General features: G+C 38.2%; 46 protein-coding genes and 2 pseudogenes (1 of these 48 running past the window's edge). 22 read left to right on the forward strand and 26 right to left on the reverse strand.

The features are described from left to right. Window positions 1-165: 165 nt before the first annotated feature. The 9 genes from ACFIJW_RS05515 (at window position 166) to ACFIJW_RS05555 (ending at window position 7,752) form a co-directional block, all read left to right on the forward strand. Entirely contained in the window at window positions 166-309 is a 144-nt protein-coding gene (locus tag ACFIJW_RS05515) for a hypothetical protein (RefSeq protein ID WP_015857026.1), read from the forward strand. A gap of 89 nt (window positions 310-398) precedes the next feature. Continuing rightward, window positions 399-1,139, forward strand: coding sequence for a type IV secretion system protein (locus ACFIJW_RS05520; protein WP_375633577.1), 741 nt, complete (start codon window positions 399-401; stop codon window positions 1,137-1,139). A 168-nt stretch (window positions 1,140-1,307) separates the two neighbouring features. Then, window positions 1,308-2,087: a type IV secretion system protein gene (locus ACFIJW_RS05525; RefSeq protein WP_375633578.1), complete on the forward strand. Its 780-nt coding sequence runs from the start codon at window positions 1,308-1,310 to the stop codon at window positions 2,085-2,087. A 257-nt stretch (window positions 2,088-2,344) separates the two neighbouring features. Beyond that, entirely contained in the window at window positions 2,345-3,022 is a 678-nt protein-coding gene (locus ACFIJW_RS05530; protein ID WP_375633579.1) for a virB8 family protein, read from the forward strand. A gap of 13 nt (window positions 3,023-3,035) precedes the next feature. Then, window positions 3,036-3,842, forward strand: a complete 807-nt coding sequence (virB9, locus tag ACFIJW_RS05535; RefSeq protein ID WP_375606008.1) for a P-type conjugative transfer protein VirB9 — start codon at window positions 3,036-3,038, stop codon at window positions 3,840-3,842. Further along, window positions 3,842-4,999 carry a type IV secretion system protein VirB10 gene (virB10, locus tag ACFIJW_RS05540; protein WP_375618344.1) on the forward strand — a complete coding sequence of 386 codons (1,158 nt, stop codon included), beginning with the start codon at window positions 3,842-3,844 and terminating at the stop codon, window positions 4,997-4,999. Before virB9 ends, virB10 begins: the two co-directional genes overlap by 1 nt. Further along, window positions 4,974-6,035: a P-type DNA transfer ATPase VirB11 gene (gene virB11, locus ACFIJW_RS05545; RefSeq protein ID WP_375633580.1), complete on the forward strand. Its 1,062-nt coding sequence runs from the start codon at window positions 4,974-4,976 to the stop codon at window positions 6,033-6,035. Before virB10 ends, virB11 begins: the two co-directional genes overlap by 26 nt. 1,265 nt (window positions 6,036-7,300) lie before the next feature. Beyond that, window positions 7,301-7,477 (forward strand): hypothetical protein, encoded by a 177-nt coding sequence (locus ACFIJW_RS05550; RefSeq protein WP_375618303.1) that lies wholly within the window; start codon window positions 7,301-7,303, stop codon window positions 7,475-7,477. 23 nt (window positions 7,478-7,500) lie between these two features. Further along, on the forward strand, window positions 7,501-7,752 hold the full coding sequence (locus ACFIJW_RS05555; protein WP_375633581.1) for a hypothetical protein: 252 nt from the start codon (window positions 7,501-7,503) through the stop codon (window positions 7,750-7,752). A gap of 1,596 nt (window positions 7,753-9,348) precedes the next feature. Here the strand turns inward: ACFIJW_RS05555 and ACFIJW_RS05560 are convergent. The 7 genes from ACFIJW_RS05560 to rimM form a co-directional block, all read right to left on the reverse strand. Then, window positions 9,349-10,128 carry a succinate dehydrogenase iron-sulfur subunit gene (locus tag ACFIJW_RS05560; RefSeq protein WP_005774220.1) on the reverse strand — a complete coding sequence of 260 codons (780 nt, stop codon included), beginning with the start codon at window positions 10,126-10,128 and terminating at the stop codon, window positions 9,349-9,351. Window positions 10,129-10,142: 14 nt separating this feature from the next. Further along, entirely contained in the window at window positions 10,143-11,987 is a 1,845-nt protein-coding gene (gene sdhA, locus ACFIJW_RS05565) for a succinate dehydrogenase flavoprotein subunit (protein WP_375620955.1), read from the reverse strand. 6 nt (window positions 11,988-11,993) lie between these two features. Then, a complete protein-coding gene (gene sdhD, locus ACFIJW_RS05570) occupies window positions 11,994-12,380 on the reverse strand; it encodes a succinate dehydrogenase, hydrophobic membrane anchor protein (RefSeq protein ID WP_375612246.1) in 387 nt (128 codons plus the stop codon). A gap of 18 nt (window positions 12,381-12,398) precedes the next feature. Next, window positions 12,399-12,800: a succinate dehydrogenase, cytochrome b556 subunit gene (gene sdhC / locus ACFIJW_RS05575; protein ID WP_375606014.1), complete on the reverse strand. Its 402-nt coding sequence runs from the start codon at window positions 12,798-12,800 to the stop codon at window positions 12,399-12,401. A 495-nt stretch (window positions 12,801-13,295) separates the two neighbouring features. Then, on the reverse strand, window positions 13,296-13,736 hold the full coding sequence (rplS, locus tag ACFIJW_RS05580; RefSeq protein WP_375633582.1) for a 50S ribosomal protein L19: 441 nt from the start codon (window positions 13,734-13,736) through the stop codon (window positions 13,296-13,298). A 208-nt stretch (window positions 13,737-13,944) separates the two neighbouring features. Beyond that, window positions 13,945-14,643 (reverse strand): tRNA (guanosine(37)-N1)-methyltransferase TrmD, encoded by a 699-nt coding sequence (gene trmD / locus ACFIJW_RS05585; protein WP_375612244.1) that lies wholly within the window; start codon window positions 14,641-14,643, stop codon window positions 13,945-13,947. A gap of 284 nt (window positions 14,644-14,927) precedes the next feature. After that, window positions 14,928-15,485 carry a ribosome maturation factor RimM gene (gene rimM, locus ACFIJW_RS05590; RefSeq protein WP_375618306.1) on the reverse strand — a complete coding sequence of 186 codons (558 nt, stop codon included), beginning with the start codon at window positions 15,483-15,485 and terminating at the stop codon, window positions 14,928-14,930. Between the two features lie 132 nt (window positions 15,486-15,617). Between rimM and ACFIJW_RS05595 the strand changes: the two genes are divergently transcribed. Beyond that, complete coding sequence (locus ACFIJW_RS05595) at window positions 15,618-16,439, forward strand: SapC family protein (RefSeq protein WP_375612242.1); 822 nt, start codon at window positions 15,618-15,620, stop codon at window positions 16,437-16,439. Between the two features lie 3 nt (window positions 16,440-16,442). Then, on the forward strand, window positions 16,443-17,411 hold the full coding sequence (locus ACFIJW_RS05600; protein ID WP_375633583.1) for a tyrosine recombinase XerC: 969 nt from the start codon (window positions 16,443-16,445) through the stop codon (window positions 17,409-17,411). An 18-nt stretch (window positions 17,412-17,429) separates the two neighbouring features. Here the strand turns inward: ACFIJW_RS05600 and ACFIJW_RS05605 are convergent, their stop codons facing one another. Beyond that, window positions 17,430-17,702 (reverse strand): BolA family protein, encoded by a 273-nt coding sequence (locus ACFIJW_RS05605; RefSeq protein ID WP_375612716.1) that lies wholly within the window; start codon window positions 17,700-17,702, stop codon window positions 17,430-17,432. A 124-nt stretch (window positions 17,703-17,826) separates the two neighbouring features. On the opposite strand from ACFIJW_RS05605, the gene ACFIJW_RS05610 reads away from it, so the two are divergent. The 3 genes from ACFIJW_RS05610 (at window position 17,827) to cobT (ending at window position 21,540) form a co-directional block, all read left to right on the forward strand. Next, a complete protein-coding gene (locus tag ACFIJW_RS05610) occupies window positions 17,827-18,447 on the forward strand; it encodes a J domain-containing protein (RefSeq protein ID WP_375612239.1) in 621 nt (206 codons plus the stop codon). A gap of 202 nt (window positions 18,448-18,649) precedes the next feature. Next, window positions 18,650-19,630: a cobaltochelatase subunit CobS gene (cobS, locus tag ACFIJW_RS05615; protein ID WP_375612717.1), complete on the forward strand. Its 981-nt coding sequence runs from the start codon at window positions 18,650-18,652 to the stop codon at window positions 19,628-19,630. Window positions 19,631-19,644: 14 nt separating this feature from the next. Next, window positions 19,645-21,540, forward strand: a complete 1,896-nt coding sequence (gene cobT, locus ACFIJW_RS05620; protein ID WP_375633584.1) for a cobaltochelatase subunit CobT — start codon at window positions 19,645-19,647, stop codon at window positions 21,538-21,540. Between the two features lie 49 nt (window positions 21,541-21,589). On the opposite strand, the pseudogene ACFIJW_RS05625 reads toward cobT, so the two are convergent. The 5 genes and pseudogenes from ACFIJW_RS05625 to rpmB form a co-directional block, all read right to left on the reverse strand. Beyond that, window positions 21,590-22,284, reverse strand: a pseudogene (locus ACFIJW_RS05625) (HaeIII family restriction endonuclease). After that, on the reverse strand, window positions 22,209-22,484 hold the full coding sequence (locus tag ACFIJW_RS05630) for a hypothetical protein (protein ID WP_375633585.1): 276 nt from the start codon (window positions 22,482-22,484) through the stop codon (window positions 22,209-22,211). Before ACFIJW_RS05630 ends, ACFIJW_RS05625 begins: the two are co-directional and overlap by 76 nt. Before the next feature lie 8 nt (window positions 22,485-22,492). Next, window positions 22,493-23,343 (reverse strand): annotated as a pseudogene (locus tag ACFIJW_RS05635) (DNA adenine methylase). 557 nt (window positions 23,344-23,900) lie between these two features. Next, a complete protein-coding gene (locus tag ACFIJW_RS05640; RefSeq protein ID WP_375633586.1) occupies window positions 23,901-24,584 on the reverse strand; it encodes a VUT family protein in 684 nt (227 codons plus the stop codon). Between the two features lie 76 nt (window positions 24,585-24,660). Next, window positions 24,661-24,978, reverse strand: a complete 318-nt coding sequence (gene rpmB / locus ACFIJW_RS05645) for a 50S ribosomal protein L28 (RefSeq protein WP_375633587.1) — start codon at window positions 24,976-24,978, stop codon at window positions 24,661-24,663. A 295-nt stretch (window positions 24,979-25,273) separates the two neighbouring features. Here rpmB and ACFIJW_RS05650 point away from each other — a divergent pair, with 295 nt between their 5' ends. From ACFIJW_RS05650 to ACFIJW_RS05660, 3 genes are all read left to right on the forward strand, one after another. Then, the gene (locus ACFIJW_RS05650) at window positions 25,274-26,056 is read left to right on the forward strand and encodes an SURF1 family protein (protein WP_375633588.1); all 783 of its coding nucleotides are present in this window, start codon (window positions 25,274-25,276) and stop codon (window positions 26,054-26,056) included. A 706-nt stretch (window positions 26,057-26,762) separates the two neighbouring features. Next, window positions 26,763-28,382 (forward strand): bifunctional phosphoribosylaminoimidazolecarboxamide formyltransferase/IMP cyclohydrolase, encoded by a 1,620-nt coding sequence (gene purH, locus ACFIJW_RS05655; RefSeq protein ID WP_375633589.1) that lies wholly within the window; start codon window positions 26,763-26,765, stop codon window positions 28,380-28,382. A gap of 346 nt (window positions 28,383-28,728) precedes the next feature. Further along, complete coding sequence (locus tag ACFIJW_RS05660) at window positions 28,729-28,881, forward strand: DUF1127 domain-containing protein (protein WP_273790070.1); 153 nt, start codon at window positions 28,729-28,731, stop codon at window positions 28,879-28,881. A 925-nt stretch (window positions 28,882-29,806) separates the two neighbouring features. Here ACFIJW_RS05660 and ACFIJW_RS05665 read toward each other — a convergent pair. The 3 genes from ACFIJW_RS05665 to htpX form a co-directional block, all read right to left on the reverse strand. Then, window positions 29,807-31,552: a heparinase II/III family protein gene (locus ACFIJW_RS05665; protein WP_375633590.1), complete on the reverse strand. Its 1,746-nt coding sequence runs from the start codon at window positions 31,550-31,552 to the stop codon at window positions 29,807-29,809. Between the two features lie 64 nt (window positions 31,553-31,616). Further along, window positions 31,617-32,981 (reverse strand): RsmB/NOP family class I SAM-dependent RNA methyltransferase, encoded by a 1,365-nt coding sequence (locus ACFIJW_RS05670; RefSeq protein ID WP_375633591.1) that lies wholly within the window; start codon window positions 32,979-32,981, stop codon window positions 31,617-31,619. A 47-nt stretch (window positions 32,982-33,028) separates the two neighbouring features. Beyond that, window positions 33,029-34,081, reverse strand: coding sequence for a zinc metalloprotease HtpX (htpX, locus tag ACFIJW_RS05675; RefSeq protein ID WP_375633592.1), 1,053 nt, complete (start codon window positions 34,079-34,081; stop codon window positions 33,029-33,031). Window positions 34,082-34,164: 83 nt separating this feature from the next. Here htpX and ACFIJW_RS05680 point away from each other — a divergent pair, with 83 nt between their 5' ends. Then, window positions 34,165-34,380 carry a DUF1674 domain-containing protein gene (locus ACFIJW_RS05680; RefSeq protein ID WP_375606032.1) on the forward strand — a complete coding sequence of 72 codons (216 nt, stop codon included), beginning with the start codon at window positions 34,165-34,167 and terminating at the stop codon, window positions 34,378-34,380. Window positions 34,381-34,515: 135 nt separating this feature from the next. Here ACFIJW_RS05680 and rpsP read toward each other — a convergent pair whose 3' ends face one another. The 4 genes from rpsP to ACFIJW_RS05700 form a co-directional block, all read right to left on the reverse strand. Next, window positions 34,516-34,890, reverse strand: coding sequence for a 30S ribosomal protein S16 (gene rpsP / locus ACFIJW_RS05685; protein WP_375612227.1), 375 nt, complete (start codon window positions 34,888-34,890; stop codon window positions 34,516-34,518). A gap of 16 nt (window positions 34,891-34,906) precedes the next feature. Next, a complete protein-coding gene (locus tag ACFIJW_RS05690; RefSeq protein ID WP_375633593.1) occupies window positions 34,907-35,236 on the reverse strand; it encodes a chorismate mutase in 330 nt (109 codons plus the stop codon). 24 nt (window positions 35,237-35,260) lie between these two features. Beyond that, complete coding sequence (gene ffh / locus ACFIJW_RS05695; RefSeq protein WP_375633732.1) at window positions 35,261-36,829, reverse strand: signal recognition particle protein; 1,569 nt, start codon at window positions 36,827-36,829, stop codon at window positions 35,261-35,263. Window positions 36,830-37,059: 230 nt separating this feature from the next. Next, window positions 37,060-37,716: a carbonic anhydrase gene (locus tag ACFIJW_RS05700; RefSeq protein ID WP_375633594.1), complete on the reverse strand. Its 657-nt coding sequence runs from the start codon at window positions 37,714-37,716 to the stop codon at window positions 37,060-37,062. 274 nt (window positions 37,717-37,990) lie between these two features. Here ACFIJW_RS05700 and ACFIJW_RS05705 point away from each other — a divergent pair, with 274 nt between their 5' ends. Next, window positions 37,991-42,700 (forward strand): NAD-glutamate dehydrogenase, encoded by a 4,710-nt coding sequence (locus ACFIJW_RS05705; protein WP_375633595.1) that lies wholly within the window; start codon window positions 37,991-37,993, stop codon window positions 42,698-42,700. A 1,192-nt stretch (window positions 42,701-43,892) separates the two neighbouring features. On the opposite strand, the gene ACFIJW_RS05710 is transcribed toward ACFIJW_RS05705, so the two are convergent. From ACFIJW_RS05710 to ACFIJW_RS05725, 4 genes are all read right to left on the reverse strand, one after another. Beyond that, entirely contained in the window at window positions 43,893-44,906 is a 1,014-nt protein-coding gene (locus ACFIJW_RS05710) for a DUF2125 domain-containing protein (protein ID WP_375633733.1), read from the reverse strand. Window positions 44,907-45,677: 771 nt separating this feature from the next. Continuing rightward, entirely contained in the window at window positions 45,678-46,424 is a 747-nt protein-coding gene (locus tag ACFIJW_RS05715) for a glutamine amidotransferase (RefSeq protein ID WP_375606037.1), read from the reverse strand. 146 nt (window positions 46,425-46,570) lie between these two features. Then, on the reverse strand, window positions 46,571-48,130 hold the full coding sequence (locus ACFIJW_RS05720; RefSeq protein ID WP_375633596.1) for a heme biosynthesis protein HemY: 1,560 nt from the start codon (window positions 48,128-48,130) through the stop codon (window positions 46,571-46,573). A gap of 11 nt (window positions 48,131-48,141) precedes the next feature. Next, the gene (locus ACFIJW_RS05725; protein WP_375633597.1) at window positions 48,142-49,326 is read right to left on the reverse strand and encodes a COG4223 family protein; all 1,185 of its coding nucleotides are present in this window, start codon (window positions 49,324-49,326) and stop codon (window positions 48,142-48,144) included. 305 nt (window positions 49,327-49,631) lie between these two features. Between ACFIJW_RS05725 and tsaD the strand changes: the two genes are divergently transcribed. From tsaD to ACFIJW_RS05740, 3 genes are all read left to right on the forward strand, one after another. After that, window positions 49,632-50,726 (forward strand): tRNA (adenosine(37)-N6)-threonylcarbamoyltransferase complex transferase subunit TsaD, encoded by a 1,095-nt coding sequence (gene tsaD / locus ACFIJW_RS05730; RefSeq protein WP_375633598.1) that lies wholly within the window; start codon window positions 49,632-49,634, stop codon window positions 50,724-50,726. A gap of 596 nt (window positions 50,727-51,322) precedes the next feature. Next, complete coding sequence (locus tag ACFIJW_RS05735) at window positions 51,323-51,757, forward strand: EVE domain-containing protein (protein ID WP_375633599.1); 435 nt, start codon at window positions 51,323-51,325, stop codon at window positions 51,755-51,757. Between the two features lie 907 nt (window positions 51,758-52,664). Continuing rightward, a complete protein-coding gene (locus ACFIJW_RS05740; RefSeq protein WP_375633600.1) occupies window positions 52,665-53,345 on the forward strand; it encodes a response regulator transcription factor in 681 nt (226 codons plus the stop codon). A 912-nt stretch (window positions 53,346-54,257) separates the two neighbouring features. Here the strand turns inward: ACFIJW_RS05740 and ACFIJW_RS05745 are convergent. Then, a complete protein-coding gene (locus ACFIJW_RS05745) occupies window positions 54,258-55,028 on the reverse strand; it encodes a class I SAM-dependent methyltransferase (RefSeq protein WP_375632423.1) in 771 nt (256 codons plus the stop codon). A gap of 222 nt (window positions 55,029-55,250) precedes the next feature. Next, on the reverse strand, window positions 55,251-57,671 hold the 3' portion of the coding sequence (locus ACFIJW_RS05750) for a TIGR02302 family protein (protein WP_375633601.1). 9 nt of this gene lie beyond the right edge of the window; the window shows 2,421 of its 2,430 coding nt (coding positions 10-2,430); the start codon falls outside the window, past its right edge; the stop codon is at window positions 55,251-55,253.

A 57,671-nucleotide genomic window follows, 5' to 3' on the forward strand; every position in this document is an offset into this window, starting at 1 on the left:
AAAGTAAAAAATATTCGCACTGAAATTGAGCTATTTTCATAAATTAAAAAATGAAATTAAGAAAAGATAAATTATCGTAAACTATACACTTTACTTTAGTGTCAAAATTATAATAATGACAACAAATATCAGAATGTATATAACAGTAAAAAGAGTCATATTAAAATGAAAAATATCATTCTTGTAATTTTGATTGCAAACCTTTTATCGGCTTGTGCATTAGCACCAAAGCTAAAACAGCCCAATGATAGGAACCGCGTGCCTATTAATAAAACAATCCCTGCCGAAATCAAGCGAGGAGACAGATGAAAANATTATATGCTTTACTTTATTATTAAAATTATAATAATGATAAAAAATGTTGGGCTTTTTTAATCGTCAAAAAGAGGAGTGTTAAGGTGAAAAAACGATTTATTACAATAGGAATGATTAGTCTTTTGGCAATGATAGATTTAACTCTAAGGTCTAACTTTAGTTGGGGTTCTGACGCTCAAACTTCAACTATCCAAATCTCCTCCTCAACAGAATATCTGAAAATTATTCAGTTGTTAACAGAAAAAATTAAAGTAACTGAAGAGCAGATCAATAACGCGAAAAAAGTCTATCAATCTATAACAGGAAGTAGAATAACAGAACTAAGAATAAAAGAGGAGGGGAATTTTTTCTTACACGATATGCCTATCTACGCAAAACTAAACCAAAACTACCATAACCTATTTGTGACTGAGTATCCCAATCTCAAAGACATTTCATTTTCTATTTATGCCGAAGAGAAAAGGGCAAACTTTTGGAGCCTTCCGCCAAAGATGATGCGACAAATAATTGATAAGCGTCTTAAATATAGTGGAATTGTCGAAAAAGCTGTAAGCTTGCAAACTTTCAAAGACGTAGAGAAGCGCTTTACGCAAATCATCGATTTCTTAGATGAGATAAATAGAACAACGAATCTAGCGGAAGTTTTCGAGCTACAAACACGCATCAGGAACATGTCATCCATGCTCCAAAATGAATATGCAAAATTACAAATGGTCAGAAATTTACGCGATAATGAAGAGCTCCTTATCGAAATACAAAAACGTAAATTGTATGGAAAAATAGTGAACTTTCAGTACACAGATATGCCCAGTGTAAGAATTTAGCCAATAAAGCTCTTTACAACATTTGCTTTTTTCATGAACACAAAAGCTAATTTACAGGGTTCAGTACTATCCCAATAATTCAAAGAGACACAGAGATTTTATCAAAGCCAAGATANGATAAATTTGGCACATGCAAGCAATTTTGATGGAAATCATTTAGGTAGTAGCGTGCGGCTAAATCTTTTAAGGGCACAGATTCTTTCGGAATCACATACTAAACAGAATTCACCTGCTCCATCGCCACAACCTGCTCCATCGCCACAACCTGCTCCATCGCCACAACCTGCTCCATCGCCACAACCTGCTTCACCGCCACAACCTGCTTCACCGCCACAACCTGCTCTATCAGCAGAATATTCGGAAATCCTTCAGCTTTTAAAAAAAGGAGAAATTATTGAGCTCTTAAAAAAGCAGCTTGATTCGAAAAGACAACAACTTTCACAAGTAGAAAAAGCTTATCAGGCTATAACAAAGGATCAGAAAACAAACCCAAAGCAAATAGACTTTTCTAGTTTTTTTCTTAAAGAGCCAGAATTTCTTTATACAGACAGTAAGCTTTCAAGGCAATCATATCAAGAGGTCTTGGAGGAAGAAAACAAAGTTTCTGGGAACTTTGATCAAATCAGCAAAGCTATTTCTGGGCGTTTACAATCTGTATCTGTTCAAGATAAAGCTGTGAGTTTGGAAAGTTTTGAAAACATAGAAAGTCGTTTTCAATACCTCAGAGGACTACTCGATGAGCTTCAAACAAAAGAAAAACTGAAAGACATTGCAGATCTTCAAGCACATATCGATGGTACATTAGCTATGATCCAAAATGAATTTATAAAAATGGAAATGGTAGCGTATTTACATGATGCTGAGCAATCACTTATCAAAAGGAAAAGACGCGAACTTGATATGATGTTTTTTAACAATGAAAAAAAACAGATACCGATCATACGATGAACACAAAAGCTAATTTACAGGGTTCAGTACTATCCCAATAATTCAAAGAGACACAGAGATTTTATCAAAGCCAAGATATCGTGGTGAAAATACTTAGGGACTGTATAAATGCAAATGAAGTGTTTAGCATGTATTTATATTCTAAGATGATGAAAAATTGAAAATTCGTTAAAGAGGAATGCCATGAACTTTACTATGTTCACGCAACTTTTCGATAAAATTAACCAGGTAACACAAACNCAAAACAAGCAAAACCAGTGAAAGCCGAACAACTTAGAAGTTATTATGAAGAAAGCCGTGGCTTAGAACGTGATCTTATCAATGAATTTATAAGGTCGCGCAGAACGGCATGGCGTGTTGCGAGTACTGTGGGTCTTTTTGGCTTATTCGGTATGATATGTGGAGTTGTTGGATTTTCTCAACCAGCTCCAACTCCCTTAGTATTGCGCGTTGATAATACGACAGGTGCAGTTGATGTTATCTCAATCATGCGTGAACACGAAGAAAGCTATGGTGAAGTTGTAGATAGATATTGGCTAAATCAATATGTGCTTAACCGCGAAACTTACGACTACGATACTATTCAACTGAACTATGACACAACAGCACTTTTAAGTGCGGCATCTGTTCAACAAGAATATTATAAAATCTATGATGGAGAAAATGCACGGGACAAAGTGCTTTCCAACAAAGCACGTATCACAGTTAAAGTACGATCAATCCAGCCTAATGGACTCGGTCAAGCAACTGTACGTTTTACGACTCAGCAACTTGACAGCAACGGTGCTGCTACTGGACCAAAACAGCACCAAATTGCAACAATTGGTTACACCTATGTTGGTGCACCCATGAAATCATCTGATCGATTGCTTAACCCCCTTGGTTTTCAAGTAACAAGTTACCGTTCTGACCCAGAAATACTGTTGAATGATTAAGGAATTGATTGTTATGAAAAAACTTGCGTTCGTTGTTCTATTGTCTTCGTTTTCTTCTCTTTATACGGTACCTGTGCAGGCGCTCAAAAGTCCATCAAATTCACAATATGATCACCGCATTCGCTATATAACATATAACGAAGCCGATGTGGTTCAAATCGAAACAGTTCTTGGTGTGGCAACACATATTATTCTTGAAGAAGGTGAACAGTACATAACTCATGCCTTTGGCGATTCTGAAGCCTATGCCTTTGCTCATAAAGGGCGGCATATTTTTATTAAACCAAAAGCAGAACTTGCCAATACCAATCTCATCGTTGTAACCGACAAACGGAGTTATAAATTCCGACTACAATTTCGGAATGACCGTGCGGGATCAACATATGAATTGGCTTTCCATTATCCCGATTCAAACGATGAAAAGTCAGAAGAAAACAATCGACGCCTTGCGATTGAACGTGGTTTTCACCAAAGCGTCAACGGCTATAATCTCAGTTATACCATGAGCGGTCACCAAGATATTGCTCCGATAAATGCTTGGGACAATGGGCGTATTACTTACTTCAAATTTCCCGCTAACATGGATATGCCATCGATTTATGTCGTAGATGCTGAAGGCAATGAAAGCTTAATACCACGCACCGTTATCGGCAGTTCTAATGATATTATCGCCGTTCATAAGGTCAATCCTAAATGGCTCATACGGCTTGGTAAACGCGCTCTAGCTGTTTTTAATGAAGCCTATGACCCCAATGGCGTACCAAACACAACAGGGACAGTATCTTCGGTGGTTTATCGTATCAATAAAGGAGGAAAATGATGTTTGACAATAAGGAAGGAGAGGGAAAAGGTACAAAACTGGACAACGTCGAGCAAAAACATATTGAAGGTGCCTATGGAGGATCCGAACTAGGTTCTGAACGTCGTCCGACAATTCCAGGTACCCGTGCATTGTTAATGGTAGGACTTATTGTCATAGTAGCGATACCGATTGCCTTGACTTGGAAAGCTTTTAAAATGCGTAATACCGTGGAGGTTGAGGAAGAAAAACCACAACAAATAGTACAGCAAATTATACCAAACTATGTCCCTCGGATTATAGAAGAGCCAAAGATTGTAGAAGAAGCAGAAAAATCAACACAAATAGAAGATTCAAACTTGGATATTCCACCGGCCTTGAGTAAACTTCTTCAAACAGCCATTCCTCCACATATGCTCCAAGATTCTGAAGAATTAGCACGCAAGCGTATGCTCAGTTCTAGCCTTAACAACGGTGGTAGCGAAGGATCTACAGATACAAATAATAAAGCATCGAATAATGATAGAGGTAATGGCGTATTATTTGATAACCTTCAGCCCGTGCGTTTAGGTCAATCACATGCGATGCAACTTCGTAACCGTGACTTTTTGATTACACAAGGAACGCAAATAGATTGTACGTTAGAAACAAAAATCATTACATCACAACCCGGAATGACGACGTGTCATTTAACACGCGATATTTATTCCACGAGTGGACGTGTTGTTTTGCTTGACCGTGGTTCTAAAGTCGTTGGTTTTTACCAAAGTGGCATACAACAAGGACAAACGCGCGTGTTTGTGCAATGGTTACGCATTGAAACGCCTTCTGGTGTTGTTGTCAATCTTGACTCACCAGGCACAGGTCCTCTGGGTGAAGCGGGTATTGGTGGCTGGGTTGACAGACATTTTTGGGAACGATTTGGTAGTGCAATTATGGTAAGCATTATCGGTGATTTAGGAGAATGGGTAAGAGGAAAAGTTGGTAAAAGCAGCAAAGAAAATAAAGATAACTCACAAAATAAAGGAGCTCAGAATGCTGAATCTATAGCAATCGATGTTCTTCAGAATTCCATCAATATCACACCAACACTTTACAAAAACCAAGGCGAACGAGTAAATATTTTTGTTGCTCGTGATCTGGATTTCAGCGATGTCTACAGTCTCGTCACACGTTAACCCGATACAAAAAGATCAAGCAGTTTTTCAGCTTCTGCAACCGCTTGATTGTTTTTTAGAAGATCCCACGATCACTGAATTATCGATTTGCCGCCCCTGTGAAGTATGGACGAAAAGCTTTAAGGGTTGGCAAGTACATAGCGTACCAGAGTTAACAACCACTTTTTTGCAAACGCTTATTACAGCTATTATCGTTTATAACGGTATGGCTCCCAGAAGTATTAATTATGTGCTCTTGCCTGGTGGGCAACGTGGTACAATTATACAAACACCAGCTGTTGTTGATGGTGCTCTTTCCTTTGTAATTCGTAAACATTCTCTCATAGTTAAGACGTTAGAAGAACTCAAAGAAGAAGGGGCTTTTGACGATTTTTCTGATGTAAGTTTTAATAAGCCTTCAGCAAAAGAAGCCAATAACTTGTTATCGAGGCAGGACTTCACACGGTTGGAACCATTTGAAGTTCAACTCTTACAAAGTAAACGTGAGGGAAAAATTCTTGAATTTTTGGAAAAATGCGTCCTTCACAAACGCAACATTATTATCGCAGGCAAAACAGGATCTGGTAAAACAACATTTGCTCGCTCTTTAATTGAAAAGGTCCCTGTAGAGGAGCGTATTATCACAATTGAAGATGTTCATGAGCTTTTTCTACCCAATCATCCCAATCATGTACATATGATTTATGGTAACAATGTAGGTCGTGTTTCAGCTGAAGAATGCCTAGATGCGTGTATGCGTCAGTCGCCTGACAGAATTTTTCTCGCTGAATTGCGAGGCAATGAAGCATGGGAATATCTCAATTCGCTCAACACTGGTCATCCCGGATCGATTACAACAACGCATGCCAACAGCGCTTTGCAGACATTTGAGCGATGTTCCACCTTGATTAAAAGATCAGAAATTGGCCGGCAACTCGAGTTAGAAATGATAAAAATCGTTCTCTATACAACAGTTGACGTAGTGTTGTTCTTTAAAGATAGAAAACTCTCTGAAGTCTTTTACGACCCGATTTTTGCTAAATCAAAAATCGCTTAAGGGGAGCTTCCTCTCTCGGTAATATGAAGCAAACAAAAATAGCCGTAACTAATTGTTACGGCTATTTATTTAACTTTTCCTATTCTCTTTGCTTCTCCAATGGATTTTCTACACTCTTCATGAAGAAAAAAAGAAAAAAGTTAATAGACAACAACTCTACGAGAAAACCAAATTATACATAAGGCTCTCTCTATTCTCTTGCCTTTGATCATTCTTTCCATTTACCTTTTGAAAAAGTATCTTTGATGCAAAAAAGAAAAAATAGCTGCAAAATAAATATTTAAACAAAAGAAAAGAATAAATTTTGATTCGCCTATCAATGAAAGCTTCGTAAAATAGATACTTTCGATCATCACAAACAATTATCGTCATCAAGACCAAAACTTATCGTTTAAAAATTCTAAGTGCTATCTTCAAGTGATTAATAAATGTGTTTTTTAACCAAACAATCTCCAAATACGGAAAACCTCATACGAAATAAATTATCATTTCAATTTAGCATCCATAAACCACATTCTATTTGGTAATAAAAAGTATAGTGGCATATCAACGTCTTCTTCGGACGAAGAAAGATTCTTAACCTCCAGTTGTTCGTAAACAACCAAATTTCTCTTAAGCAAGCTTTGCTAACCATATCACGTGGCTTATGTCCCTCTCCTAAAGACGATATCCATAGATTACATAAGGTAAGCTCTACTCTGAATATTCCTGCTCTCTTCTCTGCACCTCAAAAAGAAAAAATTCCTAAAAGCACAGATCTACAATCACTCTTCTTAAGATGCATCACATTGTCTTATAAAGAGTGTTCATTATTTTGCGTGTTGGATAAAAGATCTTAATACCGTAGGATTCTCTCATTTCAAAGCTGTTTATTAACCAAAACCATGTCTCTTGCACATTATAAGTAAATAAAGCCGTATAGAATGAAACTGTACAAAAAGCACTAAAAATGCCTTTTATAAACCATCCAAAATGCCCAAAATTGTCACAATATTGGGAGTTTGCAAAGTGTCTAATGGCGTCCAACTTGCTCTTTTATGAAGTGTAAAAATGGAGATGCTCTATAAATTTTATATTATTCATCGGAGCTTTACCATTATACCATCCACGAGCTCTGTAGTGAAATAAGCTTAGGCACCTTAAAGAAAGGTTTCTTAAAAACAAGCGTGTAAATTGACAAGCAAAGTGTATTTGGTTCGGGGCGTTCTGTTTTACATAAAGGTTTTGATCTTATTAAAGAACGAGAGAAACAAAAGCGTGAAGCAATGCGTAATCTCTATTATTTAAAAGACATTACTCTAGATGCTTTTAAAAGTCGTAAAGCAGAATTTAAAAATGATGCTAAAAATGGAAACTGGTTTGCACCTTTACAGCTTCATATTCTCCTCAAATTAGGAGGCTGTATAGCGACTTTCAAAGATTACGCCAACAGAGATACATAATACTCTTAACTCCCATCTGATAAGTGAAAGCTGCAACAGCAAAAGCTCTTTTAGAAAAACAACGCCATAAAGTCATTAATAAACCGACAATGAATTGGAGAAATGTTCCAGATTTTTATCAAACACTCTGCAAAGCAACAATAATGATACAACTGGCTTTGCATCTGCTTATTCTTACAGGTGTTCGTACCCATCTCTTGCATCAATTCGTGAAGATCAGATTGAAGAGGATATATGAACAATTCTTGGCTCGAGAATACGAACGGTTTGCGTGATACTACAGGAGATTTCGCATGCCATTATGATCACAAATATTAAAAATTTTAAAATAAGCACGCTTGTTTTTTCGCAATGATTTCTGTTTTCTGTAACCGGTCGTAGTCCTTATTAATGTGAATTTCCTATCACAGTATATAAGAGAGATTAGACTAAAAACCTGTCCACGTAGATTTCGCTCTCATTTACGTAATTGGCTAACAGACTCCACCTATCACACCTCAAAGGACGAAGCCTCTTAACACGCAAACTAATCTGCAAACAATCCGCCCCCTCGCCTAGCAGATTTCACCTTCTAACCACTCTAATTACCACATCCTAAATACGATAGTGTTTTATGGCACAACAGAATAAATACCAAAACAATGACTGATTATACCGTTAATACTTGGACACCTCTTTTTCATGTTAAGAAATATCTTTTATGCTGAAAAATAAAAAACACTTTTACTGCTTAAACAACTTTCTTAGGCATACATACAAGAACAATGAAATACCCTAACATAATAAATAAGATCTAAACCTAGAAATCTCTATTTTTTTATAGATAAAAACATATAAAATCAAAACCTCCGAAACTCGTCAAAATACAACATATTTTCTTTGATTATTGAATTTATTCAACTCAAACGAACCTACAAACACCGCTTATTCCACATTCGCAACATGTGTTCTTAGAATTCTTACTATCGTTTTCTAAATTTTTAGAGAAACCTATAAATTTGCTATTTTTCAAACGTCTTATCTGCTCTTTAATGAATTTAAATCTATGACGTTACAATAATTTTAAATTACTTCCCCCTGAACTGTATGATCTATCTCTACAATAGATAGGGATTTTACGTTCTCCATTTTTTAAGAACTATAAATTTTGTTTTTTAATGCTATTAACAATCCAATCTTTAAAATAAAAAATATGACCTTTAAATATATAAATGATGTTATCAAAAATTCCTAATCCTGAATATTCGCAATGTTTTCGATATTATAATAAACGTATCGTAAAATGACAAACTGTCATAATGATCACTTCTTTGTATTTCATATGAATAATTTACATGCGTTATAATATTTGTATCAGCATTTATTTTTTGTGCTATATTTATACAGAGTGATCTTTTTTATAAAAAATGATCAATTGAATCTGCGTCAAAGTATAAATTATGATGCGAATTTAATAAAAATAAAAACACATGGCATATTGATTTTATTGTTTTTACATAGAACGCTATTTAAAGTATAGTTTACTCGAAAGACTAATGCCTTTTTAAAGGCAATAATAACTATACTAACCGCCTTATAGAAGCCAATAAATTTTTAGAGATTAAGCCTCAAAGAGGCACAAAAAACACGCACAATTTTCTATTTTTCTTTTTACTGTTCATTAATCGGTTAATTTTCAAAGATAATATTCAACTATGAGTTTTCTGCTCAGCCATTGCAAGAATTGCTTAAATTTTTAGGGATTACTTCACTTTTAGAATGATGATAGCTACTGCGCCCCCATAAGCAGCCGATCTTCTTTTAGAGATTTAATTGCTAAAAGGAGATACAATTTCCCACCTTGCGCTTTATTTTGATCAATCAGTAAATTTTCAAAGGCGGCGTTCAACCATGAGTTTTTTAATTTCAGCAATCGCTTTCGCTGGATTTAATCCCTTTGGACAAGTTTGCGCACAATTCATAATCGTATGGCAACGATAAAGGCGGAAAGGATCTTCTAAATTATCAAGACGTTCACCACACATCTCATCACGTGAATCCGCAATCCAGCGATAAGCTTGAAGCAAAACAGCGGGCCCCAAATAACGATCACCGTTCCACCAATAACTTGGACATGAAGTCTGACAACACGCACACAAAATACATTCATAAAGGCCATCGATTTTTTGGCGATCGGAGTGACTTTGTAACCATTCTTTTGCAGGTTCAGGAGAAACTGTTTGCAACCAAGGCTCAATGACTCGGTGTTGTGCATAAAAACGCTTTAAATCAGGAACCAAATCTTTAACAACCGGCATGGAAGGCAACGGATAGACCTTAATGGGATGTTTTACATCATCCATCCCTTTGGTACAAGCTAATGTATTGGTTCCATCAATATTCATCGCACATGAACCACAGATGCCTTCACGGCATGATCGACGAAGTGTCAAAGTTGGATCAATATGGTTTTTAATAAACAAAAGCCCATCAAGAATCATAGGACCACAAGCAGAACGATCCACATAATAAGTATCTAAATGAGGATTTTCCTCATCATCAGGCGACCAACGATACACGTGAAATTCCGTCAGCTTTGTAGCACCTTCAGGTTTAGGCCAAACCTTTCCCGGTTTTACTTGAGAATTTTTGGGAAGCTTAATTTGTACCATATTTCATTCTCCCCTTAATAAACCCGTTTTTTAGGTGCAATGCGCTTTAAATCGATCCCACCATCAGCTTCAGATGTTAACGGGTCCACATGGACAGGTCGATATGATAATGTCACCTTACCCTCTTTTGACAAATGTGAAATCGTATGTTTACGCCAGTTTTTATCATCACGCTCTGGATAATCTTCACGAGCGTGAGCGCCACGGCTTTCTGAACGTGCTTCGGCAGAATGAACAGTCATGATTGCATTCGCCATAAGATTTTCAAGCTCTAATGTTTCAACCAAATCAGAATTCCATATCAGAGAACGATCTGTGACTTTGAGATCCGACAATTCCCCCCAGATTTTATTCATCCGTTGACATCCCTGTTTCAAAGAATCTTCTGTACGGAAGACTGCTGCGTCTTCTTGCATCGTGCGTTGCATTTTTTCACGCAATACAGCTGTTGGTATTGCCCCTTGTGCAAAACGTAAACGATCAAAACGCGCTATAATTTCGTCAACAGCTTCTTCATTGATGGGTGGAATTTCTGCATTCCGATCAATAACTTCACCCGCGCGAATGGCAGCAGCACGACCAAACACCACAAGATCAATTAATGAATTTGACCCCAAGCGGTTAGCTCCATGAACAGAAGCACATCCTGCTTCTCCTACCGCCATCAGCCCTGGTTGAATACGATCAGGCGAATCAGCCGTTGGATTGAGAACTTCCCCGTAGTAATTGGTAGGAATCCCACCCATATTATAATGAACCGTTGGCAAGATGGGGATAGGCTCTTTTGTTACATCCACCCCTGCAAATATCCGTGCTGATTCTGAAATCCCTGGTAAACGCTCATGCAAGATTGCAGGATCAATATGATTGAGAACCAAATGAATATGATCCTTCTTAGGTCCAACGCCACGCCCTTCACGAATTTCAAGTGTGATACAACGCGAAACCAAGTCACGTGAAGCCAAATCCTTAAAGGAAGGTGCATAACGCTCCATAAAGCGTTCACCTTCAGAATTGATTAAATAGCCTCCTTCACCACGAGCTCCTTCTGTAATTAAGCAGCCAGAACCGTAAATCCCTGTCGGATGGAATTGCACAAACTCCATATCCTGAAGTGGCAATCCAGCACGTGCGATCATTCCACCACCATCACCCGTACAGGTATGCGCCGATGTCGCAGAAAAATAAGCGCGTCCATAACCACCGGTTGCAAGAACAACCATTTTGGCAGAAAAACGATGTATTGTACCATCATCGAGATTCCATGCCACAACCCCCGTACAAACCCCATCCGTCATGATGAGATCGAGTGCAAAATATTCAATAAAAAATTGCGCATTATGCTTTAAGCTTTGTCCATAAAGCGTATGCAAAATGGCATGGCCTGTACGGTCAGCTGCTGCGCAAGTACGCTGAACAGGCGGACCTTCACCAAATTGTGTCGTATGTCCACCAAAAGGACGCTGATAAATTTTGCCTTCTTGCGTTCGCGAAAAAGGAACGCCATAATGTTCTAATTCATACACAGCAGCAGGAGCATTACGCACCAAATATTCCATTGCATCGGTATCGCCCAACCAATCAGAACCTTTCACGGTATCATATAAATGCCACTGCCAATTGTCAGGTCCCATATTTGAAAGCGATGCAGCAATTCCCCCTTGTGCTGCAACCGTATGTGAGCGCGTTGGAAAAACCTTCGTAATACAAGCTGTCTTTAATCCTTGTTCTGCCATACCCAGTGTCGCACGTAATCCTGCACCACCTGCTCCAACAACAACAACATCAAATTTATGATCTACAGTGCGATAAGGGGCGTTACCTGCTTTAGCACCCAGAGATGATCCTGTACCCGCCATACTTGTTTAACCCCCTAATGCAATTTTCAAAAGAGAAAAAATAATGATACCACCTATGAGAAAACAAAATAAAATATTTAACGTCAAAAAGAATATCCGAAAACCTTCACGTGGAATATAATCTTCAATCACTACCTGCATACCAAGTTTCATATGATAAAGGACCGAAAAAGTCATCAATCCCATCAAAATAGCAACAATAGGATGTGCAAGTCTTGCACGCACAATACTATAATCCTTTCCCACAAGCGAAAGAATAAGAACAATAAAAAATATCAAAAGTGGTAGATTGATAAACCCCGTCAAACGTTCTAGCCAAAAATGCTCTGTTCCTTCATGAGCACTGCCACGCCCCCGTACTTTTCCAAGTTCCGTTCGAAAATCTTTTTTCATGTCTCTTTTCACCCCCAGCTAAACAACGGTATATCCAATAATCCAAATCGCAAAAGTAACAATAAGAGAAATAAACACTGTCGCCCAAGCAGTGACTGTTGCCTTTTCTTTTGCCAAAAGGCAAGGCTTCAGATCCCAAACAATGTGGCGAACACCACCAACCATGTGATGAACCCCTGCCAAAGTATAAAGAAACAAAATACACAATCCAAACCAAGAACTATAAATTTCGTAAACTGTTCTAAATGTCTCCTCGCCACACGCAATAGCAATTAACCAAACAGCAAGAAAAACCGTTCCAACATAAAGTGCCATACCCGTAATGCGGTGTGCAATGGACATGGCCATAGTAATTGTCCAACGATAAATACTTATATGAGGGGAACGAGGGCGCTCTTTTATCCTAGTTGTCTCTATCATAAAATATCCTGACCTGGTTTATCATAAAATATCCTGACCTGGTTTTTGCAACCGCAATGAACGAGAAAGTTCGCGCAAAACGACTAAACATACTCTCTCGTTTTTACTTGTTTGGCATCTCAAGATACCGATATTACAGGTCGGTTGTCTCAAATAACGGATTAAAGGTCACGCATAAAAAAACCGATTACTCCCTGGATATGATCCGCAAAACTCGCCTTAATCTAATACACTTTTATCTTCACGTCAAAGGTCTAAAATCTTTTCCAAATATAAACAGACATTTTTTCAGATTAAACTTATCCTTTTGAGTATTCACGATATACGCAATAGTCTCTTAAACTGCACCCATAATTAAGAATAAAAAGAGGAAAAATTGATAGATTGAACATTTTTATGTCCACTCCAAGCCTTTTAAAAGGCAAAACGAATCAAGAAAGACACAAATAAGCGGCATAAAAGCCGCTTTTGCATAAAGTTTAACCGATATAATCTTTACTCAGAAACTTGCTTTTCAACATCTGTGCTGACAGATGCTGCTTCTACTTTCTCAACAACCTTTTCAGCTTTTTTCCGATAATCTCTCTTTTCAGCTATACGTGCAGCTTTACCTCTCAAGCCACGTAGATAATAGAGTTTTGCACGGCGCACTTTACCACGGCGCACCAGCTGAACACCTTCAATCAAAGGAGAATAAACAGGAAATACCCTCTCCACCCCTTCACCATAAGAAATCTTGCGTACTGTAAAGGTCTCATTCAACCCACCGCCTGAACGCGCAATACAGACACCTTCATAAGCCTGAACACGCGTCCGTGTACCTTCTGTCACACGCACCATAACACGGACTGTATCTCCTGGCTGAAATGCTGGAAATTGGCGCTTTTCTTCAATTTTTGCACATTGTTCAGCTTCAAGCTGTGCGATAATATTCATTTCTTTTATCCTTCATGTTCTTTATCGAACAGTCAGAGCGCTCAACTCTTACCAAAAAAGCCTTTATTAAGAATAAGGAGCTCTTTAGGCTATGTCTTACACAGGAGCGAATACACCATTCCTTCATTTTAATTTTGGAACTACAGAAAACCTTTTATAAAAACTCTCTAAAAAGAGAGCCATGCAATACACCACCTTATCATATGAATCAAGTTTTCTGATGATTTTTATTATAACGCGCATAAAGATCAGGGCGACGTTGACGTGTTAACAATTCGGCTTGGCTTTGACGCCAATCTGCGATCGCTTTGTGATGACCTGAGAGCAATACAGGCGGAATACCCCGCCCTTCGAAAAGAGAAGGGCGGGTATATTGCGGATGTTCCAGCAAGTCATTTTCAAAACTTTCACACCTTGCAGAAGCTGCATTCCCCATCACTCCAGGCAGAAGACGTATAATAGCATCTAAGATAACCAATGCAGCTGTTTCACCCCCTGAAAGAATATAATCACCAATAGAGACTTCTTCTAGTTCTCGTGCCTCTATGACTCGCTCATCAACCCCTTCAAAACGTCCACAAACTAACGTTACACCCGTATCACGAGCCAAGCTATGCGCGTAAGCTTGGTCAAAAGGACGCCCACGTGGACTCATCAACAATCTTGGCGAATCCTGTGGACAGCAGTCAAGAGCAGCCGCCAATACATCCGCCCGCATTACCATACCAGCTCCCCCACCAGCAGGTTTATCATCAACGCTATGGTGTTTGTCTAAAGCAAAATCCCTAATCTGTACCGTCTCCAGTGACCAAATTCCACGCTCTAAAGCTTGCCCTGCTAAAGAATACCCTAAAAAACCAGGAAACATTTCAGGATAAAGGGTTAAAACGCGCGCCTGAAATTTCATTTTATTTCTTATCCTTATTTTCTTAAACAGACTCTTAATAGCAAAAATAGCACAAACAAGACTTTTAACGCTATAGCGTTAATCTGAGTCTTCTTGATCTGCGCCATATTCAATACGATCCTTCTAAATACTTGCACTAAAAAAGACTCTAAAAATTCAGGACTATTTCGAGATAAAGTGCTTACAATATCTGCTCAAAAGAGCATTTTTAATATTTTCACACATTCCACTTTTTATTGACGAAATTCATCTGTTGTTTTTTACCTTCATCTTTATTTTTAGATTCAAGCTATTTCCTTTTTATCATTGTCTCCCCCATCAATTAAACCAGCGGCCATGGGATCAACAACAAGAAAACCAGAATCCATACAAATTTCTGGTACCGCCGCCTTACTAAAGGGAATAAGAACTCTTTTACCTGTATTCAAACGTATTTCAAGCAAATCACCAGCCCCGAAATTAAAAAAACCACACACTTCACCTAAGATTTTCCCCCCACAATCTTGGACACACAAGCCTATTAAATCGACTTGATAAAACTCATCCTCCATCAAATCATCAATTAATTGATCACGCGTCACATAAAGGCGAATCCCTTTTAAAGACTCAGCCGCATTACGATTTTCTACCCCTTTAAAACGTACAATCGCCTTATTTTTTTGTATGCGAAGAGTTACAATTTCATAAGAACGCCCCATATCATCATAAAGAGTGCTGTAAAACTTGAAACGCTGTGGCTCAGCACTTAGAATTTTAACAAAAACATCTCCTTTTATACCATGAGGCATACCAATAATGGCAAGATAGACTTTATTTTTAAGCTTTTCTTTATTATACTTCATGCAAAAATATTATCTCTCAAAAATGAACCCTTCAATCTTATAGTTTTCTATTCAATCTTGTTGCCATATGAGACAATCTTCTAAAAGACCTTTCTTGGTAACAAAAAACAAATTAATAAAGGAGAAAGTCTTATGGCAAATATTATGCTATTTTACAAAGATATCACACCAATCAACAAAATTTCCCATAAAAATCTAAAATTTGCTCCTCCAACTGATATGTCTTTTGCCAAGGATACTCATTGGGTTCCTTTAGCAAGTACTGAATATTTTCAAGCAGCGCTAGACTATCCTATTTTATTTATGTGCGCCGAAGATGAACAAAAAAAACGGCACTACACATCCGCAGCTCTTGTCGGTCTTTCTAATGACGAAAATGACTATATCGCTTCTGATAAAAGTTGGAAAAACAATACTTATGTTCCAGCTTTTGTCCGTCGCTATCCTTTTGTTTTGGCACAAATTAGCAATGAAAAAGAACTTTCTGTCTGCTTTGATCAACAGTCCGGTATGTTTAATGAAGTTGCAGGAACAGAACTTTTTAATTCCGATGGCTCTATTTCTCCTTTTATGGAAGAACGTATTCGCTTTCTTGAAAGTTTTAAAATCGCTATGGAGAAAACCTCTGAGTTTATTGATGCTCTTGTAGAAATGGATCTTCTAAGCCAAAAATCCATCAATGTGAAAAACGATAAAGGTCTCTCAGCGCAATTGGAACATTTTTGGGTTGTTGATGAAGAAAAATTGAATAAATTATCAGCAAGCCAACTTGCCAAACTTCATAAAAATGGCTTTTTAGGATTAATTTTTGCGCATTTGATGTCAACACACAATCTTGTGAAAATACTCTCTCTCAAAGGTGAAAAGCAACTTATCAATCGTGAAGAGCAACCCCAAAACAAGAATGGTCATTCTAACGATGAAAAATCTAAAAAGAAAGAAACTCTCAACTAGATAATGCCCATCAAAAACGACAAGAGAAAAGATGAAAATATTCCTCTCATTCCAGCAGACCATGCAATTTTAAACGCAAGGAAAAATTGGTTAGAGTGTCTTACCCAAACACGTCGTATGTCAGCACAAACAGTGCAAGCCTATGAACGTGATACGCGGCAATTTTTGTCTTTTCTCTGTCAACACTTAAATCATACACCAACCCTTACAGATCTTGCTCATTTACGCATCAGTGACTTGCGTGCTTATCTTGCTTATCGGCGTACAAACAATATAAGTGCGCGTTCTTTAAGCCGAGGGGTGGCAGGCATCCGTTCTTTTTTCAAATACTTATCACGTGAAGGAATCGTCAATGTTCCCGCGGCTCAACTTATCCGAAGCCCCAAACACCCCAAATTGCTCCCAAAACCTTTAGCGATAAAATCAGCACTTCACATAGTCAAACAAGAAAATCAACTGGAAAATGAACCTTGGATTAGCGCTCGTAATGCTGCTGTCCTCATGCTTCTTTATGGCTGTGGAATGCGAATATCAGAAGCCTTAAGCCTCACACCAGAACAATTTTCTGATCCTAAAAAAACAAGTTTATTTATAACAGGAAAAGGCGGCAAAACACGCCTTGTTCCTCTCATCAAAATTGTTTACGAAGCTGTACAAAATTATCTCAAATGTTGCCCATATCCTTTATTGGATAACCAACCCATATTTCGTGGGGCGCGAGGCGGTCCCCTACAGCCTGCCATTATTCAAAAAGCTGTCCGTAATTTACGTGCAAGCCTTGGTTTACCAGAAACTGCAACGCCTCATACACTGCGCCATTCTTTTGCCACCCATCTTTTATCACGGGGGGGAGATTTGCGCACGATTCAAGAACTTCTTGGGCACGCTAGTCTTTCCACCACACAAATCTATACCCACGTCGATACAGACCATTTGTTAAAAATCTATCAAAAGGCCCATCCCCGTTCCTAAAAACGTCTCATCAAAAAATTAGAGTGTTTCAACCTCAAGTGCCAAAGCATGAACACAAGTAGCTAACTCTTCTTGTAAAACTTTATAAATCGCTCGATGTATTTCTACGCGTGTCATATTAGAAAAAGAAGAAGATAAAATTTTCACTCGAAAATGTGTTTCTCCTTTACCATCAAAAGCATGTTCATTATGAGGATGCCCCTCATGAAGATGACTTTCGTTAATCACTTCAAGCTTTTGCGGATGAAAAGCATCCTGAAGCTTTCTCTGAATTATTGTTTCTATAAACATTTTTCATTCCTCAAACAAAATGAACGTGCAAAAATACACCTTTTTCATAATAGAATAAGTGTGAAAACAAATTTTTCAAAAGTCAATTCTTGTAAAATTAATCAATTTTGCATAAACCAATAATATGACAATAACATCTAAATTATTCGATTCAATTCGCATAAGCTCAAATAAAAAACAAAAAGCTGAGCCAGAAGCACAACAGTGTCAGTGGGAAGGTTGTGAAAAAACAGGGTCCCATAAAGCACCAGCAGGTCGAAATCACGAAGGACAATATTTATATTTTTGTATTGAACACGTACGCGCCTATAATAAAAATTTTAATTACTTCTCTGGTCTTAGCAATAAAGATATCGCAAAATTTCAAAAGGATGCTCTCACAGGACATCGTCCGACATGGCCTACAGATCTGAGCAATGGTACATCGAAAAAAACAGCCGCGAATTATGCAAAGATTCGCTCTGGAACAGCTGCCTATCAAAATCGCATGCGCGATCCCTTCACGCTTTTTACTGGGCAGCATTCAAACAATAAGTTCTCACGAAAATTAAAGCCCTTAGAAGCAAAAGCTTTTGATACACTGGGACTACAGGCAAACGCTTCAGCAGAAGACATCAAAATGAAATATAAAGAGTTGGTAAAAAAGCACCATCCTGATTCCAATGGTGGTAATCGTGCTTCAGAAGAGCGCTTTCGTGATGTTTTACATGCTTACAATTTGCTAAAAAAGTCTGGTTTGTGCTGAAAACATGCGCTTATATGAGTCTATTTTCATTTAGACCATCATTATTTGCGCAAAATGTTACTTTTTTTGCAAAACATTATAGAATACGTAAAAAAATCTTTCTTCAATATCTAAGGCTCTCATTATAGAGCATTGCATAAATACTTTAACTCTTGTATCGTTTCTAATGAATAAATAGCGTCCTCTCCCTTCCAGAAACATAATGACAAATCTTACCGTTGAAAATTTGCCCGATATTACACTTTGTGCTCGCGATCTATTTCATATTGAAACAGATCTGAAAGTCCCTGCTTTTAGCACAAAAAGTCCCCATGTTCCTGATATCGATCCTGATTATCTTTTTGATCAGCAAACAACTTTAGCGATTCTCGCAGGTTTTACCTTTAACCGCCGTGTAATGGTTTCTGGCTATCACGGTACAGGGAAATCAACGCATATTGAACAAGTTGCTGCACGTCTTAACTGGCCTTGTCTTCGCATTAATCTCGATAGTCATGTAAGTCGTATCGATCTTGTAGGAAAAGATGCTATCGTTTTAAAAGATGGCTTACAAATCACTGAATTTAAAGAGGGCATTTTGCCATGGGCTTATCAAAATAATATTGCTCTTGTTTTCGACGAATATGATGCGGGGCGTCCCGATGTTATGTTTGTCATCCAACGCGTTCTTGAAACCTCTGGAAAACTAAGCTTACTTGATCAAAGCCGTGTCATCTCTCCACACCCAGCATTTCGTCTTTTTGCAACGGCAAACACCATTGGTCTTGGTGATACAACCGGTCTCTATCATGGTACCCAACAGATCAATCAAGCTCAAATGGACCGCTGGTCTATTGTTACGATACTCAATTATTTACCCCATGATAAAGAGGTTAATATCATTTGTTCAAAGGTCAAATCTTTTCAAACGGCTGAGGGAAAAAAGACAATTTCACAAATGGTTCATGTTGCTGATATGGTACGCCAATCTTTTATCAATGGAGATCTTTCAACTGTCATGAGTCCACGTACCGTCATTACTTGGGCAGAAAATACAACAATTTTTCAAGATGTCGGCTTTGCCTTCCGATTAACCTTTCTCAATAAATGTGATGAACTCGAACGTGCCACTGTTGCAGAATTTTATCAACGCGCCTTTGGACAAGAGCTTCCCGAATCACTCATTCATGGTGTTTCGCCTTAAGGAATCTGTCACTCATGGCTACCGATATTGGCGACAACAAAAATCCGGCAAAAGATTCTTCCAACAACACTCTTAATGCTGAAGCTTTTAAAAAAGCACTTTCCGCCTGTATGCGTGCGATTGCAGGCACAAACAACCTTGAAGTTTCCTTTAGTCATAACCGACCATCTTTAAGCGAAAGTTGCGCGCGTTTACCAGAATTACCTCAATACGCAACGAATAAAGACATCACTATTACCCGCGGACTAGGTGATTCCATGGCTCTGCGCAAAGCATGGCATGACAACCGCATTCACATGCAATTTTCTCCACTAGAATCAGAAGCACGTGCTGTCTTTGATGCCCTCGAACAAACACGTGTTGAAGCAATTGGTACTTTAGCCATGGAGGGACTTGCAAAAAATCTTGATGTCATGCTCGCCGATAAATACAAAAGAGCCCATTATCATAAAATTAGCAACCAAAGTGAAGCCCCCATCCAAGAAGCGATTGCACTTTTATTGCGTGAAAAAATAACAAAGCGCGCAGCTCCAAGAGAAGCGGGTTCTGTCTTAGAATTGTGGCGTAAAGAACTCGAACAAAAAGCAGCATCACAACTCAATGAACTCCCACATCATATTTACAACCAACAAGCTTTTGCACAGATTGTTCGCCAAATGCTTGTTACACTCAAAATGACAGTGCAACAAGCTGAAGCTTCTAACAGTGAAAACAATAAAAAATTAAAAAATGCGTGTGAACCTCAAGACCAAAGAGAAGAAGAGAGTAAAAACAAAAAACACGCTCAAAGTGAAGAACAAACCAGCACTGAACAAGAAAGTGATGTGCAAGATGATGGAAAAACACAAGCGACACAATCAAACAACAATGATCAAGCTGACGGCGAGCAAAAAAATGGACCTTGGCAAGAAAAGCCGAGCAAACCCAAACACCTTTTTTCTGATTCGGAACAAATGCAAAGACTTGGCAATTATAAAATATTCACCCGTCAATTTGATGAAATTTTGGAAGCAACAGATTTTTGTTCTGAAAACGAGTTAGATCACTTACGCCGTTATCTTGATAAGCAAATCAATCATCTGCAAAACATCGTTGGACGTTTAGCAAACCGTCTCCAGCGCCGCTTGATGGCGCAACAAAATCGCAACTGGAACTTTGACCTTGAAGAAGGATATCTTGATACAACACGGCTTCCACGTCTAATTATTGACCCCATGCAACCCCTTTCTTTTAAAATGGAAAGCAACACCCAATTTCGGGACACAGTTGTTTCACTCCTCATTGATAATTCTGGCTCAATGCGTGGACGCCCCATTAGCGTTGCTGCAAGTTGTGCTGATATTTTGGCACAAACTCTTGAACGTTGTGGTGTCAAAGTTGAAATTTTAGGTTTTACCACCAAAACTTGGAAAGGGGGCAAATCGCGCGAACAATGGCTTACCCAAAACAAACTCCATAATCCTGGACGCCTCAATGATTTATGCCATATCATCTATAAAAGTGCTGATACCCCATGGCGTCGCGCGCAACGCAATTTAGGTTTGATGATGCAAGAAGGATTATTAAAAGAAAATATCGACGGAGAAGCTTTGATTTGGGCTCATCAACGCCTTTTATCACGGCGTGAACAACGTCGCATCCTCATGGTCATTTCTGATGGTGCTCCTGTTGACGATTCGACACTATCGGTCAACTCCAGCAATTATTTAGAAAAACACTTACGCGCAGTGATTCAAGAAATCCAAACACACTCCCCTATCGAACTCATTGCCATTGGAATTGGTCATGACGTCACACGTTATTATCAACGTGCTGTAACAATTATGAATGCTGAAGAACTCGCCGACGCCATAACAAAACAATTAGAAATACTTTTTAGTGATAAAAGAACTCATATTCATAAGAAATAAACCTGCCTTGAATCAGCAACGATTACATTTTAAAAAATTATCTCTATCATTAAACCATCGGAATTTGATGACTAACAACCTGAGAAGATAATCCCACAAATTGAATATCGAACTTTAAGGAAGCTTCTACTTTACTGGATGCATTATGAATCCTAAAAGAAATGCTCCAACCATCTTCAAAATTATAATGAGTTTGTTTTTACTTTCTGGTTTTAGTGCAACGGATAAAATTTTGCTTGGAATTTTCCATTTACGACCATATCCTAGAGTGCCATTCAAATTAAAAGACTGAATAATAACCCGTTTTTGTTTAGATCTTGTATCTATCATAATCTTATAAAAATCATAAGAACCTATAACATACTGAAACAATAGCTTCACAAATTTATCTTGATAATCTAAACAAAGCCTTTGAAGTTCTTTAGAAAAAGCTTCTAGGATTGGAAGATAAACTCTGCTGTCTTTATCCTCTATATCTCTAAAGAACATCTTCTTATCTCTAAGCTCTGCTAAATAATCAAAAATAGGACTAACTTCATTGAAATAAACGCTGCTACAAGAATAACCTGTCCATTCTTTACCAAAATCTATTTTACTGGAAAGGCGAGGATGTTTGATAGCGCTATGATTATGTTTTGCAGAAATACCAATAGGATTTTCAGGAACTTTTAAAATAATATCACGGACATCTCCTTTGATCCCAACAAAATCTTCCTGAAGAACAATAGTTTTCGTGTTTCTAATATTTTTATCATGTAACTGTAAAAAATGGCTGCTTCAATAGAAGCAAGATTTAAAAGCCTTTTTTCAGTATCATTAAATAAATTATAAAAAGACTCCGCTATTTGAAAAGACGAATTAAACTCTATAGAAGCCTTTGTTGCTTTTTTAAAACCCATAGCCAAAGCATATTCAAAGGCTTTTCCATTTTCTACCTGATTCATGCAATTTCCTAAAGATCCTTACTCAAAATTACGAGTTCATTTGATTTTTTATTGTTTCCCATACCGTAAGTCCATTCAGGATTAAGTATTGTATGTCCTTTATAAAGTTCTCTAACTTCCACACAATCATTATAAGATAAAACCCATCCTTGACGCTTTCTCAAAAGTTCAGCAAGAGCTTGATGATCAAAAGAATTATGTTTATCGCCTTTGTGACCGTAAAGTTTTTGATTAATAAGGTACGGAGGATCACAATAAAGAAAATCGTTAGAGTGTTTAGGAATACTTTCTGTAAAATCTCTGTGTTCCACTATGAAGTTTTCAATCTTAAAATCTTTAAGCCGTTCAATAGAACGATAATTGAATCGGGGGTGTCCTGGAGACATACCACCAGAAAGTGTCGTTCCGGAAAAAGAAGAACGATTAAGAACAAAAAAACGGCAGCAATCTCTAATTGATTTTTAATATTCCCAAAAGTTTTTTGGAGATTATAAAACATTACGGGAGTCATATCTTCATATTCTCTCACTTTTTCTGCAAGAGCTGAAGCATCTTTCAAAAGCATCTGCCAAAAAATAACAAGCGGCTTAAAAGCATCATAAGCATAAACCCTTGTTCCTCTTTTTGCTAAGGTTAATTCAATTGAACCGCCTCCTACAAAAGGAGAACATAAAGTTTTCTGTTTCCTTATATAGTTATTAATAATCATAGGAACAGCACGACTTTTCCCTCCCGGATAACGAAGAAGTGATTTTACAATAGGCAACTCCCTAGTCTCTCTCTGTTTTTTCAAGGAAGTTAATACAAAATTATCAAATAAAGCCTCTGTATGATCTGTTTGATTTATCATTTTATTCATACTATCAGCTCCAAGTATCGCATTTCTAACCTACAATTATCTAAAATAAACACTCGAAGCGTTTGCCAAATTCTACAGAGATCGCAATTATAACAAATTGTAAATTCATTAACATATCTGCACAAACATTTGTTACTAAAATAATGATAAATATCAGTATAACCAAATTTTAAAACTGTCAAAAAATACTTGATACCATTGGTATTTATTTTTCTATTTATATACTACCCAAATGTATATCGAAATGTTTTTTCCTTTATAAGAACCAAGTTTCTTATAGCTCAAATAATCATAAGTAAGACATCACAACTCTTAACAAAACATTTTTGATCCTTTATAAGAGCTTTATTATCTGTTTTTAATGCTGATAAGATGCTCTTATCCCATACTGAATCAGTCAAAACCATTTCCTTACACATCGTAAGCATAGATGATGTATGGATAAATACAACTTGAGAAAAGAATCAAAATACCTCTTATAAATCCGCTTAAATTCTGCCCTTAGAGGACAGAACTCCCCTCCCCTCTTCTTTAGCAAAACAAAAGAACAAAGACCATTATTTGTTACAAACAAAAGAAGAATCATCCTTTGAAGGACTTTGATAAAGAGGAAGCTTTACAATATTAAGAATTGTTCCATAAGGAATCAACATAAACAGGCTCATAATAATTTTTACCGAAAAATCACCAAAAGCAAGCGATAACCAAACTGGCATGCCTATCCCTCCCAAAACAGTACTCTCCACTAGTGAACTATCAGCATAGCCTGTTATCTTATCAAGAACAGCAAACGAGCTAGAAAAAGCAAGAGCAAAAAACAGCACTGTATCCAAAGCTGAACCAACCAACGCTGCTGCTAAAGGTGCTTTCCACCATGTTTTACGTCGCAAAGGAGTAAAAACAACAATATCAAGGAGTTGCCCAAATAAAAATGCAAAACTAGAAGCAAGTGCAAGCCGTGGTGTCGCCAATATCCAAGAAACAAAGACACCCGTAAAAAAACCAGCATAAACCACACGCCGCGCAGCAGATGGACCATAAAAACGATTGGTCAAATCATTGATTAGAAAAGCAAATGGATAGGTAAAAGCCCCATAAGTCAACAGCGCATTCAAATCAAACCAATAGACAGGATATTGAACTAAAATATTAGAAGCCGTGACAGCAAGGCACATTGCAAAAATAGAAAAAACAACATACCTTTTCTTTTGCTGTTCTAATAAAAGACCGCTTGAAGACATTTTTTTAACCTGGGATATGGAACCAATAAAACAGAGCGATCAAAAAGAAAAAAGCCAAAAACAATAACGCTGAAAATTACGCTGCTTGTTCAGCCTTCTGCTCACCTTCTTGCTCAGCTTTTTTCTTAACGATTTGGCGTTTTAACAAACGCGCACGTTGTGACAACTCTTTATCGTCTGCTTTAATCAAAAAACCATCAAGACCACCGCGGTGCTCAACAGAACGCAACGCATTTGCTGAAATACGCAAGCGATAACTTTGCTGTAACACCTCTGAAATCAATGTCACATTGCAAAGATTTGGTAAAAAACGACGCCGAGTCTTATTATTCGCATGGCTAACATTATTACCATACAGAACCGTCTTCCCTGTCAATTCACATGCACGAGACATAAACTTCACCCTTAAACTCTAAGAAACTTTCAAATCCCCATACCCAAAGGACACAATGAACGCAAAACACGCGCAATGCAACCTTGAACGGGCATCATTGGGAAGTTTCTTTCTAATAGGGGGTCGACAACAAAAGGTCAAGTCTTTTATAAAACCTTTTTCATCTCTTGTTGGCTCATTTTTCATCTTTTTCCTCAATAAGGCGTGCAAATTCCACCAAAACGCGTACAAAATGTTTTTTTTAATATATACATGTTAGAATAAAAGCCTATTGTCCCGAAAGGAAGCACAAATCATGAGCAAAAAAGAGCCCCCTATGACAAAGCTTCAGGGAAATTCTTGCCGTTTTTCTTCTTTTTTATTTGGAACTTTATGTATTTGTTTTTTTCTTCTCTTCAGTGCATTAGGTATATGGCAAGTACAACGGTTAAACTGGAAAACAAATCTTATCACCAGTACCAATCAACGCATTCATTTGCCCCCCATAAAAGCCCCTCCAAAAAATCAATGGTCAGATGTTACTTTTGAAAAATATGAATATCAACCTGTTATTATCACAGGAAAATTTTTAACAGATAAAAATATTTTAGTCACTGCTGCCGCTCAAAATACTACAGGCTATTGGGTTTTGACTCCTTTAAAAACTGCTGATAATACACTGATCTTTATCAACCGTGGCTTTATCCCCATGGATGAACGTAACAATTTTCAAAACACAGAGCAATCACATACAAATGCCTTATCTCAGCAAAATTCTACCACAGACACAGAACAAACAACGATTATAGGTTTATTACGCATGAGTGAAAAAAATGGATTTTTCCCGCGTAAAAATAATCCTGACAAAAATTTATGGTATACGCGCGATCTCCCCGCTATGGCACAAAAACTTGGTTTGTCCACTGTTGCCCCTTATTTCATTGATGCCAGAAAAACATCTCCACAAGCAAAACTTCCCGTCGTTGGTCTTACGATTATCCATTTTCGAAATAATCATCTCGTTTATGCAATCACGTGGTTTATTTTAGCTACTGGTGTGTTAGGAGGTTTTCTTTTTCTGCTACGGCAAAAAAACTAAAAAAAAATACCTCTTCCATCTCAAGTAACAAAAATTTTTAGAATCTTGAAAACTGATAAAGAGAATAAAAGCTACCAACTTGCGCCTTTGTTAAATTAAAGATCATAAGCATACAATGAACTTTATACCATCCACAAAAGATTTACGCGACACTCTTATCAAAAAAACATCATAAAATAGGGTTGATTCATTAAAGATGTAATGCCCAAAAATGTGAAGAAATGCATTATCTTCACTCTTAAAAAGAATTGTCATAAACGCTTTTGAAAAACATAAAGCCAAATTTTAAAATGATAGAAAAGATAGGCACCTATTTTTGCCTTTATAATTTTATATTCTTGCTTCATTAGATTGTTTCCCATTTCAGAGATTACTCCAATTGATATACGCAATACTTTCGCCTTCATCTAATATAAAAGCTAATATAGCAAAGAACATACGGATACATTTTTTGTTTCACAACTGCTATGAAGATGAGATATTGAATTATAAGCAACAAAAAAACATTTAATTTCTCAACGCGACTTTTATACCTATCATCACACCTCAAATGAGAGGTTTTTACAGGATAATAGAAAAAGGTGAGTCATCCTATATTCTAAAAAGGCAGTTTATCCTTTCAGTGTATTTTGCTAAAGGCTTATGCTATAAACGTATAAGCGTGTTTTACTAGAATTTTAACTCTTTCATTTTTAAGGCTGCTGTTATGGGTGTTGTTGCCAAAAATTTTCCCATACCTGATCTTCATCGGGTTCGTCGTGTTCTCTTTTCTGTGTCTGATAAAACGGGTGTGGTTGCTTTTGCACAAGCCCTTCATGCTACTTACAATGTTGAATTAATTTCAACAGGAGGAACAGCCAAAACCCTCATAGCGGCTGGTTTACCCGTAAAAGATGTTGCTGAAGTTACCGGATTTCCTGAAATAATGGATGGGCGTGTAAAAACACTCCATCCTTTGATTCATGGTGCTTTGTTAGGGGTAAGAGAAGATCCTAACCATAGGGAAGCTATGGAAAAGAACAGCATTCATGGAATTGATCTTTTGGTGGTGAATCTTTACCCTTTTGAAGAGACGATCCTTTCGGGAGCTGATGGGCAAACGATTCTTGAAAATATTGATATCGGTGGACCGGCGATGATTCGCGCCGCGGCAAAAAATTATGCTTATACCGGTGTTGTAACAGCGATAAAAGATTATGATTCGATTCTAGCTGAATTAAAGCAGCATAATGGATGTTTAAGCTTATCTATGCGTCATCAGCTAGCAATGCGCGCTTATGCACACACCGCTGCTTATGATACGGCAATAGCATCATGGTTTGCACGGGATTTAGAAATTGAAACTCCATCGTGGCAGAGTTTTTCTGGTCATCTTGAAAACGTTATGCGCTATGGAGAAAATCCACATCAACAGGCAGCATTTTATCGCAATAATGAAAAACGTTTTGGTATTGCAACAGCAAAACTTTTACAAGGCAAAGCGCTTTCTTATAACAATCTGAATGATACAGATGCAGCCTTTGAACTTGTGGCAGAATTTGATCCGCAAAAAACCGCTGCTGTCGCTCTTATTAAACATGCCAATCCTTGTGGTGTTGCGGAAGGAGAAAATTTGAAAGAAGCTTATTTGAAAGCTTTTATGTGTGATAATGTATCGGCATTTGGTGGAATTGTTGCTTTAAATCAAATCCTTGATGAGGAATGTGCTGAAGAGATTGTTAAAATTTTCACAGAAGTGATTATTGCTCCTGATGCCACAATGGCGGCACGTGAAATTATTGCCAAGAAAAAAAATCTTCGTTTGCTCATTACAGGTGGAGTTCCTGATCCACGCTGTGGAGGACTTCTTGCGAAAACACTTGCAGGAGGTATTTTAGTGCAATCACGTGATAACGTGGTAGTCGATGATCTTAAATTGCAAGTAGTGACAAAGCGGGCACCAACTCAAGATGAAATGCGTGATCTTCAATTTGCTTTTCGTGTAGCAAAGCACGTTAAATCAAATGCTATTGTGTACGCGAAAAATAGCGCAACAGTTGGAATTGGAGCCGGACAAATGAGCCGCATCGATTCAGCCAAAATTGCTGCAAGTAAAGCAGCAGAAAGTGCGCAAAGAGCAGGCTTAATAGAAACTCTCACAAAAGGATCTGTTGTTGCATCAGATGCATTTTTTCCTTTTGCAGATGGTTTATTAGCAGCAGCTGAAGCAGGAGCAACAGCAGTTATTCAACCAGGAGGCTCCATGCGTGATGAAGAAGTTATCGCCGCTGCTGATGCACAGGGGTTAGCGATGGTTTTTACAGGAACACGTCACTTCCGCCATTAATAATTTTGCTGCTTTTCTTTTCGTATGAGACAAATGTTTCAAGGAATTTTTCATAATTATCGTATGACTATTGATAACTGTTGAAATGGAAGCAGTTATTCAATCCAAAGAATCTACACGTGAAGAAGTTTATCACCGCAGAAAATGCACATAATTTAGCCATTGGTTAGGGATAAGATGTTCTTGTTGATATTTTTAATGGTTACCCTTTCGCATGAGGAAAATGTTAAAGGGATATTATCTTGTATGTAGATGCATACCTGCTATGATATTATAACACAACTCTTTTTAGTAATATACTCTATTCTTAAACTAAAGAGTGTAATGAAAAGTTTGAGTAGAGGATATGAATATTCTACGTTTTTATAGTAATTGGCGCCGTTATCGTCGAACCGTTAATGCGTTAAGTCGTCTTTCAACATATGAACTCAGCGATCTTGGAATTTGTCGAGGTGATATTGATTCAATTGCACGACGTTATTCGCGTAAATCTTTATGAAAATTGTTTGAGATATTTGAGAGAATGCTTTGCTATAAAAAAGTGCGCATTTTGTGGTTTGTTATTATGACTTCATTTTTAGTATAATAACAAAGAGCAGAAGGGTTATTTTTCTTGGCCATTGTAATGTATTGTTTCTCGAATTTTCAATGCTTCTGTGATGTACAACATTTGATTTGTAATAATAATTTAGCGTTATTCATATTAAATTAGAACCCCGAATACCGTAAGTTTCTCTCATTTCAAATCTATGTATGTTGAATCAACCAAAACCATTCGCCTGCACGTTACAAGCGGGGGGAGCTGTATGGATAAAAGCCATTAAGAAAAGGCTAAAAATGCCTCTTATGAACCCTCTCTAGTGCCAAGAGCTTGTTACAAACATTGGACACTGATCAATAGTGTGATAGTGCCAAGCTGCTCCTTCATAAGCGTAAAGATGGGGGGTGCTTAATGGATTTACCGTTATACCCATCACGGGCATCGTCGCAAAATAGGCTTGGAAGCGTTAAGGGATTTTTCTTTAAAATAAGTCCGTGAATATACAATACAATAGCGCTCTGTTTTTCGTGAGGAGTGTAGCCCTATTAATGCAACTCTCTCAGAGAGAAATATTGATCCCAACATCACACTTAAAAACTTATCGAAGATAAGCAACGACTTAATTTTCTCTCCATATCTTTAAAGGATCAAAATCCTTAACTAGTACTCATCTGTCAACAAGGGTCTTTCAAAAACTTTTTTTCTGAAGCCAATCCCTTTAGCATCACCTCATGAGATTCTATGAGCAAACCTTGCCTAAAAACATCCAACCCATACTCCCAAAAAATGCTTCGTGTATAAAATTGATATGATCTTCAAATTTTGAGAATATTACCACAATAAACAATAATGTTTTGCGACACGCAATATAAAACGCAATATACTATGGGTTGGAACAATGTTCTAATTTTTTATCAAACGCTTTACGGATAAAACGCCAACGAACTTTTTCCTGAAATGCAGGACGAAAATATAAAACAATCTGTTGTGTCCGTTGTGGACCTGTTAATTCTGCAAAATCAATCGAATCTTCAAGACAAATATCTGCGTCAGGCGATATAAAATACCATATTTGTTCGCTCTTCACGTTCTCGTTCTTTACGGCTAAACACACACGTTTGCCATCATAGTTAACTTCAACTTGTGGATGAAGATGAAATCGAACAGCAACATAATTTTGTTCATTTTGCACACTCTTGTGTCTTTTTCTCCCTTTACTTGGCATAAAAAAGCGATCAAAACCTTCGATCGTATCTCCATTTGTCGCCAAAATAAGACCACGCTCATGAATAAGATTAAAGGGTCGCACATAACCATTATGACTCGCAATAAAACCTGTCTTCTCTGAATCCTCTATACGGCACACTTGAACATCTGTTGGTCCATCAAACAAAAATGGCGCGCCATTTTTCTTTTTATGATAAAAAGCACCCACTGAACAATCATTAAGCGTAGCTGTTGAATGTGCTGCAGTAACACGCCCTAAATGTCGATACTCTTCCCGCCCATCAGGATTAACACCGGTATTGATAATAAAACGGTGCCCTTGTGAAGACATTTCAAAAGACAAACACCCCGAACAAGCCTGCTGTGCTACAGAGCGGGGTGGAAACTTTCCTGTATCTGCAAGCACTGTTGTTTGATTGGCTTTTAAGCGCTGAAATCCTGAATAACGGGCATAACTAAAAGGATGTCCTCCTGTTTCATCAAGCTCCAAAAGTGATGATAATCGTTCCGATACAAGGGGACCAACCCCATTAAAATGGGCCAACGTTTGATCCTCATGGATAAAGAATCGTAAAGCTGGCAACATACGCTCAACAGAATCAATCAAAATACGGGGTGCTGTTTCATTGCTACGCATAAAAAGATGCCGTAACGACAATAAATCCGATAACAAATTCAGCAAAATAACAGGACTACGGGAAATATGCCCACCATCAACTAGGATTTGACGGGAAAGCTCCTCTATAAGTGTGGTTTGTACCTTTTTTTTCACTGCCACAGAAACAGGCAAAGCAAGAGATGCGAATGTCAAAGCCACTGCTGCTTGTAAACGTTGATCATTGTGCTCCATACTACAAATTGTCACGCGCAAATAACGAAATTGCAAACCAAGTGCACGCAAAAAGCGTTTTTCAAACCGCTCACTTGCCCCTTCTAACAACATTTTCGAATGACAAATCCATGAAATCAAGCGCCGCGCCACAACAGGACCACTCCAAGCAAGTCCTTTTACCTTCTTGCCAGCATGGTCAAACCAATCTTCTAAAAGAGAGCGTGCATGTGCAGAAGCTAAATCACTTCCTGCTGCCTCCATATGGCGCAACCAATGAAAATCATGTAGAGCCGCTTCCCATTCTAGCGTTGGTGGAACCAATGAAAACGGCGAAACAGCACCAGAATGAACAATGTGACCAGCAAAAGCAAAACGACCATGATAAAATTCATGCGCCATCATAGAGTCTGCTACATGCAAATCCATGGGATGCGCTAAAATTTTATGAGGACGAAACCCTGAAAATCGCCAACGAAACAATGGTCCAACCCATAAACGCCGCATAACATTCTGTATCGTATCGATACAGGCTGCCACTTTTACCTGAGGAGCTTTTACCGCAACCGCCAAAATTTCATCTCCATTTATGCTGAATCAAATACAATTTCGACCATTTTTGTAAATGAAGCGTTAATTAAGCAATTTTTCGTAAGCGCGCAGCGAAAAAACCATCCATTCCTAAAAATACGGTTTTCTCAGCATAAAAATTTTTATGACAAAAATCCGCAGGCGTTGTCCGTAACACCCCCTCACAAAGCAAATGCTCCAGTGCTCCTATTTCCTCTGGACAAATAGGGTCTAAAACAATGTCATTGCGTGTCGACAAAATTTTCTCAATAAGATCTTCACCTTCTTCTCTTGCCAATGAACAATTGGAAAAAACAATCCGCCCCTCTACCTTCACCAAAGAAATTGCTGCGACAAGCAAATCATATTGCAACGCCGCTAACTTAACGATATCATCCTTCGATTTCGTCCATAAAATATCTGGATGACGACGGATTGTTCCTGTAGAAGAACAAGGAGCATCAAGAAGAACCGCATCAAAAAGCTGTGTGGGATAGAAATTTCTCACATCGCCCTGCCAAATGTGAACTGAAAAATGAAGCCGTTCCATATTTTCTTTTAAACGCTTTATGCGGTTAGCAGAAAGCTCAATTGCAGTCACCTCAGCCCCTTGCAAAGCCAATTGTGCTGTTTTTCCCCCAGGGCTCGCACAAAGATCAGAAACGCGTTTACCCTCAATATTCCCAAGTAAACAAGCAGGCAAAGCTGCTGCAAAATCTTGGACCCACCAAGACCCTTCACGATAGCCTGGTAAATCAGAAACAGAACACTCCAGACGCTTCAATCGAACAGAACCATTGGGCAATACCACACCGCCAAGCCTTTCAGCCCATCCACCACTATCAGATTTCACTGTCAAATCGAAAGGAGGTTCCACACTTTGAATTGCGATAATCTTATGCGCCTTTTCTGTTCCATAAGCTGACACTAAAAGCTGTCCAAACCACGCTGGAACACCTTCAATAGTAGGAACTTGTTGGCGTAAAGGCTCTGCCTCACGCGCAACATTGCGCAAAAGAGCATTCACCACCCCTGAAAAACGGCGCATTCGAGGATCAAGTTTCGCCACACGGACAGCTAAATCAATAGCCGCATGATCGGGAATATCAAGATAAAGAATTTGTGCAACACTGATATGCAAAAGATGCTGAAGTGAAAGTGCTTGTGAAGGCAAAGGACGCGCCAAAAAGCGTGAGAGAGCCGCCATAATCTGCCCTCGATGACGCAATGAAGCTGTTAAAATAGCCCGACATAACAAACGATCTCGTTGTGAAAGCTTCAAATATTGTGGATGTCCGTGTTCATTATCCGTCAAACCAGACAGAGGCGTGTACTTATCAACTACCGCCCCCAAAAGACGCACACACACCTGTCGAACAGCTAATCCTGGAACATTTTTTTCAGACACATGCCCCGCTTTTTTGTGTTTCAAAACACCACCTTTATATCACTATTTTCTCAAGAGCTCCCTCAATAACTCTATGAACCAGATCTTTTTGAATTTTCATAACGAAGCCAAGAGGGACGTTTTGTAACACGCTGAAAAGAACTGTTTTCTTGCTCACCTAATGCATGAGTCTGACCACTATGAAAATCTCCATAGTTCATCCCGCTGCTTTTTTCATGTATAGCGTCTTCTTTATTCCATCCCACACTTTTGGCAAGAGCCCCTTTCATCTCTTCTGCTTGCTGATAAAGAGCAGCGATACGATTTGCAGTTGCTGGATGTGTCGAAAAAAGACTATCCGCTCCCTCACCGCTCAAAGGATTAATAATAAACAGATGCGCGGTTGCTGGATTATGCTCTGCTTCTTCATTATATACCCCACGTCCTCCATCAGCAATCTTACGCAATGCCGAAGCCAACCATAAAGGATTACCACATATTTCAGCCCCTCTACGATCCGCAGCATATTCCCGTGTACGGCTAATCGCCATTTGCACCAGCATCGCTGCAAAAGGCGCCACGAGCAATGCAATAAATCCTCCAATTGCCCCAGCGCCATGAGAATCTTCTGAAGAATTACGCTGTCCTCCCCCTCCCATAAAGAAAGCAAAATTACCAAGCATTGAAATTGCCCCTGCAATCGTTGCGGTTAGAGTCATTGTTAACGTATCACGATGCTCAATATGTGCGAGCTCATGCGCCATAACGCCGGCAATTTCCTCAGCGCTTAACCGCTCTAACAACCCAGTACTTGCAGCAACAGCTGCATTTTGCGGATTACGTCCCGTCGCAAAAGCATTTGGCTGTGCATTCTCAATAACATAAATTTTTGGTTGAGGAAGAGAAGCTTTTTTAGCTAAATCGCTTACAATCTTATAATAAACTGGTGCTGAATGCTGATCAACTTCACGCGCCCCGTACATGCGTAAAACGATTTTATCTGAATTCCAATAAGAAAAAAAGTTTAAACCACTTGCCATTAAAAGAGCAATGACCATGCCACCACCCCCTCCAACAAGATAACCAACTCCCATAAAGAGAGCAGTTAAAAAAGCCAAAAGCATAGCTGTACGCATTATATTCATTACTCAAAAAACTCCATGATAAAAGTCAATCAATACTATATGATGGTGTTTTCTTTCTGCTTCTTCAATGGAATAGGTGTAAAATGAATAAAAAAGATGAGAAAACAAGCAAAAAAAATGCAACTGTCATTAAACAGCAATCTCTTTCTCCCGCAGCACAACGCGCCCTTAAAGAAGCTGAAGAAAGACGAAAACGCGCAACAAAAAAAGAACAACCTTTAGAAAACGGCGGACGCGGCGGCAAAGACCCTTCCCGCTATGGAGACTGGGAAATTAAAGGCCGCGCCATTGATTTTTAAAACCATTGATTTAAAAAAACCAGCGCGATTTAAACAAGCAACTTTTTAAAGAAAATCCGTTTTTGATAGACAAAAACGGATAATATTTATTTTTCTAAAGCTTTTAAAAACACATTGATTAAACAACCATGCTTCTTATGCTGTAGCAGATTCTGCTTCAGCCGCTGCCGCTGCTTCTTCTGCCGCTTGCTTTGCTGCTGCTATACGTTCTTGTGCTTTTTTACCCGGTTCACCTTTATGTGGATTATTACGAGTTGGACGCTTTTTCAAGCCAGCTGCATCTAAAAACCGTAAAACGCGATCTGTTGGTTGAGCCCCTTGCCCAAGCCAATATTGGATACGTTCTTCATTAAGTTTCACCCTCGGTCCATCTTTAGGCAACATTGGATCCCATGCACCAACACGTTCAAGAAACCGTCCATCGCGCGGACTACGAACATCTGCAACGACGATATGATAGTAAGGACGTTTTTTTGAACCTCCACGGGACAAACGAATTTTCAATGCCATATTTTATCTCCTATTGTCAGCTCTGGCTTTCGTTTAAATTGACTTTTTTTGTTTTTTGCTCTTCAGCAATAACTTCATGATGACTCACAACTTCTTTAATAATAAATTTTAAAAATCTTTCAGCAAAATCAGGATCAAGATGACTATCTATAGCCAATTGCCGCAAACGCGCTACCTGATATTGCTCACGCAGAGGATCTACTTTAGGCAAATCATAATGGGCTTTTAAGCGCCCAACAGCTTTCGTACAACGAAACCGCTCTGCTAAGATATGAATCAAGGTTGCATCAAAATTATCAATGGATGCTCGTAAATGTGCCAATTCGTTTAATACTGTTTCCTGCATTATATTCCTTTCCCTCTTTACATCTTATTTTTTCTTAGGATGCTGAGGAAAATTTCCCCCATCGACAATGCCATTGGAAAGACCAGGAAATGTAGATCCACGCTTAGGAAGTCCGGGCAAGAGCTTCCCTCCATTACCATTTTCAATTTGCTTTTGAAGCATTGAGAATTGCTTTGGATCCAATCCCGACAAATCCGGCATAGCTGGAGAATCCCCTCCCAAGTTTCCCATACCACCAAAACCCATTTTGGAACCAAGGCCTCCCAACATTTTTCCCATAAAACCACTTTTTCCTTTACCACCCATGGCTTTCATCATATCAGCCATTTGGCGATACATCTTCAAAAGTTTATTAATATCAGCCGCTGTCGTACCAGACCCCTTAGCAATTCGTTGTTTGCGGCTATGTTTTAAAAGCTCTGGATTCGCCCGCTCTTTCGGTGTCATAGATGAAATAATGGCCAATTGACGATCAAACAAACGATCATCAAACCCCGCAGCCGCAATCTGCTCTTTGACCTTCCCCATTCCTGGCAACATGCCCATAATACCGCCCATTCCACCCAGTTTTTTCATTTTCTGCAACTGTTCTGCAAGATCATTCAGATCAAATTTTCCGGCTTGCATTTTTTTTGCAAAAGCAGCAGCTTTCTTGTGATCCATTGTTTCTGCAGCTTTTTCAACCAAAGAAACAATATCCCCCATTCCGAGAATACGATCAGCAATACGACTGGGATGAAATTCTTCTAAAGCATCTATTTTTTCACCAGTTCCAATTGCTTTAATTGGTTTACCTGTAACAGCACGCATAGAAAGAGCAGCGCCACCACGCCCATCACTATCCATCCGTGTTAAAATAATCCCCGTAATCCCTACACGCTCATCAAAAGAACGAGCAAGATGAACGGCATCTTGCCCCGTCAAACTATCAGCCACCAACATAATCTCATGAGGAAGGGAACATGCTTTAATTTCAGCCAATTCGAGCATCAAAGCTTCATCAATATGATTACGTCCTGCTGTGTCAAGAAGAAGCACGTCATAACCACCCAATTTAGCAGCCTGCACGGCACGTGATGCAATATCAACGGGCAGCTGACCCGCAATAATAGGCAAGCTTGCAAGTTTTGCCTGCTCTCCCAATTGGCGCAATTGTTCCTGTGCAGCGGGACGGCGTGTATCTAATGACGCCATGAGAACTTTTTTATTGTGCTTATCAGTAAAACGTTTTGCAAGCTTTGCTGTTGTGGTTGTTTTTCCCGAACCTTGCAAACCAGTCATCATGATAACAACAGGAGCTGGTGCATTTAAATCACTCAGAACGCTTTCATTTCCAAGAATATGAACCAATTCATCATGAACAATTTTAACCACCATTTGGCCTGGTTTAATTGATTTAACGATTTCGGCCCCAACAGCTTTTTCCCGAACTCTATCGGTAAAAGAGCGCACAACATCAAGAGCAACATCAGCTTCCAATAAAGCGCGACGAATTTCACGCAGCGCCTCTACAACATCCTGATCCGATAAAGCGCCACGTCCCGTCAAATGAGACAGGATAGAACCAAGTCGCTCTTGCAAGGATTCAAACATCATTTACCTCATTGTTGCATAACAAACAAACCAAAATAGCATCCGAGAACGCATCGCGCCGTCGGATGTTGACCTCTGAGATCTCTTTATACCCTTAAACCGGGGTCTCAGTCGGTGGCTCCAAGTTAATTTTGTCACTGAAAGCTTGCTCCTTCAAACAATAAAACCCCAGCTTTGTCAAGTTTTATCATAAAATGTCTTTTTATACGAAGAAATAAAAACAACAAATACTATACTTCAAAACTTTCAACTTCAACACGCATAAAACAACCTGTTTCCTGTTCCATGCTCCATAATTTTCCGCTAGAGATATCAAACCAAACCCCATGCAATGTCAAAAAACCTTGATCTTTGCGAAGCTTTATCCACGGAAACGTCTCTAAATTTCTCAACGAATGGTGAATAGAAAGCTGCTCTAATGCCGTCTGTTTTTCTGGCCAAGACAGCGACTTATTATTCAAAACGATTTCTGCTGCTGGAGCTAAGAGACTTATCCATTGACCGATAAAATCATTTGATAATAAAGATTTATATGTCTCATTAAGAGCAGTACGAATGCCTCCACAATGGGCATGACCAAAAACAACAATATGTCTCACCTCAAGCAATTGCACAGCATATTCAAGAGCTGCTGATGTTGCGTGATATTGGTCATCAGGAGAAAAAGGAGGAACCACATTCGCCACGTTGCGCAGAGTGAAAATTTCCCCTGGCTTAGCATCAAAAATCATTTCTGGTACTGCACGCGAATCACAACAAGCAATGACCAAAACTTCAGGTTTCTGCCCCTCAATCGCCAATTGCTGATAATCTGCTATTTTATATAAAAAATGATTGTTTATAAAGTTTTGGTAACCACTTAAAAGTCTTTCTGGTAAATGCGCCATTCTCTCTTTACTTTTGCTTCTTTTTTTACTTTCATTTTGTATAGTTTAAAAAACAAACTATTAACATACAAAAATACTAAAAATGCCCTTTCCTTGAAGCACAATATTTCTTTAAAGTACAAAATATTACTAAAAATAGCAAAAACAAACTCATTCTTTCCAAATAAAGAGCTATTTTCTTCAGAAAGAAGGTGTTACAGTATATAAAAAATATAATGGTCTGCTTTTAAAAAGAGAAGAAAAGACCCCTTAAGAGCAAAAAGGGAGAGTGAATGTGTTGCAACAAAAAAAAACAGAAACAAAAAACACCCAAGATAAAATAGAACAAATCCTTTTTGCCCAAACCGATAAAGAAGATATTACTTATTATGAAAATGAAGAACTTAAAAAGGCCACAGCCATCGCGGTAAAAGCTTTTAATCTCCATCAGACGGGAAACAACACCATCTGCTTTGAGCAAAATTTAACCCGTAGTAACAGACCTGTAACCGTTATCACGCTTGTCAATGATAACAAACCCTTCCTTCTCGATTCTATTTTAAATGTTTTCAATCAACACAAAAACCATATCTATTTGATTGCACACCCCATTATTGATTGTGCTTCTGGAAAACGCATCAGTCTGATGCAAATTCACATCGAGTCATTAAACAAACAGCAAATACAAAAACTTGAAAATGAACTCACCTTAGTTCTTGAACAGGTTAATGCTGCTGTACAAGACTGGAAACCTATGCTTGAAGAAGTTGAAAAGCATATTCATGCCTACCAAATAAGTCTTCCCCCGCACTACAAACAAGAAGGCGAAAAAGCCATTGAGTTTCTTCACTGGCTAATGGACGATAATTTCATTTTCCTTGGTATGCGCACTTACAACTTCATCAAAGACCAAAAACCCCTAAAATCCTTTACAGCGAGTAATATTGAACTTGGTATACTCACGGATGCTTCTATTCATATTATTGACGATAAAAGCATGAAAGAACCTCCTCAAGAAGTTTTATCCTTCATGGAAAGCGATAATCTGTTTATCGTGACAAAAGCGAACAGCCGCTCCAAAATTCACCGTTCTGTTTGGCTCGATTATATTGGTCTTAAAATCTTTGATAAAGAAAACCAACTCTGTGGAGAATTACGCATTGTAGGGCTTTTTACCTCCTCAGCTTATACACGTTCTATTTTGCAAATTCCTTTCTTAAAAGAAAAAGCCCGAACTATTATTCAACGTCTTGGACACAATCACGCCGATTATTCAGGAAAAGCACTCATCAGTGCTTTAGAAACCTATCCAAGAGATGAAATGTTTCGCTCTGATGTTGATACATTGACAGAAAACACTAAGCTTATTCTACAATTAGATGAGCGCCCACGTTTACGGGTTCTTGCCCACACTGATTCTTTTGGACGCTTTGTTTCTATCCTGGTCTACGTACCGCGTGACCAATATAGCAGCAGCCTGCGTGAAAAAGTTGGCGAACATTTTGTTGAGCTTTATAAAGGTGACTTTTTTGAATCTTATCCGCTATTTTTGGAAAGCACTCTTATACGTGTCTATTATATCATCCATCGCAAAGGAAATGAAACTGTTCCTCTTCACGAGCGCTCCGCACTTGAACAACATGTACGTTCGATTGCACGAAGTTGGGAAGACAGGGTTCAAGCCATCGCTCTTAACAAGAAAATAACAGAGCAACAAACACGTCTAGCCAGTGAATTCCCCAACAGCTATCGTGATTTATTTTCAGCTGAAGACGCTATTAACGATGCCGGACATATTCTAAGTCTTCATGATGAAAAGCCCCTTTTCGTGATCTTTTATCACGCACAAAACAAAGAAAAACAGTGCATTTCTCTTCGGCTTTTTCACCGCCATGAAGCACTTGCCCTTTCCAAACGTGTACCACTCCTTGAAAACATGGGGTTTCGCGTTATTGCTGAACAAACCCTTGAATTACCAGATGGTAATGGGCGCTCTGTGTATCTTCATGATATGCAGCTAGAAAGTACTTTCCAACGCTGTATCGATTTTGAAAAAGACGGTCAAAAACACGCCGAAACCTTTGAAGCCATTTGGGCACAAAATGCTGATAATGACGGCTTTAATGCTCTCACCCAAACAGCTGAGCTTGATTGGCATGAAATTGTTATTTTGCGCCATTATGGGCGCTATCTCCAACAAGCTGGAATTCCTTATTCGCAAGATCGCGTTGCCCAAACTTTAAATGCTTATCCTGACATTACTCAAGATCTTTATGCTTTATTTCATTTAAAATTTCATCAAAGCCATACAGAAAAAGAACGGGAAAAAAACCAACAAGTCATTCAAAAGCGCATTGAAGAAAAATTACGGAAAGTCTCTGGTTTAGATGATGATCTCATTTTACGCCGTTATTGTAACCTTATCGAGGCGAGTTTACGAACGAATGCCTTTACACCTCTTCCTGATGGAAGTCCACGGCGTATTTTAGCCACCAAATTAAATCCGCGCCAGATTGAAGGTTTGCCTGAACCGCGCCCTTACCGAGAAATTTTTGTTTATGGACCAGAAGTTGAAGGGGTCCATTTGCGTTTTGGACCTATCGCTCGTGGCGGAATTCGTTGGTCTGACCGTGCATTAGATTATCGCACCGAAGTGCTTAGCTTAGTCAAAGCCCAACAAGTTAAAAATGCGGTTATCGTTCCTGCAGGTGCAAAAGGTGGATTCTATTCCCATCGGCTTCCCCAAACAAATGACCGTGCTGTCATCATAGAAGCAGCACGACAAGCTTATACAGACTTTATAACAGCTTTGCTCTCCATTACAGACAATCTGATTAACGGCAAAATAAGTTCTCCCCACAATGTCATCTGTCATGATGACCCTGACCCCTATTTTGTTGTTGCGGCAGACAAAGGAACAGCAACTTTTTCTGATACAGCCAACGCCATCAGCCAAGCAAACCACTTTTGGCTTGATGATGCTTTTGCCTCTGGAGGTTCAGCAGGTTACGACCACAAAGACATTGGTATTACAGCTAAAGGTGCATGGGAAGCCGTCAAAAGACATTTTAGAGAGTCATTTAATCACGATATTCAAACAACGCCCTTCACCTGTGTCGGTGTTGGCGACATGTCTGGTGATGTTTTTGGCAATGGGATGCTGCTTTCCAAACAAACAAAATTGATTGCCGCTTTTGATCACCGCGATATCTTTATTGACCCAGATCCGAACATAGACGAAAGCTATGCAGAGCGTACGCGTCTCTTCAAACTGCCTCGCTCAAGCTGGCAGGATTACGACCAAAGCAAATTATCAAAGGGCGGTGGTATCTTCTCACGAAAAGAAAAAACCATTACTCTCTCACCTGAAGCAGCACAAGCCATTGGTTTCGAAAAACAAACAGGAACACCCTTTGAAATTATCTCTGCTCTTCTCAAAGCCCCTGTTGATCTTTTATGGTTCGGTGGCATTGGTACTTATATCCGTGCTGCAACAGAAAACGATGCCCAAGTAGGTGATCGCGCAAATGATGCAATACGCATTACCGGAGAACAAGTGCGTGCAAAAATTATTGGTGAAGGAGCTAATCTTGGTGTTACACAACGTGGACGGATTGAATATGTCTTAAATGGTGGTCGATGCAATACGGATGCCATTGACAATTCTGCTGGTGTGAATTGTTCTGATATTGAGGTCAATCTCAAAATTGTTCTTGCATCAGCACTACGTGCCAAAACGTTAACCCGCGAAGATCGCAATAAGCTCTTGAAAAAAATGACGCCTCAAGTCGAGCAACTCGTCTTGCGCAACAATTATCTACAACCCCTTGCGCTTTCTTTGGCGGAAAACCAAAGCACTACTGATTTGCCCTATCAAATACGCTTTATGCACGATTTGGAACAAAAAAAGCTTCTAGATCGTAGAGTTGAAATACTCCCTGATGAGCAAATTTTACGACAAAGAACAACCCAAGGCAAAGGTCTTCTCCGTCCAGAACTCGCCGTTATTTTTGCCTATGCTAAATTGACCTTAAAAGAAGAAATTGCTAATAGCCCCATTGTTGATGATCACTATTTCAATACAGCCTTGCTGAACTATTTTCCAACCCAAATTCAAGAAAATTTTAAGAAGGAAGTTATTAACCATCAATTGCGTCGTAATATTATCGCAACGCTGATTGCCAACGATATTGTAAATCGTGGAGGCCCCACTTTTGTTAATAGACTACACGATGCAACAGAACAAAAGACTGAAAATATTATTCGCGTTTTCATTGCCATCCGCGATGGTTTCGAAATTCCTCAATTGTCTGAGCAAATTGATAAGCTTGATAATAAAATACCCGGTCTTGTCCAAAATAAATTCTACGCAACAATGAACCCAATGCTCTTTGAAACAACCAATTGGGGTTTGCACAACATAGATCTCTCACGTCCATTAGAAGAAATTGTAAAAACAATAAAGCAAGCCCGTAGCGTTATTGAAAAAGAGCTTATGCATTCTCACGACAACGATATTAAGCAAAAGATTGAAGAAAAAGCATTACACTACAGCGAAGAGGGAGCACCAAAAGCATTAGCGAAACAATTAGCCCTCTTGGAAGCTGCTTCAACAATCTGTGATATTTCTTTAATTGCAAAAAAAAGCAACAGTGATCTTATTAAAACCGCAGAGATCTACTTTTCACTTGCGCAAATCATTCGTATAAACCGCATTAACGAAGCAAGTCGTATAATCCCTGTAGTAGATTATTATGATAGTATGGCTTTAAGCCAAGCCAAAGAAAATGTTTCTGAAAGCTTTCGGCAAATCGTTATGAAAATCCTCAAAAATCATGGAAAGAAAAAAGATCCTTTTGACACTTGGAAAAAAACAGAAGAAGATCATATTCACAACATTACAAACCGCATTAGCGCCCTTATTGAAAATGATCTCAATATTTCTCGTTTTACCTTTGCAGCAGGATTGATTTCTCAACTTCAAAATATTGGCTTTCAAACCTAAAGCAAATACAAAACGACCCACTCAATCTCCCGTTCTATCCCACCACTACAACAAACCAACAAAAATAGAGAGCGGGAGTTTGCATTTTTAGGCAAGGTTCCAAAAATAAAAATCTCGCTATTTATCACAATAGAATTGTTTGCAACAATTTCAAAAAAACAACAGGATTTATTTTTCACCCTAAAAACATAAACTTTCAGACTTAAAAGCTGTACAAAACAGCTAAGCTTTTGCTCCGTTCTATCCATCCATGACTAATCAGCAAGGGAAGAACGGAAGCCCTATCCTGCATTTTTAGACAGAGCACTCAAAATAAAAAATAAATTCAAATTTTACTGTCAATTAACCCCATTTCCCCTTGCATATTGCAAATGGGAAAACCGAATAGATAAAAACAGTAAAGAAAGGACTAAAAATGCCCCTCATAAACCGCCCCAAGTGCCAAAAGCTGCAGTAACATTGGGAGTTAGCAAATATAATATGATGGTGTTGCCCCCTAGCTTATTACTCCATAACCGAAAAGATGGTGGTGTTTAATGGCTTTATCGTTATACCATTCATAGGCGACATCGTGAAATAAGAAGCACTGAGAAATATTGTTTTAATAAATACGTAAATATGCAATACAAATATATTCTGTTTTACGTGGAAGACATATGGCTTCATTAAAAAATATCAGAAATAAAAGGATAAGTTTAATCCATTATTTAAAAGATATAACTGTAACTGCTTTTGAAATGCATAAAATCGAATAAAAAATGACAGTAAAGATGGATGTTGATTTTCCCCTTTACAACTTCATATCTTCCTCCAACTAGGCTATTTACTTGTTTTAAGAGGTTACACCCAAACAAATATATGCAATATGCTCATTCCATATATAAAGAAAAAGGTTCCTAACAAAAACCACACCACCTGTATAAAAAGGCAATTCAGCATACTTTAAAATGCCACTTTTTCCATACAAACACTGTTGCTATATGTAGTTTGACATAAGATTTTGTACTAAGTGAAAAGAGGTTGGACGAATTAGGAGTAGGTGGTAATTTTTTATTTTTATAGCTATTTTTTTACCATTAAATACGCATTTTGTTAAAATAGATTTTGACACTCTAAAATTGCAAAAAAAGTATGAAAATCAGAAAAAATCGAAATTTGGTAGTAAAAATGAAAAAAGACTTTGGTACAACACCTAAAGCGGAGCAAGACGACCAAGTTTTAAAAAGCCTAATTTTACCCACCCATTGTTAATGAGCAAGGAAAGAACGGGAGTGCCGTCCGCATTTTTAGGCAAAACACCCAAAATAAAAAATAACGCTTGAAGATTATTGGCTTGCGCGGGAAATAAGTGCTGCAGAGTGTCAAGAAGCTTCATGGACTGAATAAGGACAAGTTCAAATTTTGCTGTCAAATATCCTTCATCATCAAAAGAAAAAGGTCCACTAATACGCACTGCACCACCTGTATGAAAAGTCAATTCACCTTGCTTTAAAAGTCCACTTTTTCCATACAGTCGCTGTTGCCAATTTTTTTCTTCATCTTCAGACTGAAAAGAGATGTCATTTAAAATCCATTTCAAATTGCCATCAATTTTAGGAATATCAACAAAAGAAGATTTTAAAAAAGGAGAAGCATCAAAACCGTCAAAAGTTATATGTCCCGATAAATTATTCTTTTCATGTTTTAGATCAAAACGCAAAAATTCTGCCGTTATTTTTTGAGGCATATCTTGTGGCTCTAACGGCTGAATAATCACGTCATGCGTATTTTGCAAAGATGCCGGATCTTCAATATTTTCTTGTGTCGTTTTTTTATCTGCCGTTTGTGCTCTTAATGCTTCTTGAAGCTTTTGATCTTCAGGGGAAGAGGAAAAAGATGAAATATCAAGCCCTTCAGCTATAAATTTCAATGTTTTACCCGTTTTCCAATAAGGCTCTGTTTCAATCACCAAATTGCGCCAATGCGATACTATGGGAGTTTTTCCGGAAAAAACAATTAATGCAGGAGAATGAACATTAAACTCGACCAAATGAGGTGCGTAAATTGGTGCACCAGCTGTCAAACGCCCCGTCGATAAAGAAACCCCATGTAAAGGCCAAGAAAATTGAAACTTGTCACAAACAACACCGACACGTAAAGGATAACCATCCTTGTGCACATTCTCACATACCGCCGCCATATTATGGGAAGATACTTTTGTGAATATATCAGAAACATAGTCTTCTATTTTACGTGAAAAAAAAAACCAGAGTGCGCTATAAATAAATATCAGAGCAAGACAAAAGAGCCCACAAATTAAATAACTCAAAGAAAAACTTTTTTGTGATGATGGTATTTGAAAGGATTTAGACAATATTCAAACTTTCTTTATCTCTTAACTTCCTCCCCACCCTAAAAAGGATAAAGATTCCCAACCACGTTCAGTTTATACACAATCCAACTTCTTAATCGATCGGATTTTATCTACTGATCACTTCAAGAAGCCCCTATACATCGTTCTAAAGTATAGTATCTCATAAGCTTAATAAACAAGATTTTCTTAAAAAAAACCCATTACACCCTTTAACAAAAAACACCTCATGTGTAAAGTTTTACATAGATTTTCTACCTCTGCCTTAAACCATACTGTTTTACAGCACAACAAAAATGATAATGAATAGTGTCTCTTAACGATAAAGCCATTGAGCCCCCCATCTTTACGCTTATGGAGGAGCCAAGCCAGCACCATCATTATATTTGGCTAGCCCCCAAATGTTGCGACAACCCTTGACACTTAAGACAGTTCATAAGAAGCATTTTTAGTCTTTTCTTATACAGTTTTTGCCCACACGCCAGCCCCACTTGTGACATGCAAGCAAGAAGTTTTTATTGAGTCAACATACACAGGTTTGGAATGAGAAAACCTTACTATATTCGGGGTTCTCATTCAATATACAAAACCGTGAATTACCTATATAAATCAATGCTTTGTCAACAATCACACAAGTACGGGCGGTGTACAAAAAATCTGGTGTAATGCGCTTTCAAACCATTGGCTCAAAGCTCGATCATAGATTAAACGACCTTTCAAATGTGCACAAGCAGGTTGAGCACCTTTTTCAGTCAATTTATGTGCCGAACGCACGACCAAACGCCGCATCATAGCGCGTGTAAATTCAGCATGAAACTGCAAGCCCCATGCATTGTTTCCATAACGAAAAGCTTGTGTAGGATATGTATTCCCTGTTGCCAAAAGCATTGCCTCTTTCGGTAAATCATAAATACCTTCATCATGGAAATGGTAGACCATCTCTGGCCAATTCATCAATTCCTTCCCTTGTGGGGTTGCTTCTAGTGGATACCAGCCGACTTCAACAGTCCCATCACTTCTTGTACCAACGCGCCCCCCTAGATTTCGCGCTAACATTTGTGCTCCAAGACAAATACCCAAAAAAGGCTTATTTTCCTTTAGTGATAACGAAATCCAATCAATTTCCTCACCAATATAGGCTTCGCTGTCATTCACACTCATCGGTCCCCCTAAAATAACAACGCCGGCATAATGCTCTAATGTATCAGGGAGTTTTTGTCCAAAAATAGGACGATAAATATCAAGAACAAAACCATTTTGTTGTAAAAATTTTCCCAAACGACCAGTATAGGTAGAGCGCCGATGAATAACGACAGCAATCCTTGGTTTGTTATTTTTTTGTTTTTTATCAAGACATCTCTGATTTAAAAACATTTTTTAACCAATCACCTCTGCTACCAAGCAAAACTTTATTTTTAAAACATAAGAGAATAATTTTATTGGATAAGACTAACGATATTTTTTCTTCTAGGTCAATTGTTTCTTCTGAGAAAACATTCGTATTATCACATTGGTGCAATTTAAAATAAACGAAATTTTTTCCTCGATAAAGATGTTTCTTCTTCTGTTTTAACCCCTGGATCATCAACATTTAAGTGAGTTTGACTGAACATTTTTACATCTTTTTCTTTTATATCTTGTTTCTCCACCTGCGCATTATGCAAAAGAGAATCATCTATAGGTGTTAATTTTTCAAGCTTCTTATCTCCAACATCATCACTTTTTCCCATAACATACTCTTTGTCTTGCCTTTTCGACACAATATTGTCCGCCTCTAATGTGAGAGAAGGCATACAAGGAGGCGCCTTCCATTCAAAACAGCCCAAACGTCCACTGATTGGAGAAACCGCTGACCAAGAAGAAAAAATGGACCCATCACACATCCACACTGGATCACGTTCAGCACGAAGTGCTAAAGAAAGCCATTGACGCACAGCACCTTGATTGTTTCCCTGTGCCTCTTCAATATCTGCCAACAATAAATAAACACTTTCCCGTGGATGACATTGTAATGCTTTTTGTGCCTTCTCTCTTGCTAATGCTGTTTCACCAGCATCCAAAGCTGCTTTAGCAATAAGGAAAGCCGACTCAAATGCATCTTTATTATAAGAAGCAAGTGTCTTAGCCCTTTTCAATCGCCCAATGGCTCCTTCTTCTCTTTCAAGATAAAGCGGTCCCAAATCAGGATGAGGCTCCTTTTGCCAAGCCGCTATAATCATTTTATCCGCTTTACGCGTTTCGTTTAATTTATAAAGAATATCAGCAGCAATAACTATTATTGGAACAAAATCAGGCGCCAATTTATGGGCTTTCAAAATAGCTTCACGTGCTTGTACAGGATGTGTATCAAACAAAGAAAGTGCCTGCCCACTTAGTAGTAAAACCTGTATATGCTGCCGCTCTGGAGTCGCGCGAATAGAACGCGGGAGAGCTTTTTGCGTTCTTTCAAAAATAGTAAGTGCCTTATCCCATTTACCCTCAGTACTTAACCGATCAAGCACCGCCTGATGCGCCCATAAAAGTGCTGGCGATAAAGTCAGTGCCTCTTCGGCATATTGTTGTGCTGCCTCATAAGCTTTACTCTTCATCGCTTCACGAAACAAACCATAAAGTCCAACCAGTTTTGTCGGATCTTCCTTTCTCATCTCTTCATAAAGTCCGATGGCGCGAACAGAGTCATTTTGTAAAGACAAGATTTGCGCTTGTAAGAGTTTTACCAATGGCTCTTGTTTTCCTGCAAGATATTTAGCAACCCGTGCTTCCATTTTTTGCGCAACCATACTATCACCAGCAAAAGTTGCAAGAATCCCCTTTGAAAGAGCTTTGTAACCACGCTTTTGATGGCGTTTATAAAAATAATTGGAAAGAGCACTCGGTATGGAAAAAAAGAAAGACAATAACCACCATAAAAGCACCAGCGTTACAAAAAACAAAATAAGCACACTTAACACTGTAAGCAATGAAGCAGAAAATCTGAAATGCAAAAATGTGAGAACAAAAATACCATTGTGATTAGCAACCCACGTGAAAGCTAAACCGAGGATACAAACAACAAAAATATAAATAAAAACACGTATCATCTTGGACCTATTTACATCTTTGTTGCTTTAAAAGATCCTTGTTGCACAGACAATAACAATTGCTGCAACAACTGTTGAATAGCAATATGTCTTTCAAGCTGCTTAACAAAATCCATTGAAACATCTTTTGCACTTTGGGGCAATGATTGCCATTCGCTCAAAGCCTTTTCGTAATCACCAGCTTGAATGGCAACTTCCATGCGTGCCGCAATAGCCCCCAGCGTTGTCCCTTCAACATTTCCAATCGGTCGCGAAACAATGAGCCCTTTTATCCACGCTAAAATTCGGTCAAAAAAACCAGCATCTGACGCAACAAGATTTTGCGTACCAACAATTGCATCAGCAACATGAGCAAAATCAACTGAAAGTTGTACTGAACTTGGAAGACCCACAGTAGCTGTTTTTTGCAACACATCAAGTCCATTAATCGAAGGCGATAATTGCCGCAACAGCTTTAATTCATTATTATAAGATCCACCACGCTCTACAGCATTTTTTAATGAACTAATTGCAGTAAAGAGCGCGGTATCTATTTCTTTTTTCTCACTATTTTTAACAGCAGTTTCTTCCTGTAGTGCTTCTAACTGTTGTTTTAACGCAGAAAAATTATTTGCATTGCTCTGCCCAACAGACAAAGCCGTCTCTATATCTTTCGACTTTCTAACAAAAGTTTGTACAGTTTCTTCAAGAGCTTTTACTTTTTCCTCTAAAATCGCAAAAGCTTTTTTGCTTTCTTCTTTCGATAGTTCATCATTTTTCGTTGTTTTAAACTGTTGTGATGGAAAAGAAGAAAACTCTGTTTTTAACGTATCAATTTCTTGAAAGACCCGCCTCAATTGTTCCTTTGTGTCTTCACCTTGACTTTTTGCGGCTTCAGCAATCTGCAACGCTTTTTCTCCTCCAGCAGAATTTTCCACAAAAGGAGAAGGAAAAAAACCAGCCCATTGAAGCCCCATAAAAATTCCCAAAGCAATGAATCCCCCCAAAATCCCAGAAAGGGATAAGAAAAGCCAAGTTGTACTAGAGATACTTTTATCCTGACCTTGCATATTCTGTTTTTCTCGCGCCTGAGCTTCTACAGAATTATGGATTTTTTCCTCTGAATCATGGGGAACAGCTTCATGTTCAATAACTGGTTTCTTACGGCGCGTACCAACATAATGTGGTTTAACTTTTGGTTTTGAAGAATCGACCATCTCTGTCACTTTTCGTGCACACTTTTTTTAATGATAAAATAATAAAATGAAAAAAGTTTTAAAAATGCAGCTTTTCTCAATAATATTTACAATTATCGCCTTTAATAGACAAGTTTTAAAAAAAATTGCATTTTATACTCGAAAATACAGCTTTATTTTTTAATCAACGATATCATAAAATTCAAAGAAAATGCCAAAACACATATTTTTCATAGAAAAAACAATTCTAAGAGAAATACTTTGCATCTTTTTCTGTTCATGGTACGCACGCAGGAAAGAAGCTTCAATATAAGGTTTTGTTTAAAATGCGTCTGCTGGGAATAGAAACAAGTTGTGATGAAACGGCAGCGGCTGTCATTGAATATAACAATGAAGCAAACAGTCGAATTCTTTCCAATGTTGTTTGGAGTCAAATTGATCACCATGCACCTTACGGCGGTGTTGTTCCTGAAATTGCTGCTCGTGCCCATGTTGAAGTTCTTGATCATTTAATTCTACAAGCACTAACAGAAGCAAACACAAAATTAAAAGATATTGATGGCATTGCAGCCACCAGTGGACCTGGTTTGATAGGAGGATTGTTGGTAGGGGTTATGAGCGCAAAAGCACTCTCTCTTGCTACTGGAAAACCATTTATTGCCGTAAATCACTTAGAGGGACATGCTTTAACAGCCGTGTTGACGCACAATGTCAACTTTCCTTATTTATTACTTTTAGTTTCAGGTGGCCATACACAAACAATCCTTGTTCATGGAGTAGGTAACTACCAGCGTTTAGGAACCACCATTGATGATGCATTAGGAGAAGCCTTTGATAAAACAGCAAAACTTTTAGGTCTTCCTTATCCTGGTGGACCAGCACTTGAAAAAGCAGCTTTATTTGGTGATAAAAATCGCATCCCTCTTCCACGACCTTTAAAAGGTGAAAAACGGTTAGACTTTTCTTTTTCAGGACTCAAAACTGCTGTTCGACAAGCCGCAACAGCCATAGCTCCCCTTACAGAAAATGATATTGCTGACATTGCCGCAAGTTTTCAAGCCGCCGTGACCGATACAATACATGATCGTATTCACCTAGCCCTACAACACTTTGCCCACCAATATCCTCTCTCTCATGATCAAGAAAAGCGTTCTCCTGCTTTGGTTGTCGCAGGCGGTGTTGCCGCAAACCAAGCCATTCGCTCTAAGTTGCAAGAACTTGCCCATCAACATGGTTTTGAATTTATAGCCCCTCCTCTTTCCTTGTGTACCGATAATGCTGCAATGATTGCTTTTGCCGGTGCACAAAAACTCGTACGAGGAGAAACAAACTCTCTTGACATTGCACCCCGCTCACGCTGGCCATTAGATGAAAAAGCCCCGCCCTTGATCGGGATGGGACGCCGTGGAACAAAAGCATAATAAAATTGACGTCCTACACACATCTTAAAGAACGAAGATTTCTACTCAATCCGGTCTATAGATAGTCCGAATTCTCTATCGAGCAGATTCCACCTGCTTCCCACTAACACAATTCACTTAACCCAAAGATCGACACGTAAACCTAAATATTCACCACACATTCTTAAAAACTTCATGTTTCAAAAAACTGCCTTATATCATTACACTTCAAATGACGGTATTTTACAGCATAATAAGATCTACTCTCTCCCACGAAGCATAGATATGAATGCCATTCGTTGACCTCATCATCTTTGATCATTTATTCGTTTCATTGTCATTGTAATCTTAAAGCTTTTTAGAACCAATTTTCTTAATTTTTTCCAACAAACTCTTATAGTAACCGCATTTCAAACCATAGCTGAAAAGATAAGCAAAGAGCAAAATACTTTTATACAACATGAAATATCAATGGAGCGTGTCTCTCTACTACACATTATTTTGAAACAAGAAAAAATAGATAATAGTCGTTCTTTACCCCATTTTAAAAATCATCGTTGATGGTATTACAAAGATGCTTATAAAAATGCATAACAGTCTATGAAAAAGGAGAACTCATGGCTTATTGGCTTTTTAAATCTGAACCCCATAAATGGTCATGGGAGATGCAAAAGAAAAAAGGAGCTGATGGCGAACAATGGGATAGTGTACGCAATTATCAAGCCCGTAACAATATGCGCGCTATGAAATATGGTGATAAAGGTTTTTTTTATCATTCAAATAAAGGTTTAGAAATTGTAGGAATTGTAGAAATATGTGCTGAAGCGCACCCTGATTCTACAAGCTCTGATCCACGCTGGGAATGTGTGGACATCCGTGCACTTTGTGACATGCCAACACCTGTTTCATTAAAACAAATTAAAGCCAATCCCAAACTAGCAAATATGGTGCTGGTCAAAGCCAGCCGCTTATCAGTGCAACCCGTAACAGAAGATGAATGGAAAGAAGTCTGTTTAATGGGCAACCTTAAGGAGGAAATGCTTTTATCTTAAAACAATAATTTTTATTCATTAACTCATATAAAAAGATGCTTCATAGCGCAGAAGAATAAGCTCAACACATCCTTCTGTTGAGGTATTCTCATGCTAAATGCATAAATATGATATTTTTCTTTGTCATTTTTTATCCTGCACTCTTTCTCAATACAGTCTCCTTCCAAATTACACAAAAAACCTCTTTATGATGCATCTTTTCGGCATTGCTAAAGGCAAGGCTTACTCAACAATTATAATAAGCAACACCACGAACATAACACACAGCCCCCTTCGCACACAAATGCAACGAAAAAACAAAACTGAACGTGGATAAAAAACAATAAAAATGATCGTGAAATTCTCCTAAACAGTGCATATGTGCTAGGTGTTGCACAATTCTCTTCACACTTAAAAAACGAATCATATTGCGTGTTTATTGTTTTGCATGTTGGACGAGTGCGCCTCATACCGCAGGATTCTCTCATTCCCAACCTGTTTTATATTGAATCAATCAAAAGCTATTTGCTTGCACATTCTAAGCGGAGAAAGTCCCATATAGATAAAAAACGTGAAAGAAAGCACTAAAAATTCCTCCTATGAATCGTCTCAAGTGCCAAGGACTGTCCGCAACACCCACGAGCTGGCAAAGTGAATGATAGTGCTAGCTTGTTTCTCCATAAGCGTAAAGATAATGACACTCAATAGCTAAAACACGTTCTAGAACATAAAAAACGCTTCCAACCAATACGTAAAATACTCTGCAGACGGAATACCTTCTTTTCAGCAAGCAACCATTAGAAATTATAAAAGTTTATTTTTTAGAAGCGTTCTTTTTTAATTTTCCTCTTTTAATTTTTCTTGCATGAAATCTCATTTTTCATGAAACTATATCAATCAGTGCATCAACATGCCTATAAGGAAAAACATGAACCACTATACTCTTTTAATCGTTGAAGACGATGATCTACGCCCCATTTTAGTAGAACAATTTCAAATGCATCAAGAGTTTAAAATTTTCCAAGCAAAAACAGCAGAAGCGGGAATGAGAATAATCCAAGAAGAAAATATTGATCTCACTATTTTGGGATTTCAACTTCCTGATCTTGATGGCTACAAAGCCGTTAAACAATTACGCACCCAAGGATTTCGTGCCCCCATTATCATGATAACAAATTATGATACAGACTGTGATAATATTTTAGATCTTGAAACAGGCGCCAATGATTATGTAACAAAACCCTTTCGCTTTGCGGTGCTATTAGCGAGAATTCGGGCACAGTTGCGCCAATATGAACAAAATGAAGACGCAACCTTTCATATTGGTCCCTATACTTTTAAACTAAGACAAAAACTTCTTCTTGATCAATGCAACAATAAAATCTGTCTCACAGAAAAAGAAGCAGCGATCCTTAAATGTCTCTATCATGCCAATGATAAAATTGTCAGCCGTGAAACATTGTTAGAACAAGTTTGGGGATATAATGAAAATATTATCACCCATACTTTAGAAACCCATATCTATCGTTTGCGACAAAAAATCGAAAACGATCCGTCCAATGCGCAAATTCTCATAACAGATCAAAATGGTTACCGTTTAAATCTTTAATTCGAGATTTTCTGTTTCAAAAATAATTTTAATATCCTAAATGAAAACAGAAACGAGATGAAAAAACTTCACGTATAATTCGAATGCTATTACATATACATAGAACTTACTCTTATCTGTACTCTTATGACAAAATATATAACATTATGAATAAAAAACGAAATATTCCAACATGAGAACCAAAAACAAAAATGCTTTCAACCCTCACGATATACTTTGTAACTTCTGTTTCACATGCTTTTGTTCTTTCTAAAGTTTTTAATATGTTTCGCATATAAATAATCGTGATATCTTTTAGCAACATTCTTGATCATAACTATCATCTTTAGATGAGTGCTATTTATGATTATTTTTTCAGAAAAACCGCTCCACGCACTGCTTTATCTCACATTCACTAGCCTAAATTGAGAGATGTTTTTTATCTTTATAATTTTCTTCTATTCTTTATGATTTTATCTCCTCTTAAGAGGTTATATAATTAATGATATAACGCTAAATGTTTATCCTAACGATAAAGCCACTGAGCACCACCATCTTTACGTTTATAAAAGAATAAGCCAGCACCATCACACACTTATGTTAGATCTAGATGTTGCAGAGGAGCCCTTGATACTTGAGATGGTTCATAAGAAGCATTTTAATCCTTCCTTGTACAGTTTTTAACCACCATAAACCATATTATGCAAGATCCCTTGGATCTCTGCTATTTTTACGAAGATACCAGTATTTTTTTCTTTTAAAATGTTTCCACTATTCATGAAATATGGTTCGGTATATAGATACTTGAGATTTTTATTCACATACCAATTCCACATATTAATGTACAAAAGAATATTTTTAAACTGTAAATGCAAAAAATTGAAATAAGAGAATCCTTCTATACTTGCGGTTCTTATGACAATGACAAAATGATTAATTATCTTTATAAATTAAAATATTTCTTGTCTGTGGCGATAAAGCAGGAATAAAAATACGTCGCGACTGACGACGCTGTACGAGCAAACCCTGATAAACACGTTTTTGTGCCTGACACATTAAGAGTCCACCAAAATAAGGCAAAAGATAGCGAGCAAATGGCTCGTAAAAAAATGAGAACAACCGCGAAAAATACCCCGTAGAGGGCATATAGTGTACAATTTCTTGTATTGGCCCAGAAACAAAATTTGTTTTTTCGAACAAACGAGTAATTTGTTGCCGACTATAGGGTTCGCCATAACCAAAGGGTGTAGTAATATTGCGCGCCCAAAAGCCAGAGCGATTAGGTACAATAACGATCAAGTGGCCATTAGGTGCTAAAACACGCCATATTTCATTCAACGTTTCAAATGAATTTTCTGTATATTCTAATGCATGTACTAATAAAATACAGTCAACTGACGCATCAGGAAGCGGCAAATCTTCTTCAAAAACAAGCGCTGTAGCAACTTGCTCAGAACAAGGCCAAGGCGAAACACCCTGAGCAGCAGGCATAAAAGCAAAACATTGTTGGGCACGTTCACGCAATGTAGAAAGATAAGGAAGTGCATAACCCAATCCCATAATCCGTTTATCCGTAAGATCAGGCCACCATAAATTCAATTGGTCACACAGCGTCTTTTGCACACGTAGTCCAAGTGCAGAAGCATAAAAATCTTTCAGCGTAACGATATCCAACTCAACATACCATGTAGAAACAAATTTCAAACATTACAGATTTTCATATACCAAACCTATATGGACTTCTGCTTTTTTTCCGCAATAGCGAACATTTCAATATTGCATATTTTAAACTTAAATGATTAAAAAATCAGTACAACAGGATGATTATTGCCTTACAAGCACTTTAATCATTTTTTTGGAGATAAACCCCATAGAGATTCTTCATACACTGTTTTTGACATCAATTAAGAAAAAAACCAACACTGGTTAATTAAAATGAAGCAATCTTTCAAGATAGTTTTTTTCTTCTTCTGAAAGATGCTCTTTACCAAGACGTTTGCGAATTTCATCCAAAATCTGCCGCGTACGCATTTGATCACTTTCTTGTGGTAGTGCCTCGCCTTCTTGTTCTTCATCTGTTTTTGAAGAAAGTGGACGCCCTAACGGATCTTTAGGACCAGAATCAGCATTTTGCTCATCTCCCGTTTCTTTAAGTGTTTCGCGCATTTTTTTCAAAACATTTTGTGCACCTTGCCTCAAAGATTCCAAAGCATCAGACTGATTTTGTATAGATACCTGATGATTTCCATTATCAAGCGCATTTTCCGCAGAATTCATTTTTTCTTCTGCCCTTTTCAATGCGCCCCCTGTTTCAAATCCTCGTTCTGATAATTCTTTTTCTAATGTTGATAATTCAGATTGCAATTCAGCTTGACGTTTTTTTAAAGATTTTTTTTGTGTTTCCGGTACATTTTCTCCGCGTTTTTGTTCCATCTCTAACTGATGTGTTTCATTGAGAATTTCTTGCTGACGACGCATTAAATCTCCAAGCTGGTCCATCTTTTCTTTCATTTGTGCAGATTGGCTTTTTTCTCCCTCATTTTGATTGCCTTTTTGCACATGCAAATGATCAAGCGTCTGTTCAACTTCCGCCAAGAGTTGTTCAGCTGCTAAAGAAGAGCCTGTTTTAGCCATTTCCTCAATTAAATTTAGCTTTTCTTGTAATGTAGCTTCAGAAAGATTAGAACTTTTTGAGCTTTTAGAATTTTTAGAAACTTGACTATCCGGTGCTTTTTCAGCCAAAGCACGAATATACTCATCCATAGCTTGACGTAAATCTGCCATAAGCCGTTCAATTTCTGCCGCTGAAGCACCGTAACGCAATGCATCACGTAAAGCAGCTTGTGCTTGTTTTAACTTTTTTTGCACGGATTCAAGTTGATTGCCTTCAATACCCAAAGCAATTTGCCATAAATAATCCACCACATCGCGCAAATCCTCGTCTGTTTGTGCTAAAGAAAGTCTTGTCCACGCACTTTGTAGAACAATAAAATGCGATGCATTTTGCAACCCCTTTTCTGGACGCACAAGCAAAGCAGAAAGCATATCAAGTACCCGCTCTCGCGCTAAAGGATTAAGAGCTAATAAACGACGCAGTTCAACCACTGCGCGTGCAACAGGATTCGAAAAAACACACTGTGGTAATATCATAACAAAAGTTTTGCTACGCCCTTTCTGCCCCGCACCATCTTCTGCCACCAAAGTAATTTTGACTTGCGAACCCGCCCATGGATGCGCTGATATATCCTGCACCATTCGCATTTTCCCCTTTCCACCACGCGGAAGAAGAAGCTCTATTTCCGGAGCATTATAAAGAGAAGAAGCACTTTTATTCTGAGGAAGAAAAGGCTCTATTTCAACAAAAGCCTTTGTCACACCATAATCATCATCCACCACATATCGTAACTCCAATGATCCTGTTAAAATCCTCCCTGGTTTTTCCAACCAATGAATTGTTGGAAGCGTGTCCTTAATTATCTGCAAATGCCATTGCTGTTTTTTACGACGTGATGATACAAATAAATTTATTGAATGCTTTAAATGTGTTTCAAAATGAACAATTGGATCATTCAAAGCTGTTTGTTCCGTTTTCTCTGAAAACGAAACTTCCCTCCCATCTTCTACAGACTTTGCTTTTACTGTAATGCCAGCCCCATTGACAACACGCACAACAACATTACTCCCTTCAGGGATTTCTAGTTGTGTTTTCTCATCTTTTGTCAAATAAATCGGTGCCACACCGGTATAAGCAGGTGGTGTTACCCAAGCATCAATCCGCATGAGTTTTTCATCAACGACAGGACGAAAATCAAAGGCATCAGCCAAACGCCCCCCTTGTGAACCAAAAGAAAAACTAAAAGCGCACACAAAAAGAAGAGCACACAAAGCCCTTAAAGCCAAAGGATCATAATCCGCACTATTAAGAGAGATAAATCCCGTTTTTAAATGGTATAATTGCTTTGCCATTCGGCGTTGATGTTCACGCCAAATAACAGCACTAAAATCTTCATCATTTTCAGAACATAAACGATCTGTCTGAATATTCAAAGGCTGATGTCTAAGATCATTGACGCGTTCAAGGCGGCAATTTACTTCCCGCATTGTGGGAAACCGAAAACGAATAAGAAAAAATAAACTCGCCCCAGCACAAATAAGTATAACCCCAAGTAAGAGCAAATGTGACCAATAGCCCCAAATACCAAAAAGTCCCAACCAGCTAAACGAACAAAAGAGACTAAGAACGAGGAAAAATGGCAACAACCGTACCCACATCCGTTCAAATGAAAGGATCCCCCACATCAAAATGCGCACACACAAAAGCTTCATTGCAAAACCTTTGATGTTTTT

Origin of the sequence: Bartonella sp. MM97QHHN, assembly GCF_042194285.1 — a bacterium.
In the GTDB taxonomy this organism is placed as follows: domain Bacteria; phylum Pseudomonadota; class Alphaproteobacteria; order Rhizobiales; family Rhizobiaceae; genus Bartonella.

Excerpts from the sequence above, each read along its gene's own strand:
- ACFIJW_RS05600 (WP_375633583.1), top strand. The coding sequence starts at position 16,443 with ATGCCCATCAAAAACGACAAGAGAAAAGATGAAAATATTCCTCTCATT.
- ACFIJW_RS05630 (WP_375633585.1), bottom strand. The coding sequence starts at position 22,484 with ATGAATCAGGTAGAAAATGGAAAAGCCTTTGAATATGCTTTGGCTATG.
- sdhC (WP_375606014.1), bottom strand. The coding sequence starts at position 12,800 with ATGATAGAGACAACTAGGATAAAAGAGCGCCCTCGTTCCCCTCATATA.
- ACFIJW_RS05605 (WP_375612716.1), bottom strand. The coding sequence starts at position 17,702 with ATGTTTATAGAAACAATAATTCAGAGAAAGCTTCAGGATGCTTTTCAT.
- ACFIJW_RS05610 (WP_375612239.1), top strand. The coding sequence starts at position 17,827 with ATGACAATAACATCTAAATTATTCGATTCAATTCGCATAAGCTCAAAT.
- rimM (WP_375618306.1), bottom strand. The coding sequence starts at position 15,485 with ATGAAGTATAATAAAGAAAAGCTTAAAAATAAAGTCTATCTTGCCATT.
- ACFIJW_RS05680 (WP_375606032.1), top strand. The coding sequence starts at position 34,165 with ATGAATAAAAAAGATGAGAAAACAAGCAAAAAAAATGCAACTGTCATT.
- sdhA (WP_375620955.1), bottom strand. The coding sequence starts at position 11,987 with ATGGCGGGTACAGGATCATCTCTGGGTGCTAAAGCAGGTAACGCCCCT.
- ACFIJW_RS05640 (WP_375633586.1), bottom strand. The coding sequence starts at position 24,584 with ATGTCTTCAAGCGGTCTTTTATTAGAACAGCAAAAGAAAAGGTATGTT.
- ACFIJW_RS05660 (WP_273790070.1), top strand. The coding sequence starts at position 28,729 with ATGAATATTCTACGTTTTTATAGTAATTGGCGCCGTTATCGTCGAACC.
- cobT (WP_375633584.1), top strand. The coding sequence starts at position 19,645 with ATGGCTACCGATATTGGCGACAACAAAAATCCGGCAAAAGATTCTTCC.
- ACFIJW_RS05715 (WP_375606037.1), bottom strand. The coding sequence starts at position 46,424 with ATGTTTTTAAATCAGAGATGTCTTGATAAAAAACAAAAAAATAACAAA.
- ACFIJW_RS05690 (WP_375633593.1), bottom strand. The coding sequence starts at position 35,236 with ATGCAGGAAACAGTATTAAACGAATTGGCACATTTACGAGCATCCATT.
- purH (WP_375633589.1), top strand. The coding sequence starts at position 26,763 with ATGGGTGTTGTTGCCAAAAATTTTCCCATACCTGATCTTCATCGGGTT.
- ACFIJW_RS05725 (WP_375633597.1), bottom strand. The coding sequence starts at position 49,326 with ATGGTCGATTCTTCAAAACCAAAAGTTAAACCACATTATGTTGGTACG.
- ACFIJW_RS05720 (WP_375633596.1), bottom strand. The coding sequence starts at position 48,130 with ATGATACGTGTTTTTATTTATATTTTTGTTGTTTGTATCCTCGGTTTA.
- ACFIJW_RS05700 (WP_375633594.1), bottom strand. The coding sequence starts at position 37,716 with ATGGCGCATTTACCAGAAAGACTTTTAAGTGGTTACCAAAACTTTATA.
- tsaD (WP_375633598.1), top strand. The coding sequence starts at position 49,632 with ATGCGTCTGCTGGGAATAGAAACAAGTTGTGATGAAACGGCAGCGGCT.
- ACFIJW_RS05560 (WP_005774220.1), bottom strand. The coding sequence starts at position 10,128 with ATGGTACAAATTAAGCTTCCCAAAAATTCTCAAGTAAAACCGGGAAAG.
- trmD (WP_375612244.1), bottom strand. The coding sequence starts at position 14,643 with ATGAAATTTCAGGCGCGCGTTTTAACCCTTTATCCTGAAATGTTTCCT.
- rplS (WP_375633582.1), bottom strand. The coding sequence starts at position 13,736 with ATGAATATTATCGCACAGCTTGAAGCTGAACAATGTGCAAAAATTGAA.
- virB9 (WP_375606008.1), top strand. The coding sequence starts at position 3,036 with ATGAAAAAACTTGCGTTCGTTGTTCTATTGTCTTCGTTTTCTTCTCTT.
- ACFIJW_RS05595 (WP_375612242.1), top strand. The coding sequence starts at position 15,618 with ATGGCAAATATTATGCTATTTTACAAAGATATCACACCAATCAACAAA.
- virB11 (WP_375633580.1), top strand. The coding sequence starts at position 4,974 with ATGTCTACAGTCTCGTCACACGTTAACCCGATACAAAAAGATCAAGCA.
- rpmB (WP_375633587.1), bottom strand. The coding sequence starts at position 24,978 with ATGTCTCGTGCATGTGAATTGACAGGGAAGACGGTTCTGTATGGTAAT.
- ACFIJW_RS05650 (WP_375633588.1), top strand. The coding sequence starts at position 25,274 with ATGAGCAAAAAAGAGCCCCCTATGACAAAGCTTCAGGGAAATTCTTGC.
- ffh (WP_375633732.1), bottom strand. The coding sequence starts at position 36,829 with ATGTTTGAATCCTTGCAAGAGCGACTTGGTTCTATCCTGTCTCATTTG.
- ACFIJW_RS05515 (WP_015857026.1), top strand. The coding sequence starts at position 166 with ATGAAAAATATCATTCTTGTAATTTTGATTGCAAACCTTTTATCGGCT.
- htpX (WP_375633592.1), bottom strand. The coding sequence starts at position 34,081 with ATGAATATAATGCGTACAGCTATGCTTTTGGCTTTTTTAACTGCTCTC.
- ACFIJW_RS05740 (WP_375633600.1), top strand. The coding sequence starts at position 52,665 with ATGAACCACTATACTCTTTTAATCGTTGAAGACGATGATCTACGCCCC.
- rpsP (WP_375612227.1), bottom strand. The coding sequence starts at position 34,890 with ATGGCATTGAAAATTCGTTTGTCCCGTGGAGGTTCAAAAAAACGTCCT.
- ACFIJW_RS05550 (WP_375618303.1), top strand. The coding sequence starts at position 7,301 with ATGCGTAATCTCTATTATTTAAAAGACATTACTCTAGATGCTTTTAAA.
- sdhD (WP_375612246.1), bottom strand. The coding sequence starts at position 12,380 with ATGAAAAAAGATTTTCGAACGGAACTTGGAAAAGTACGGGGGCGTGGC.
- ACFIJW_RS05735 (WP_375633599.1), top strand. The coding sequence starts at position 51,323 with ATGGCTTATTGGCTTTTTAAATCTGAACCCCATAAATGGTCATGGGAG.
- cobS (WP_375612717.1), top strand. The coding sequence starts at position 18,650 with ATGACAAATCTTACCGTTGAAAATTTGCCCGATATTACACTTTGTGCT.
- virB10 (WP_375618344.1), top strand. The coding sequence starts at position 3,842 with ATGTTTGACAATAAGGAAGGAGAGGGAAAAGGTACAAAACTGGACAAC.